This window comes from Natronoarchaeum sp. GCM10025703 (genome assembly GCF_042661985.1).
In the GTDB taxonomy this organism is placed as follows: Archaea; Halobacteriota; Halobacteria; order Halobacteriales; family Natronoarchaeaceae; genus Natranaeroarchaeum.
In genome coordinates, this window is record NZ_JBHSZF010000001.1 from 1,861,874 (window position 1) to 1,919,374 (window position 57,501).

Sequence of the window (57,501 nt, forward strand, 5' to 3'; positions counted from 1 at the left end):
TCTTCCCACCTGTGCATCGGGAGAATCGGCACCGTCAACGCACGGCGTGCGACTTCGACACTCGTATCCTGGAACTCCAGAACGACTTCGGTGTTCGAGTGCGTGTCGACGTCGTCGACGAGCGAGCTACGACCGCGAAAGCGCATAGCGGGCACTGGATCTTCGGAATCGCTGAGAGTCGTATCCTGCAGGAACTCGTACGTGAACGAGATATCCGCGGTCGTCAACGGCGTGTCGTCGTGCCACTGGAGGGTCGGACGTAACTGGATGGTAGCGGTGACACTGGTGCCGGAGTCGGCCCACGTAACGTCCTCGGCCAGCCATGGCGTCAAGTCGCCGTCGATCCGCTCGAAGAGCGGTTCGTAGATCAGGTCGAGGATCGCGTTGCCGGTCTCGTTTTCCGGAACGAGTGGGTTCCAGTTCGTCGTGGCGTTCGATCGGAGCAGGCTCACACGGAGGCTGTCGCGGTCAGGGTTTGCCCGTTCGAGGTTGAGATACGCGTGTCTCGTCGCCAGTCCGTTCGGTATCGACTCGGTCGAGAGGTCCCGTCGCGTGGCCGTCAGTCGGGACGGAAATCCGATGGTGGAAAACGGCTGTAGTTCGATCAACCGGCGCTGCAGGTCCTCGACCGTATCGGCTCGCTCGGCTCCCAGACTCCGGCGTTGCCGTTCGAGCAGGTCGTCGATAATCGGACTCGTGATGCCGTATGGGTTCTGCCAGCCGGGTTCTTCGGTGAATCGCGTATGCAACAGGGCCCGAAGTTCGTCCGGGTCGTCGATCAATGGATGTCGGCCCACGAAGATGTCGAAATCGTGGTCGATCAACAGCGTACGGAGGGCTTGTTCGTCGTCCTGAGGGTCGAGCGTCGCGTCGATACCCGCATAATTTAGATTATCAGCGAGTTGGCGGGCAATCTGGACGCCGACAGCGTCGTCATCGGCAGGGAGGGTCATAACGTCGAGCGACAACTGGTTGGGGTCAGAACCGTCAAACACGTCGAGCATACCCATACAACCGGCTGTCGAAGCCAGTGTAGCCGCTCCCGTTGCGGCCAGCAGCTCTCGACGATAGGTGGTGGAGGGGGACCCATCTAATGAAGGTAGAGTGGTCCCCGACTTACAGTTTTCTCATCAGTCTGACTATGGGCCGCGAAGCTTGGCGCTCGAATAACCGGGGCTTGGGGGCTGAAAAAGAGCGTAGTGCGGTTCAGGCCGCTTCTGCGGCCGGTGGTGCGCGGACGACCTCGTAGTCGTCGTCCTCGACGGTGATGATGGCCCAGTCGTACTCGGGATTCGCACGCCGGATCCGGCGACGAACGTCTCTGACGCTGTGTTGATATGTTACGAAGCAGCGTAGAGATCCGGACGTCGGCGGCGACGTCGGTTCGGGCATCGGTGTGACCTCCACGGCTTTCCACCCTCGTTCGGCCGTGAACTCGCTGCCACTTTCCGAGACTGTGTACCCGAGCTCTGCGAAGATTGACCTCGCTTCACTGGCGAGTGGGTTGTTAACGGTTCCCATTCGAGTTTAGCTAGCACGCCAATCATCATAAACCTACTGGCAAGGGGGATCTCGGGCTACTCGTGGGCGGCGTCCCACTCCGTCGGCTTCCGGAAGTTGCCACACTGGTTACATTGTATGCGTCCCATCGCGTCCATGGCGTTGTCGACCGTCTCACAGTGGGCGCAGAACCAGCCGTACTTCTCTTCACGACCTGATGTGCCGTAGGCGACATAGAACGGTGCCTTCGAACCGCGGTCGCCCTCGTCTTCGGCGACGAACACCGTCACCCCATCGTCCGTCGTATGCGTTCTCATACGACAGTACTGGGGAGAGAGGGTCAAAGGTGATTCGACACGCCCCGCGACAGTCGCCTGTCAGCCGAGCAGTATATACGGGCTCGCCGACTCTTTTTTCGGTATGTCGTTGCGGCTCCTCCACTACTCTGATCTGGAAAACGCCTTCGATGATCCCGGCCGTATCGCTCGGCTGGCGGGGCGAATCGAATCGCTCCGTGACGGCGCGACGCTCGTCGCCGGAACCGGGGATAACACCGCACCCGGCGTCCTCGCACTGAGCGAGGACGGCAAGCAATCGCTCGATTTCTTCGAAGCGGTCACGCCCATCGTCGATACGCCCGGCAACCACGACTTCGACCACGGCTACGATGCGCTCCGGGAGATCATCGCGGAATCCCCGCAGACCTGGGTGAGCGCTAACGTCGAACTCGACGGTCACTGCTTCGGCGAAGAGGTCGGTGTCGAGCCCTGGACCGTCGTCAAGCGCGGCGACTACCACGTCGGGATCATCGGCGTCACAACCCCCACAACGCCATCGATCACACCGCCAGCATCGACTCTCACAGTCACTGATCCGGTCGCCGCTGTCGAGGACGCCATAGAGGTAATGGACGACCGTGGCGTGGACGTAACCGTCGTGCTCGCCCACCTCGCCGACGACGAACAGATCGCTCGCCAGTGTGACGTCGACGTGATCCTCGGCGGCCACGTACACAGCGAGCGGATCGAACGAATCGACGGGACGGTGCTAACCCGGCCACCAGCGGGTGGCGGCGCGCTGTACGAGGTCGTGCTCGACGACGACGGCACGGCGTCGGTGAACCGACACACGGTCGAGGACGCTCCCGTCGACGAGGGGTAGCAGCGGCGCTCCGCGAGCGAAAACAGCGTGCTGGACTCGAATCGACCGTTGCGACCGTCGACCGCCCGATAGAACGCACGGAGGCGACGACACTCCGCGGTGAGAGCCGAATCGGGAACTTCGTCGCCGACGCCTATCGCTGGTCGACTGGGGCGGATATCGGACTCCAGAACGGCGGCGGCATCCGGGACGGCGAACCGTTATCAGGAAACGTAACTGTCGCCGACCTGATCGGTATCGTTCCCTTCGAGGAGGCGACCGTCGTGGCGGAACTGAACGGCGCGGAACTGCTCGACATCTGCCGCGAAGCCAGTGGCCAACGGCTCGATATCGGTGATCCGGACTGGTGGCACGCACACGTCAGCGGCGCCGAGATCGTCTGGCACCGCGCTGATGATAGACTCGTCGAGGCCTCGGTAAACGGAAATCCGGTCGACCCGGAGGGGACGTACACCCTGGCGACATCGTCGTACCTTGCGGTGACCGACGAGGAGTTCCCGACGCTCACCGAGGCCCACGTCGTCAGCGAGGGGCCGGTCCAGTACGACGTGCTCGTAGAGTACGCCGGCGAGGTCGGCATCCAGCCCTCGATGGAAGGGCGAATCCGGTGGCACGACCGCGCCGACACGGGACAAGCGGCACCTCCGAACATGGCAGGTGGCGAAGAGTGAGAAGGTTTAGGCCCGTTGCTGTACTTGACCTATACGATGAGTAATGTGGTCGTCCCAGTCCGGTACCCACTCAGCAAACACTCCAGACAGACGCTCGGACAGGCGATCGAACTGGCCGACGAGCGGGATGCCGACCTGTCGATCCTCCACGTCGATCTCTACCAGAGCAGCCACGACGTCACGCGAGCGGAGTTGAAACGCTCCGTCGAGGACGAGTTCGGCAAACTCCCGAACGCGCGATACATCGTCCGGAAGGGATTTCTCGTGGAGGAGACGATCCTGGAAGAGATCGCGAACGAGGACGCGGACGTCGTCGTGATCGGCCACAAACAGGAAGGGCGATGGCGACAGATGATCCGAAAGCTCGTTTCGGATCCGGACATCGAGAGCTATCTGCGCGAACGGCTGGACTGTGAACTCGTCACCGTCGGGGCACCGACCCAGTAGTTCCCTTTCGGATGCCCGGTCCCTATCGCTCACTTCCCCGACCGATCGGCACCAGCGTCGCGGTCGGTTGCCCGGTCTGCGGACTCCATGTCCGGTCCGCCGTCCGGGCTTGTGGAACCCTCGGCTGGAGACTGTCCTGACCGCTGCGAGTACGACACCTGTGCCTGCCCGCTCGTCTCGTCGAAGACGAGATGTGTGTGCGGGTAGGCTATCTCGACGTCGGCCTCGGTGAGTGCGTTCCAGACGTTCGATTTCACTTCGGATTCGACGACCTGCAGCTTGTACGGCTCTTCCACCCAGTATCTGAGCAACAGCACGATTCCGTTATCCCCGTACTCCTCGAAAAAGCAGGTCGGCGCCGCCGCGAACCGAGTGCTCCCGATCCGGATATCCGGCCCTCCACTGATCACCTCGTCGACGCGACGAGCGGCACGTTCCGTGACCCTGCGAGCCTCTTCGATGTCGCTCTCGTAGGTTACCTGTAGCTCCAGGGACCGACGCGTCCGCTCGTCTTCCGCGGAGTAGTTGATCACGTCCCGGTCGCGAATCGTCGAATTAGGGATGACGATGAAGGTGTTGTTGAAGGTGAACAGCTTTGTGTACCGGAGCGTGATGTCGTCGACAAAACCCTTCTGCCCCTCGTCGACGAGTTCGATCATGTCGCCGATCTCGAACGGTCGATCGGCCAGCACGAACAGGCCGCTGATGACCGAGGCGACGATGGGGGCGAGGATCACACCGAGCACTGCGCCGAACACCGCGCCGGACACCAGGACGTCACCGGTATCCAGACGGAGGATCCGCGCCGCGATAAACACAAAAATCAGGAGGACGGTGGCACGGATCCCGCCCAGTACCGTCTGCGTGATGCTGGGTCGCTGGAACTGACGGGCAATCGCCCGGCCGACCGATCGGACGACGAACTTCGATACGTACCAACCGAGCACCAGGGTGAAGAGGGCACCCAGTACTTCCCAGACACGGATCGGGACGTTCTCGATAGCCAACTCCCTGGCCTGTGAGATGACTGAAAGCGCGAGATCCGAAGCCAGAGGGAGGAAAAGGCGGTGAGAGAGAGGCATACTGTATGCATTCTGGCACGCGCGATAAGCGTTTTTGTCCCGGGCGACAGACCCACGTGACTGGACCGCAGATGTAGGTATATGAACGATCACACGCGGGACCCCACGGTAGGCCCACCGGTTGCAGGGAACCCGACCGGGTGGAATCCCGAAACCGGGGAATGGGAACACGCAACCCTTCGCCGGGCGGTGATTCACGGTGTCCGTCTATACAACGGCGACGCCTTCCACGAATCGCATGATTGTTTTGAATCGGAGTGGTACAACTACGGGAGCGGAACCACCGAAAGCGCCTTCGCTCATGGGATGGTACAAGTCGCGGCAGGCGCGTACAAGCACTTCGACTTCGAGAACGACGACGGAATGCGGAGTCTCTTCGAGACGGCTTTACAGTATCTCCAGGGCGTCCCGAACGACTACTACGGGGTCTACCTTCTCGACGTGAGAACCAAACTCACGAACGCGCTTGACGATCCGACCGTGTTAGACGGGTGGCAAATCGAACTAGACGGGGAGCGACCGGGAGCGGGACCGGAGGATTACGAATACACCGAGCGCCTCGAATGAGAACGTGTGAGGATCCGAGTAGAGTACGACCAGCCAACAGGAGCGGTCGCTGTTTGGGTTCGTGACCACGCGAGGATCGCTATCCGCGACCGTTCCCGTCATCTCTAACGGTTCTCGACGTGGGGTTTCGTTCGTGTAGCCACCAGTATCACTCGCCAATGGCAGTACCGTCGCCGCCGTAGACGCGCTCGGCAAACAGCAGCGCTACCAGCGCGAAGATAATGATCGCGTACGCACCGGCGGCGTAGAGCGCATCCTGGACGCTTGGGTACTCGCCAGTCCGGAAAATGATCACCTTTCGCACCATCGCGATAACGCCAGTGTAGATTACGAGGCGCACGATCAGCCGGGTGTTGGTTTCTTCGACGTACGCGAGGACCGTCTGATACACCTCGACGATAATCAGCAACAGCAGTCCAGTGTCGATGAAGCCAATAACGATCAGTGGATCGGTGATGCTCCCGTTCCGTATTGCCGTGATGATCTGGAGCGTCAGGTCGATGACGCCGATTGCGAAGAGTATCGCGAACACCGTTGCGGCGGCTAGCTCAACGAACTCGACAAACCGGCTGACGAGGGTCGAATATCGTTCGGATAACAGACTCTTGGCTGTTTGTTCCACCTTCGTAGACGGACCTTCCGTCTTGGTTTCTTGTTCAACCTTCGAGGATGGATTCCCCGAGGCAGGGGGCTGGTCATCACTACCCATATATGCGGTTGTCTCGCCCCCATCCTCGGAACTGAGAACTCATTCCCGGTGATAAGTATCACTCCCATATATAATCTGGGAGGGTCCAACGAGTGGTACAACCACGAAAGCGGAAGCGCGGAAACCGCCTTCGCCCACGGAATGGTGCAGGCCGCCGGCGGCGCACGAGGTGGGTTTCTCGCTCGGGGCCCAGCGCTGAGAGGGAGACCAGGCTGTTCGAGACTGAACGACTCTCACAAAAAGTACCGAATCGAGGCGTGACTTACCGCGTCGGCGAATCGAGGACGGCTTCGAGCAGTTTCGTCTGTGCGGCCGAGAGATGCTCCGAGAACGTCGAACGGGCGATATCCAGATCATCTGCGACTTCGCCGGCGTTCGCACCCTTGGGATACTCGAAGTAGCCGAGTTCGTGCGCGCGTTCGAGCACGTCCCGCTGTTTGTCCGTGAGCCGACTCCGATCGACCGGGACGATATCCTCGCCTTCGGCCGGATCGAACTTCGAGAGGGTCTGGAGTCGGACGCCGTCGTAGCTTTCCCTGAGTTGTTCGATCACCGATCGGACGTTACTGACATCCTGTGCGCGGAATGTGATAAACAGCGACCCGTCCTGAGCCCGGACGTCCGCAACCGGTGGCCCAGACATTTCGACAAGGTCGCAAGCACACGGATCGGCCCGATCACGGTCGAAGCGGTAGACGGATCGGGTACCGTCGGACGTGATCTCCGAGGCGTCTATCTCCCCTTCGGCGGTCGCAGAGACGACGAACTCTTCGCCGACAGTCCCATCCACATCCGCGCTCGCACGATCAACACGGTCGATACGCGTGTTCGTTTCCGACGAGGCGCCTGCAACGGGACAGTCCTCCGGCGACGATACTTCGACTTGGGCGCGCACACCTCCGGTCATATACTGGGTGTTAGAAGCCAGCCGTCATATACCGGGTGAGTGATTTTCAGGATCTGAGAATCACTTGTGTGGTGAGACTACACGGCTACACACAACTGAGAACGCGAGGCAAACTCCACTGAAACAGAAATCGACAACAGTCGATTTATATGAATGTATCCTCCATCTACGGTAGAATGGTACGGGATCCGTTCGCGGAGGAAGAGCGACCCGACGTGCAGGATCTACTCGGAGCCCTGGAGGATCCCGACTGTCGGACGATCATCCGAAAACTCGACGAGCCTATGACGGCCGGAGAGCTATCGGATCACTGTGACATTCCACAGTCGACGATCTACCGAAAGCTCGATACCCTCTCCAACGCGACGTTGCTCGAAGAACTGACCGAGGTTCGGAGCGACGGACATCACACGACGCGATATGATGTCGCGTTCGAGGAGGTTACGCTCGCACTGAACGAGGACCGAGAGTTCGAGTACGAGGTCTCCCGCCCTGCACGGACGCCGGACGAACGACTTGCGGACATGTGGTCGGAGGTCAGTAAGGAACTATGAGCCCACACGCCGAAACTGCAGCGGAAGTTACGACAGCACTCGCGATCGTAAAGACACTGATACTGATCCTCGGGACCGTCATCACCTACTACGCATTCAAGGCGTACCGACGGACCCAGAACACGGCATTAGGAGCGCTCGCCCTCGGGTTTGGGACGATTACATTAGGATCTTTCCTCGCGGGCGTCGCCACAGACGTGCTGAACGTCCCGCTGGCTCTCGGCGTCCTCATCGAGAGCCTCCTCGTGTTAGTCGGCTTCGTAATTATCGCGTATTCGCTGTACGCGCGGTAGGACGAACTTACCGCAGTCACACCTCCCCCGGATCGGCCGTATCGGCCCTCGATAGCCCTGTGGCGTCCAGTCGCTCCGTATTTCCAGAGCGAGACGACACGACCGAAAAGCGTTTTCTCCGGCGTACGTAATCAATACCCATGCACGTCGTCGTCAACGCCGCAATGAGCGCGGACGGGAAACTCTCCTCGCGACGACGCGAGCAGATCCGTATCAGCGGCGCGGACGACTTCGACCGTGTCGACCGACTGCGCGCGGAGAGCGACGCCGTCATGGTGGGCGTCGGAACGGTACTCGCGGACGATCCGAGCCTCACCGTCGACGAGACGGATCTGCTAGGCGACGACGCGGCGAACGGGCCCGTACGGGTCGTCGCTGATTCGCGCGCTCGCACGCCAGCGGACGCACGGATCCTCGACGACACTGCGACGACCTACCTCCTCGTGAGCGAGGCCGCACCGGCGGATAGGATCGAGACGCTGGCGGATCGAGGGGCGAAGGTCGTCACTGCGGGCGAAACACAGACCGACCTGACTGCGGCCCTCGACGCACTCGAAGCGGCCGAGATAGAGCGCCTGATGATCGAGGGAGGCGGGGAACTAATCTACTCGCTGTTTGCCGCCGACCTCGTCGACGAACTGTCCGTATTCGTCGGTCCGACAGTTATCGGCGGCCGCGATGCGCCGACGCTCGCCGACGGTGAGGGATTCGTCGAGCAGTTCCCCTCGCTCCGACTCGCTGACGTCGAACGACTCGACGGCGGCGTGTTGCTCCGATGGGATGCGACCGGCAAACAGTGAACCGAACAGTTATTCGGGATCCGCCCGAACCGTTCTCGGAAACGGGGTCTACCACGTGATACCAAACAGAGAGTGCCTTCAATGCGACTGATCCAGACGCTCGTCCCGGAGGGCAAGCGCGAGGTCGTCATCGAGGTCATCGAGGAGGCCGAAGTCGATTACGCGATGACCAGCGAGACGTCGGAGCAGGGGTACAGCGATATCCTCTACATCCCGACGGAAGCGGACGACGTCGAAGGGATCCTCGACGAACTACGCGATATCGGCGTCGAGCGGGAGGGGTATATGCTCGTTACCGACGTCGAGACCATCGTCTCCGAGCAGTTCGAGGAACAGAACGAGGACGACGAATCGGACGACGAGCGGATCTCACGGGAGGAACTCTCGACGAAGGCACACAATCTCTCTCGCTCCACCACCAACTACATTATCTTCACCGTGGTAAGCGCAGTCGTCGCCACAGCAGGGTTGCTCGAAGACAGTGCGGCGATTGTCGTCGGGTCGATGGTGATCGCACCCCTGATCGGGCCCGCGATGGCCTCTTGCGTCGGGACGGTGATCAACGACGACGAACTGTTCTGGGAGGGGATCCGCTCACAGACGCTCGGCATCTTCGTCGCCGTGCTCAGTGCGACGCTGTTTGCGTTCTCGTACCGCCTCCTGCTCGTGTCGGAACTCGATCTGCTGTTGATCCAGCAGGTGGCAGAGCGGGTCCATCCGGGCTTGCTCGCACTTGCGGTCGCACTCGGTGCCGGGGTCGCGGGTGCGCTCTCGCTGACCTCGGGCGCGGACGAGGCGCTCGTGGGCGTCATGATCGCCGTCGCGTTGATGCCGCCTGCCGCGAGCGTCGGTCTCGGTATCGCGTACGCTGATCCGGTCGTCGCTGGCGGGGCCGGCGTTCTCGTGCTTGTCAACGTGCTCTCGATCAACGCCGCGGGAATCGTGACGATCTGGAGCAAACGCTACCGGCCGACCCACTGGTTCGAGGAGCGCCAGGCCAGACGCGACACGATCCGGCGGTTCGCCGCATTCGTCCTGGTCATTCTGATTCTCACGTCCTTTCTGGCGGTTAGCTCGCTCGACGCGCGAGACAACGCCGTCTTCGAGACGACCGTCCAGACAGAGATCGAATCCTCGGTCGATGGTAACGTGCTTGCCGTCGAGTTCGATTACCAGCCGCGACTGCTCTCACAGAGCCAGAGTGGCGTCGTCGTGCACGTAAACAGCCAACAGCGCGGGCAGCCGACGACCTCCAGACGGCTATCGAAGCGGAGACCGGCGAGCGACTGAACGTGACGGTCGTCTACGAGGATACGGAGCATTCGGACGGTTCCAGTGGCTCGTCGGGCGGCGGACAGTAGCGACTACGGACGAGCGTCGCAAAAAGGGGTCCGAACGCGTCTCCGGCGATTAGTGGTCGTGACCGGTCAGTTCGCCGAACGTCGCGCCGAAGCGATCCTCGAAGAGGTCCATCGTCTGTTCTTCGATTGCCTGAACCTCCTCGCTCGGTTCGGCCTCTGCGTGGTGGACGGCGCCGTGGATACGCTGTGCGAGGCTGATCATCGCCATGTCGGAGACGACCGTCGCTGCCGGCTCTTCGCCCTCGGAAAGCAGTTCCAGCAGTGCGGGGGGACCTCGAACTCGTCAGCGGATTCGTCGTCGGCTTCGACCGTGATCGAAACAGTTTCGCTTGCCATACCCCCGCTTGGTCTCGTAAACGTAAAAGAGCGGCTTTGTTGATTCGTGACAGTGTGCCGGGCAAAATCGAACGCCCTCCTCGGAAGTCGGCCGACAGAACACGATGCAGTCCCGCGAAAGCTACCAGTCCGGTCGCAGCGTCAGTCGTCCGCGACGGCCTGCTCTTTCGCGCTCTCGGTCTCGTGTGCTTCGAGATATTCGTCGGCGTCGATAGCCGCCTTACAGCCCATCCCGCCGGCGGTGATCGCCTGCTGGTAGTGGTAGTCAACGACGTCGCCCGCCCCGAAGATGCCGGGAACGTCCGTCGCCGTCTGGCCGCCGTCGAAGCCGCCCTTGGTCTGGAGATAGCCTGCTTCGTCCATCACGGCGTCGGTGCCTTCGAGATACTCGGTGTTCGGCGTGTGACCGATAGCGTAGAACACGGCGCCGATTTCCGTCTCGTACTCCTCGGTCTCGGGGTCGTCAAGTTTGTCGGTCGGGTGGCCCTCGGGGTTCGTAACCATCGTCACCGATTCGACGCCGTCCTCCGGCGTGCCGTGGAGTTCGGTCACCTCGGTGTTGCGGATGATCTCTATCTCGCCCGCCTCGACTTTCTCCTCGACGCGGTCGATCCAGTAATCCTCCGCGCGGAACTCCTCGCGGCGGTGGACGATGAAGACCGTATCGGCAAACTTCGTTAGAAACGTTGCCTCCTCCATCGCGGCGTCGCCACCGCCGACGACGATCATGTCCTCGTCGCGGAAGAATGCGCCATCGCAGGTCGCACAGGTAGAGAGACCGTAGCCCATCAACTCGTCCTCGCCGGGGATACCGAGCGTCCGGGCGCTCGCACCACTGGCGGCGATGACGGCGTCGGCCGTGTAGACGTCGCCGTTGCGCAACTCGACGCGGAAGGGGCGCTCCGAGTCGTCCACGTTCTCGACGATGCCGTGTTCCGTCTCCGCCCCGAACTGCGTGGCCTGCTCTTTCATCCGGTTGATCAGGTCCGGCCCGCCGATGCCGTCGGGGAAGCCAGGATAGTTCGCGACGTCGGTCGTCAGGGTTAGCTGACCCCCGGTTCGTCGCCCTCGATCACCAGCGGTTCGTTGTTCGACCGGCCGGCATAGATGGCCGCGGTCAGGCCCGCGATTCCCGTGCCAGCGATGATCAATTTCCTGTGCTCGACTATCTCGTCGTCCGAACTCGACTGGTCACTCATATACTCTATTAGGTGTCTGAATCGGTATTTAGCTTGCGCTGTCTGGTCGTCACCGTGCATAGACGGCTCGTTAGACCTCCCGAGCAGTACGTAACTGCGGGCGGAAAGGCGTCACGCTACGGGTGACGAAAGCGTCAGGCTACGGGTGACGAAAACGTCGCGTCGAAGGAACTTCCTCCGACAGAGTTACACCCGACTCGGCCGATCAGGCGAGTATGCCTGCCGATCTCGACGAGAAGACCGACCGGTACGAGAGACTGCTCACGGAGGCGCTAGACGCCGCCGAGGTCGCACCGCCAGCGGACACGCCGATGGGTGAGGCTGCCGCGGAGTGTCTGGAGATGGCCGAATCGTATCTGGAGGACGGTCGCCATTTCCGCGACGACGACGACCGGGTGAACGCGCTTGCGGCCTTTTCGTACGGCCATGCCTGGCTTGACGCCGGTGCGCGAGTAGGGCTGTTCGACGTCCCAACGGACGGACACCTGTTCACGGTGTGACCGGAATCTGACCTCTCAGACCGTGAATGGGCGGTAAATACTGCTGTTCCAGTCTTCGGGATAGTTAAGTATCGCCCCCGCAACGCTTTGCTCACATGAGCGCTGGGGTCACGATATCTTCGATGGCGAACTACGCAATTCTCGGGTGTGGGAGCGTCGGGCACGTGGTAGCAGAGGAGTTGGTCGAACAGGACAAAGACGTCCTGATCATCGACAAGGACGAGGGACGTGTCGAGGCGCTGCGAGATCAGGATCTGAACGCACAGACCGCCGACATCAGGGACGAGGAGGTGGCAGACACTATCGCGGATCGCGAGGTTGTGCTGATCCTCTCCTCGGACGTCGAGGCGAACAAGGCCGCAGTCGAGCATATCCGGGCACAGAACGGCGACCAGTTCACAGTTGCCCGGGCGAGCGATCCGGTCTCCGCCGACGAACTGGACGAGATGGGTGCCGACGTGGTGATCAACCCCTCGTCCGTCATCGCCGACTTCGCCCTGCGGTCCCTGGAATCCGGTGAACTGGAGTACAAGGCCCGCCAGCTCGGCGACGTGATCTCGAACACGAAAGATCACATGGCCGTGATCACGCACGACAACCCAGACCCCGATTCGATCGCCAGTGCAACGGCGCTGCAGGCGATTGCGGAGCATCTCGGCGTCGACGCGGATATCTTCTATCTCGGCGATATCGGCCATCAGGAGAACCGCGCGTTCGTCAATCTGCTCGGTATCGAACTCAACGACTGGCACGAGGCCGATCCCGAAATCGACTACGACACCATCGCGCTGGTCGATCACGCCAAGGCCGCCGAGTCCGAGGCCGAGTGGAACCCGGACGTCGTCATCGACCACTACGAGTCGGACGCAGAGTACAACCCCGGTTTCGCGGACATCCGGCCGAACATGTCCTCGACGTCAACGATCCTGACGAAGTACATCCAGGAGTTCGACATGAACGTCGGCGAGGAAGTCGCAACGGCACTGCTGTACGGCATCCGTGCCGAAACCCTGGACTTCAAACGCGATACGAACCCGGCCGATCTCACCGCGGCGGCGTATCTCTACCCCTTCGCCAACCACGAGACGCTCGAACAGGTCGAGTCGCCGTCGATGTCGCCCGAAACGCTGGACGTACTCGCCGAAGCGATCACGAACCGCGAAGTGCAGGGGAGCCATCTGGTCTCGAACGCCGGCTTCATCCGCGACCGCGAAGCGCTCGCACAGGCGGCCCAGCATCTCCTGAATCTGGAAGGGATCACGACGACGGGCGTGTTCGGACTGGCCGACGACAAGATCTACCTGGCGGCCCGCTCGAAGGATATCCGGATGAACATCGGGAAGGTTCTGCAGGACGCCTACGGCGAAATCGGCGAGGCCGCGGGCCACTCGACACAGGCCAGCGCGGAGATTCCGCTGGGGATCTTCACGGGTATCGAGACCAACGATGACAACCGCGATACACTCCTGCAGTTGACCGAAGAGGCGGTGAAGAGCAAACTGTTCGATGCGATGGGCGTCGAAAGCGGCGACAGCAACGGGAGTTAAAAGGAGCGAGACCGATCAGTCGTCGGCGCTGGCCGCCGGCGCGTCGACCTCGATTTCGCCTGCGTCGAGTTCTTCCTCGACTTCGCGGGCCGCTTTCACCATATTCTCCATTTTGCCGTAGGCGACGTCTCGCGGGAGGAGTTTGACGCCGCAGTCGGGGCTGACGACGAGTCGCTCCGGCGGGACGACCTCCAGACCCTTTTTGATGTTCTCTTTGATCTCCTCGACGGACTCGACTTCCGCGACGTGAACGTCGGAGACGCCGAGCGCGAGATCCTTCGTGAATCCGGGGTCTTTGAACACATCGAGTTGCTCGTAGTCGCCGTTCGCGAGTTCGAGGTCGAACTCGTCGACGGGGAACTCGAGGATGTCGGGGTAGATCCGGAAGTAGTCGCCGTAACAGACGTGTAGGCCGATCCGGACGTCCTGGGGGATGTCCTCGACGATGCGTTCGAGACACTCGCCGACGATCTGGTGGTCGTCGGGCGTCGTTGCGAGCGCTGGCTCGTCGATCTGGATGTAGCGCGCACCGGCGTCGACGAGCTTTTCGATCTCCTCGTTGACGAGTTCGGCCAGATCGAAGGCGAGGGCCTCCTCGTCCTCGTAGGCCTCGTTGAACGACCACGAGGCGAGGGTGTAGGGACCGGTGATCGGCACCTTCACCGGCTTGTCGGTGACGCTCGCGGTGAACTCGTACTCGTCGACCAGCCAGGACTCGTCGTACTCGACTTCGCTGGCGACGCTTGGCTTGTCGAAGGTGTTGTGCCCCCAGACCTTGACGGGACCGTTGAACTCGTAGCCCTCGATCCGGTCGGCGAAGAACTCTACCATCTCGTTGCGGCGCATCTCGCCGTCGACGACGACGTCGAGGCCGGCGCGTTCGTGCTCGTCCGTAATCAGGCGGGCGGCGTCGTCCTCGGCCTCCTGCAGGTCTTCCTCGTCGACTTCGCCCTCCTCGTAGAGGTCGCTCATCCGGTTGAGCCACTTGGGCTTCGGGTAGCTACCGACGACGGTCGTCATGATGAAGTGGTCGTTCGGATGGTTCTCGGGTTTGAACTGATCTTTGTTCTCGTTAGTCATGCTTCCACCTCCGTGGCCGCGGCGGCCGCAAGCGCTTCGAGTTTCGCCTCGAACTTGTTGACTGGTAGATAGAACAGCTCGGTGTTGGTCGTCAGATACGCCCGGTCGAAATCGGCACTGGGCGTCTGGTTCTCGACCCACTCTACGCGTTCGCGGATCGTCTCGGGGTCCTCGACGAGCGTGTTCTGCCCGTCGACGAGGCCGAGCGCGATGTCGTCTTTCGTGCCGTACTCGTTGATATTGTAGAGGTTGTCCTCGGTGTTGGAGACGAAGTCGTAGCCGACGGCGTCGATGTCGGCGTCGAGCAGGTGTGCGTGCACCTTCTCGTCGAGTGCGTCCCAGTAGGTGTTGACGACGACCTCGGCGTCGAGAGCGCTCGCGACAGTGTCGATAGCCTCGCTGGCTCGCTCGTCTTCGCCCTCGTCGGGCGCGTTCTCGGTCAGCGACGGTTCGAGCAGGAACAGCGTCTCGACGTCCGGGAAGGCGTCGGCCTCGTCGGCGAGGAACTCGGCGATTGCGTCGAGGAAGGCGGCGTCGTCGCCGTAGTGCTCGTCAGTAGCGAGGTCGGCAAGCGAGTACGGACCCGGCAGGACAGCCTGCAGTGGCGCGTCGGTTAGCTCTGCGGTCGTGTCCAGCTCGGCGGCGATGTCGCCGTCGAAGTCGAGGTCGCCCTGGACGACCGGGTCGCGATAGAAGTTGTTATTGTCGTAGTATCGGACGATTCCCTGCGTGTCGACGTTGTCGTGAACCGCAAGCGGGTGCGCGAGCATGTCGTCCCAGCGGAGTTGCCCCTCGACGACGCGGTCGAGACCGGCCGACTCCTGTACGTCGACGACTTCTTCGCGTGCGCGTTCGTACACGTCGACGATCTCTTCGCCCTCGTCACCGCTGATGAGGTCGTGTTTCTGGTGGCCTTTCAGGTCTCCGAGCTCGTCCTTTGCCCAGTCTGGAAGCGGATACAGACCGGGGGACGTGGCTACGAGTTCTGTCATCGTTCGATAGAACGTAATGACGGGCTTTAATATTTCCTCTTTCGATTAATGCCTTGTAGTAATTTACCGGCGTGGTGCCTGATAACTGATAACAACCGAAGCTGGCAGTCGTCGCTCTCCGTCGACGCCGGATCAAGTAGGGATCTATCGAGACGGTGGATCCTCCGCTGCCTGCCAGCATCCGTCGAGATGACCTGGACATCGCTCGGGTCGAAGCTAACGACGGCCGATCCATGCTCCGGCGTCCGGTCGTCGAGCGCAACCAGATCCCGGCCGTTCCACCGCAGGTGGATCCGCACCGCACCACCGAGGAACTCGCTTTCGCCGACATCCGCGCGAAGTTCGTTCACCCCACCGCCCACAGTGAGCGCCTCCGGCCGGACACACACCAGTGCCCGGTCGGCGTCGACGCGTGGAATCCGGAGCGTCGTGTCCGATACCGACAGCAGGGAGTACTCGCCATCGGAAGCCCGCGCATCGGTGACCGGCCCCTCGAAGACGTTGTTCTCGCCGAGAAACGTCGCGACGAACCGGGTATCCGGCCGGCGGTAGACGTCCCGTGGCGACCCGATCTGTTCGATCCGGCCGCCGTTGATCACTGCCAGCCGATCGCTGATCGCCAGGGCCTCGTCCTGATCGTGGGTGACGTACAGCGTCGTCACGCCGAGTTCGGACTGGATCGTCTGTAGCTGTCGGCGGAGAGTCTTGCGAAGGCGAGCATCGAGTGCGCTCATCGGTTCGTCGAGCAACAGGAGTTCGGGCCCTGGTGCCAGCGCGCGGGCCAGGGCGATCCGTTGTTGCTGACCGCCCGAGAGTTCGTCCGGATCCCGTTCCTCGAACCCGTCGAGGTCGACCAGCGAGAGCAGTTCGGTGACGCGCTCCTCGCGCGAGACGTCGCCCGGCGGGTCACGAAACCGCAGGCCGTAGGCGACGTTCTCCGCGACGGTCATGTGCGGGAAGAGCGCGTAGTTCTGGAAGACGACGCCGATATCTCGCTCTTCGGGTGGCGCTCCAGTGACGGACTCCCCGTCGATCCGAACCGTGCCAGCGTCAGGTGACTCGAAGCCAGCAACCGTCCGCAGGGTGGTCGTCTTGCCACAACCGGATGGGCCGACGAGCGTGAAGAACTCGCCGTCCTCGACCCTGAACGAGACATCGTCGAGCGCGGTCGTGTCGCCGTAGCTCCTGGTGATATCTACCAGTTCGAGTTCGCTCACAGGCGGTCACCTCGCCCGCCGCCGACGCGGTCGATCACAACGAAACTGGCGCTCGTCACGGCCAGGAGTACCGTCCCCATTGCGGTCGCGGGGCCGAGCGTCCGGTCGCCGAGATACCGTTCGACTGCGACGGGCATCGTGTAGTAGTCCCCACCTTCGGCGAGGATCACGGTCGAGTTGAACTCTCCGATACTGATCGCAACCGCAAACGCCGCGCCGGCGACGATACCGGCGACAGCAAGCGGGAGTTCGACGTCGACCATCGCCCGGACTCGTGACGCGCCCAGCGCCCGTGCAGACTCGACCAGCGACAGGTCGACCCGACCGATAGCCGGCGCGACGTTGCGCACCACGAACGGATAGGTGGCGGCGGCGTGAGCGGCGACGATAGCGACGCCACCAGTGACCTGCAGTCGCCAGCCACCGGGGAGCGGAAGCCCAAACACGAGTCCACGGAGCAGTCCGATCCCGAGCACGATGCCGCTGACCGCCAGCGGCGCCGTCGCCAGCACGTCGAGCAGGACGCCGCCACGGTCCCCCGGACCCGGCGCACCGCCACGACGATGCCGGTCGGCAGGGCGATTGCCAGCGTCGCCCCCGCGAACAGCAACGAGTTTCGAACGGCCGGCCAGGGTTTGATCTGGAACGCGGTCCCGCCGGACTGGCGGTCGAACAGGAACGCGTAGTGAGAGAGCGTTAGCCCGTTCGGCCCTGTGAGGCTCTCGGCGATCATGCTGACCATCGGGCCGATGAACAGCACCGCGACGAAGACGCCGTAGACGCTGATCGCCACTCTGCTTGGGCGAAAGAGTGCCCGAAAGGAGGGCAAGAGAGGTTCCCGGTCGATCTGCGTCGGTGCCTGTCCCGCGCCGTACTGGCGAGACTCGAATCGGAGATACAGCGCCAGCACGCCGATCGAAATCACGGTTTCGACGATTGCGAGCGCCGCTGCCGTCGTCAGGTCCAGTTGCTGGATCCGACTGAAAATCCACACCTCGATGGTCGCCATTTCGAGTCCCCCAGTGCCAGCACGATCGGAAAGGTCCGAAAAGTGAAGACGAACGTCAACACCGTCCCGGCGAGAACGGCGGGCGCTAACTGGGGCGCGAGTACGTCGAAAAACGCGCGTCGTCGACTGGCACCCAGACTCCTGGCGGTCTCTACCGTTCGTGCGTCGACACCCTCCCAGGCGGCAGTCGCGAGACGGGCAACCAGCGGCGCATTGTAAAACGCGTGAGCGAGTACGATGATCTCCAGCGTGAACAGCATCTCCACTGGGGCGACACCGAAGACGCCGAGCAGGGCGTTGAGCGGGCCGTTCGTACTGAACATGGCGAAAAAGCCGATTGCGACCATGATCCCCGGAAGGACGAACGGAAGGATCGTCAGTGATCGTAGCAGGCGGCGGCCCCGAAACTCGTACCGGGCCAGGATGTACGCGCCGGGGAGACCGATGGCGACGCTCGCGACCGTCGACAGCACCGCCTGATACGCAGTAAACCCGATCAGTCCGAGCGAGGGGCGAGCGAAGCCAGTAGCCGCCCACCGGAGCAGCGAGTCGAGATGCTCGCCGGTCGCGGTCGGTCGCGCGAACACGTCGGCGAGGACGCCGACGTAGAACGGATCCGTTAGCACCTCCCGGAGCGGCGCGAGCGACGGTAGCCCGTCGACGACGACCCCTTCGAGGAAGACGACTGCGACCGGGAAGTAAAACACCACGAGCAGGACCATACCGGCAACCAGAGCCGCGATGGGGAGCGAGCGTTCGCGGACCCACTGGTAGCCGCGCCGTGTCAGACCGGTTGCCCGCCGAGACGCACCCTCCGAGGCCATCTTAGCCGGCGATCTGTCGGGCCCAGTCCTCGACCCAGCCGCCCAGATTACCCTGTAGCTCCTCGTAATCGAAGAAGACCGTTTCCGGCGGTTCGACCGCGAACTGGTCGTATTCGTCGTCGAGTTCGGCCTCCTCTATTGCCGGGAACTGGACGTTCAGCGTGGCGATCTGGCCCTGTGCCTCCGGCGTCAGCAGGAAGTCGAAGAACTCGTGGGCCACGTCCGTATGCTGGTCGTCCGACCCGCGGAAGACGCCCATCGCTTCGGGGTTAGCGTAGCCCTGGTCTTCGAGGAAACCGATCTGATGACGGGACATGTCGTAGCCATCCCGGTTCGCGAACACCTGATCGGTCGAGTACGAGACGACCATCGGGCGCTCCGCTTCCAGATAGGCGCTGTACGTGTCCCACCAGGAACCGAGGATCCGGACGTCGTTGTCCTGGAGCTTCTGCCAGTAATCGAGATAGCCCTCCTCGCCGAACTCGGCGATAGTCCAGAGCAAGAACGCCTGACCGGGGTCGCTCTGCTGTGCGTTCTGGGCGAGAAGCGTCCCCGAGAACTCGTCCTGAGTGAGCTGATCGAACGTTTCCGGGCCCGAAACCTCGTTTTCGTCGTAGACGAGGCTGATATATCCGGTGTCGTACGGGAGCACCCGTCCCTGCGGGTCGAAATCGAGGTCGGATCGTAGCCGCTCGGCGTTCCCGACGGCGTCCCGGTCGAGGTCCTGAAAGAGCGAGTCGTCCAGTCGGTCGTCCGCCCGGATCAGGTCGTCCACGTTGACGCCGAGATAGATGTCGGCGTCGAACTCGATTCCTTCCTCGAACCGCTGGATGTAGTGATTCAGGCCGTTCTCCGGAGTTTTCCAGTCGATGGTCACGTTGGGATGTTCGGCCTCGAACTCGGTTTTTACCCACTCTCCGGGCGACGTGCTCGGGCCGTCGAGAAAGCTCTCGTAGGTCGCAACAGTGAGTGTCGTCTCGTCGTCCGTATCCTCAGGGGCGTCGGTGCTGTCGTTGCGTGAGAGACAGCCTGCAAGCCCTGTGCCGACAGTACCGCCCATCGCTGCGAGGTACGTTCGTCGCTTCATTACCTGGTGTTTTCACCAGGTGGTAATAAGGGACGTGATCCGGGACGGCGGCGGGATTTCGGAGCGCTCCTGCCGGGAATCACTGAGGAAATTTCGGTAGAAAAGTCTACTGGCGGCCAGGCGGGCTACTGGACCAACTTCAACACCGTCAGCGACTCGAACGGATAGGACTCGTCGTGCAGTGCGACCGCACTGAACCCCGATTCGGCGGCCGTCTCGACGACTTCTTCGACGCCGGTGAGGCTACTAACCAGCAGGAGAACGTAGCCACCGGGGGCCAGTACGCGCCCAACGACATCCAGAAACGGATCGATCACTTCGCGTCCGGTCTCGCCGCCGGAGAGCGCGACCTCCATCCAGTCGTTCCACTCCTTGGCCTCCTCGGTCGGCAGGTATGGGGGTTGAACAGCACGACGTCAACGGCATCGTCAGAGATTGGCGAGACGAGATCCGCGCGAAGCGCCTCGACGCCGCGGTCGCGGGCCGCGCGACAGGCGTGTGGATTCAGATCCGTCGCGACGACGGACGCACCCGTCTCCTCCGCGATATGCTCGGCGACGTAGCCCGATCCCGTGCCGACTTCGAGGACGCGCTCGTCGGTGCTGATCTCCTCTGCGGCGACGGTCGCTAGCAGGTGGGAGTCCTCTGCAGGCTGGTAGATTTCGGTTTCCATGCCGCGCTGCTCGGCGAGGTCGGTCACTCGTCACCACCCGCCGACGGTTCCGGGCGCAGATCCGCGTCGTCGTCGCTCATTGCTTCACGCCGACTCACGGCACGCTGTGGGAACGGGATAGAGATCCCTTCCGTCTCGAAGGTCCGCTTGATCGCGCCGATCACGTCCGTCCGGGCCCGGTGGTACCGCCGTGCGCTCGGCCTCTCGATCCAGAACCGGACGCCGAACAGGATGGCCGAGTCCCCAAAGCCCTTGTAGACGACCTGTGGCGTCGGGGCGTCCAGAATGACAGATACGTCGTCGACAGCCTCCAGCACTGCTCCTCGGCCCGTTCGAGGTCGGTCTCGTAGTCGACGCCCACGTCGATTTCGATGCGGAGGCGTCCCTTTCGGCTCCGATTAACGATCGACTGACTCGAGATGACGTCGTTGGGGACCATCACGTACTCGCCGTCGACCGTCTCGATACGCGTGTTCATCATCGTGATGTCGGTCACGATGCCCTCCTGCTCGTCCTGTCCGACCTCTACCCAGTCACCGATCTCGAACGGTCGCGAGAACATCAGGACGAAGCCCGCGAGCAGAGAGCCGAGTGTCTGGCGTGCGGCCATACCGACGACGATGCCGAGGAACCCCGCACCGACGAGCAGCCCACCGAGATTGACCCGCCAGATTCCAAGGACGATAAACAGCGCGAACGTCCAGACTAACAGCTGTGACAGGCGATACGTCACCTGTCGCTGGTGACGCGTTACCGCGTTGCTCGACCCCATCAAGTCGTCCAGGAGCCGTCGGATGATGCCGATGAACACCTGCGCGCCGACGACGATGAGCGTGGTGACGATTAGCTGTGGGATCAGCGATCCCAGACTGAACGATTGTACCTCGGTGAGGACCTCATTGCTCAGCCCCCACAGTTCGACAATTACCGCGATGGCGCTCGCGAACACGCCGATAACGACCATCGAGGCGACCACGTCGGCCAGGGGTGGCGAACCGAACCCTTTCAGGCGCGTCTGCGCCTGCCGGGCGAACCAGGTCGCCAGGACGGCACCGAGGATTGCCAACACGGTGACGGCGACCTTCCCTCCAGTCGACCCGACCTGCTCGGCGAGCCCCGTCACCCCCATCACCAGCGTCGGCGACGAGATGTCGACAGCCTCACCGAGCACGGTCACTCACCCGTCGGTGTGTCGACGCCGTGATCGAGAGCTACCGTCGCCAGTTCTGCAAACGTACTCGGCGGGAGCTTTCCCGGTCTGCGCCGGAGCAGGTCGTCGTCGACTCGGTCGATCACCGCCGCCGCGTCGTCGATACCGGAGATGTGGACGGTGTTGCGGATCGCGTTCCGAAGCGTCTTGCGACGCTGGGTGAACACCGCTTTCACGAACCCGAGGAAGAAGTCCTCGTCCTCGACCTCGTAATCGGGGGCCCGGGGCGTCGTCCGGACGATTGCGCTCTGCACGTCCGGCGGCGGCGAGAACGCCTGACTGGGCACCGGCTCGACGACTTCGACATCGGCGTAGTGCTGCGCGCTCACCGAAAGGCGGCCGTACTCGTCGGTACCCGCAGAGGCCGCCATCCGTTCGGCGAACTCCTTTTGAAACATTAATACGGTCGGCTTGCCCTCGGGCAGCAGGCGGAAGGCGAGTTCGCTAGATGCGCCGTAGGGGAGGTTCGAGACCGACGCCGTGTACTCGGGCAGGTCGACCTCCAGTGCGTCCCCTTCGATCACGGTCAGTCGACCTGCCTCGATCTCCTGAGCGAACTCGCGGCGGAGGAAGTCGGCGAGATTGCGGTCGCGTTCGATCGCTGTCACGTGATCGCCCGCCTCTAGCAGTCGGTCGGTCAGCGCGCCCGTCCCGGCACCGATCTCCAGGAGATGACTGCGATCGGTCTCTGCGGACAGATGTTCGGGGAGTCGGTCGAGCACGCGATCGTCGATCAGGAAGTGCTGATCACGGTCGGGGTTGCCCCGGACGCCGGCCCGTGCGAGCAACCCATCAGGATCTCTCATTGGTTCGACCGATAGGCCGCCCGTGCGTGTAAACGCATTGGCTCGGGCTGCCGGGCGACGACGTGCCGTCTCAGTCTGCCCCCATTGCGAATATTTGCCCGCCCGATCCGGTCGTGAAGACGGCCGCCGGCGTGGCGACGACATCTCCGCCGCCCTCCGAATCGACGGTCCACCGTCTCTGCCCGTCGTCCCGTCCGACCGCAGTGAGTCCGTCATCGTAGACGAGGACTTCGCCGTCTACGACTGTCGGCGGGCCGCCTCGCTCGCTGGTGAACTCGTACGTCCACGAGTGTCCGCCGTCACGACCGACCGCGACGAGCGCGTCTTGAGTCGCGACGTAGACGTGTTGCTCGTCAAGCGCGAGTTTTGACGCCCTGTCGCCACCGGGAACGGCGAACGTCCAGCGTTCTGTACCATCGGTATCGAACCCGACGAGGAGGTCGCCTGCCTGAACGACGACCAGACCGTCGTCGACGGCCGGGCCCGAAACAACACGGGGTGTCGACCGGGACCAGCGCATCGCTCCCGTCGCCGCATCTACTGCCACAAGCCCCGTCCACCCGGACAGAGAGCCGAGAAACACGGTATCGCCGTCGACTGCGGCGGGTATGGCGAAGGTGTGATTCGTGTCGTCAGCCCCGATCTGTCGGGACCAGCGGACTGCCCCGTCGGTAACCGAAAGCGCGTGGACGGTCCCGTCCCAGTCGGGGAGGTAGACCCATCGGCCGTCGACCGTCGGCGACGCGGTAACCCGCGCGTCGACATCGAACAGCCACTGTTCGTCGCCGTACTCCGCCTCGACGGCGACGAGGCGTCCCTGTTCGATCCCACGCTGTGCGCTGACGACGATGCGGTTCGCTCCGACGGCCGGGGATCCGTTCGGATCGGACCGAAGGGGGACCCGCCAGCGCTCTTCGCCGGTTCTCGCGTCCAGTGCGTGCAATCGGTACCGATGGCGCGCTCGGTCGGAGACCGCATCGGCCAGCGCGTACACTCGACTGTCGGCTATCGACGGTGATCCTGCGCCACGGGCGTCATCGAGTTGGGTCGTCCAGACGGTCTCCGGTTCGGTCGGACCGGACGCGACCCTGCGCGTCCGCCGTGGATTGGCACCCTCTGTCGGCCAGTCTCCGTCGACGGCATCGAACTCGCCAGACGGGCGGCCCGAGGACTGACAGCCAGCAAGACCGACGGTGGCGGCTCCGAGCAGCGTTAGCAGTTGACGGCGCGAATGGGAGGGCATGGCAGGGTTGTATCTGCTCCTGACAAAAGAAGATCCGGGATCCCCAGGAGCCAATCAGTCGCTTCCGCCCTCCAAACCGGCGTCCAGCGTTATTCGTCGCCGACGAACGTCCGGTATTTTAGCTCGTCCTCGCGCAACTCTTCGAGGATCCGATCGACGATGACGCCTTCCGGATCGTGTAGCCCGCTCACGCGGTCTTCGACTTCCTCGAAGCTCTCGAAGGGCTTGCGCTTTCGCTCGTCGAGAAGGGTGTTGCGCAGTTTCTTCCCGATACCCGGTAGCAGGTTTAGCTGATGGAGGCGGAGCGTAATCGGCTGTGCCTCGTTGTAGAAGTCGACGAACCGCTGTTCGTTCTCGTCGACGATGTCCTCGACGACGTAGTCGAGTTCGGACTGCGCACCGCTAGAGAGGTCGTCGTACTCGACGGTGCGTAGTTGGTCGATCGATTCCCGTTCTTCGGCTGGCGAGACGACGATCCGATCACCGATGCTCACGTCCGAGTCGTCATCGAAGAGGAGTTCGTAGAGGTAGAAATCCTTCTCGCCGACAGCGTACGCTGCCGACGGCGTATCGTACTGGGGTCTCTCGTCTCCCGGTAGGCCGTGAGGCAGGTGATCGAGTACGACCGCGTGACGCAGCGTCGACTCTTCGCCTGTGGCGTCGCTCATCGTACATACGTGTAAGTCGACCTGTTACTTAAAGAGTCGGCCCCTCAGGCGTATTTTGCGACGACATCGAGAATGGCATCGAGTTCGTCGCCCGATAGGGTGTACCGCTCCTGCGCGTAGACGGTACGAAGTTCGTCGCGGTCCTGAGGCAGTAGATTCGTGATCTTGTAGGCTGTCGACTCGTCGACCTTGTCGAGCTCCTGAAGCTCTTCGACGAGTTCGCGTGACTCCTCGGGCTCCAGTACGCTAAAGCGGTTGACGTGCTCGATGGCACGCGCTAGCTCGTAGCGCATCTCCCGTTCCGGGTCCTCGGCTCTGTCCTCCTCGACATCGGCGAGCAGTTCCTTCGTCTCGGAGACGGTGAGGTACTCCTCGCTGATCTTCTCTTTGAAGATCGTCATCGCTTACTCCTGAGCCGACAGGTGGGCTGGGTCCACGATGAGGGTCTTCGATTTGCCCTTGTCGCTGATCTCGACCTGGAACGAGCGACCCTGTTTACCGAGAACGGTCCCGGTGTGGCCGTTGAATCGCGGGTGGAACTGGCCGTCGGGAACGCTGGGGTCGATATTGAGGTGGACTTTCTGGTCCTCATCGTAGTCCTGAATCGAGCGCTGTGGCGGCGATGTGCCGCTATCACGCGGATCGTTCGACATCTTGTTCCGAGTTCCGGAACGGGGTCCATTGGAGTTTGGCATAGTCGTATCCCGCCATTGTCCGCTTGGCGTAATAAATGGTGCGTTCCCGTCCCGCGAGCGCGCGTGATAACGGCTCGCACTCGGTTCACAATGCTTTTCGCTCGACACCGGCCTAGATACGGGTATGGACCAGGATGCAGTACGTGACCTCCTTCGCGAGGTCCACGACCCGGATCTGGACGACGACATCGTCACCCTGAATCTCGTCAACGGGATCGAGTTCGACGACGACGACACCGTCCACGTCTCGCTTGCACTGGGCGCACCCTACTCACCGACGGAGACGGCAATCGCCGACAAGGTGCGGCAGGTGCTCGGCGAGGCGGGACTGGATGTGGAACTCTCCGCGCGGATCGACGACGATATCGAGGCCGAAGAACAGGTGTTTCCCAACGTCGAGAACGTGATTGCCGTCGCGAGCGGCAAGGGTGGCGTCGGGAAGAGCACCGTCGCAGTGAATCTGGCGGCCGGGCAGCGGACATGGGCGCAAGCGTCGGCCTGTTCGACGCAGATATCTACGGGCCGAACGTCCCGCGGATGGTCGACGCCGACGAGCCACCGCAGGCGACCGAAGACGAGACGCTCGTCCCGCCCGAGCAGTACGGGATGAAACTGATGAGTATGGCCTTCCTCGTCGGCGAGGACGACCCCGTCATCTGGCGCGGCCCGATGGTCCACAAAGTTCTCACACAGCTCTGGGAGGACGTCGAGTGGGGCCACCTCGATTACATGGTGATCGATCTCCCGCCGGGCACCGGCGACACCCAGCTGACCCTGCTCCAGACCGTCCCCGTCACCGGCGCGGTGATAGTCACGACGCCACAGGACGTCGCTCTCGACGACGCACGCAAGGGCCTAGAGATGTTCGGCAAGCACGACACGCCCGTCCTGGGAATCGCCGAAAACATGGCCGGGTTCAAATGCCCGGACTGCGGCGGTACACACGACATCTTCGGCTCCGGCGGCGGCGAGCGCTTTGCCGACGTACACGACATGCCACTGCTGGGCTCGATCCCCATCGATCCCGCGGTTCGGACCGGTGGCGACTCGGGCGAACCCATCGTTCTCGAAGAGGACAACGAAACCGGAGCGGCGTTCAGACACATCGCTCGTGAGGCGGCGAACAACGCAGGCATCGTCCGCCGTCGTCGCCAGTCGTAGCGACCCATGTCTGAGATACCAGCCAATCGGTTCGAGGCCGACCCCGAGCGTGTCGACGCACTCCGGGAAATCGCCGACGACGTCCGCGGGGAGTCCTCGGAGAGCCGCCAACTCGCGGCGATTCTCTACCGTGTGAGCGACCTCTACGACGAGAGCGAGCAGACGGATCCGGTCGAGATCTACAAGAACGTCGAAGCGATCATGCAGATCAAGGCACAGGGCGGCCGGGAGTCGTAAGGCCGTCCGGCCGATCCCACAGCCACCCACTCTATTGCTTCGCCGGTGCCAAAAGTCAGTATGGACCTGTACGATCCGCTCGAAGATCTTTCCGTCACGATCGAAGACTGTACGCTCCAGCGACGCGAGCGCGAGACGTCGAGCGACTTCACTCGGGTAAGCACGACCGTCGAACTGCAAGGGAACGGCGTCAAGGGGCGCGGCGAGGACGTGACCTACGACACGCCGGATCACGACGTGCTGCTCGACGCCGGACCGCCGGACCTGGCGGGCGAGTACACTTACGCCGAGTTCTCCGCCCTGCTCGACGAGCGGGAACTGTTTCCCGAACCACCCGAGCGAGAGGCCTCACGGCAGTATCGTCGATGGGCCTACGAGAGCGCTGCGCTCGACCTCGCGCTGAAACAGCGCGACGAGTCACTCGGCGACGTGCTCGGCCGGGCGTACGACCCCGTTCGGTTCGTCGTCAGTACGCGACTGGGCGACCCGCCGTCGCTCGACCGAGTAGAGCGCTGGCTGGAACTGTGTCCGGACATTCAGTTCAAACTCGATCCGACCAGCGACTGGACGCCCGAACTCGTCGACGCGCTGGCCGAGCGAGATGTCGTCAGGATCCTCGATCTCAAGGGCCAGTACGAGGGGACCGAGGTCGATCAGCCGGCCGACCCCGAACTCTACGAGTTGGTGACGAGTGCGTTCCCCGACGCGGTGATCGAGGACCCCGCACAGACCGACGAGACGCGGCCCATCCTCAGCGAGGCGTGGGACCGGGTTAGCTGGGATTACCCGATCACCGGCGTCGAGAGCATCCGATCGCTCGACCGGGACCCGGAGTGGCTGAACGTCAAGCCCTCCCGGTTTGGTACCGTCGAGTCGCTTCTGTCGAGCATCGAGTACTGTCTGGATCGGGAGATCACGCTGTACGGCGGCGGCCAGTTCGAACTGGGCGTCGGTCGCCAGCATCTCCACGCGCTGGCGTCGCTGTTCTATCCCGACGCACCGAACGACGTCGCGCCGCGGGCGTACAACGATCCCGAACCGTCGGCGGGCCACCCGGAGAGTCCGCTTGCGCCCCCGACCGATCCCACAGGGCAGAGTGGCAGGGCGAGTGACTGGTCAGCGAGACGTTTTTGTCGACCCCTCCCTTTCTCCGATGCGTGGACGCAAATCAGGACGAACTGTCGAACCCGTTCGGAATGGACGAGGACTGCACGAACTGCCCGGCGCTCTGTGAGACCCGCGAGCAGGTCGTCCATGGCTACGGGGACGTCGGTGCGGACTTCATGTTTATCGGCGAGACGCCAGGGGCCGGCGCGGACGGGACCGGCGTTCCGTTCACCGGCGATGAAACAGGGCGGGCCTTGCTCTCGATTCTGCGACGGCTTGGCCTCTGTGGCTCGGCAGTCAACAGCGAAGAACCGGAACTCGCGAACGCCTTTCTGACCTACACGGCGCGCTGTCGCCATCCCGAGCGCCCCCGACCGACGAGGAACTCGGAAACTGCGAACCGTATCTCAACGCCGAGATCCGGATGATCAACCCCGAAATCCTCGTCCCGGTCGGCGAACGCGCGCTCGAAGAGATCGGTACTGAGTACACGACGACCCCGGTCGAGGAACTCGATATCGTCGATGATCACGCGACGCGGATCCGTGGCCGCGGGTTCGAGTTGATGCCCATGATCGTGCCGGACGAGCAGACCGACGAGCAGACCCAGACGTTCGTCGAGGCGTTCTCGGCGCTAATGGCAAGCGATTATCGGCAGACAAAAGGACGACGCGGACGGTGACTTCGGCGTGATTATAACTCGACGCCGCTCGGAATGAGACTGTGTTTTCGCAGGAGGTTCCCTTCGTCGTCGTAGACGAGGAACGTCTGCTTGTCGTAGGTAAGTAACTCGTCTCCATCGATCCGGATCCGGACGCTGTAGCGGCCCTCAGTGTCCGGGTCGTGCTCGCCGTAGCGCCGTGCGGCACGGATGAACTTCAGCACGCTGTCGGCGTCCTCGTTGAGTTCGAGGACGAAGTCGCCCGTCGTCCGGTTCGTCACGCTGATGACGCCCGTTGCGTCGTCGGCGTCGGGCGGCGATTGAAGCCGAAACGCCACGTCGGTGTCTTCCGCCGTCAGCAATTCCCCCTCCATGTCTGTGAGGCGCTCTCGAAGTGTTGTCGCGGGCCCGTCGAATTCGATCGTTACCTGTGGTTGCGCGGGCTCGCTTTCCTCGTCGATCCAGTCAACGTTCTCGGCCTCCAGTGTAAAGTAGTCGCGCCTCATTCCCTATAACCCGATACGACCTCACGGGCAATGAACGTAACGCCTGCAGGTAATACCACATTTGTCGGCCCTGTGGATTGCGACCGCGAGTTCGGACGGCACTATGACGGTTGCTTTTATATTGGTGCCGGGTCGTCCTCCTGCATGGCCTGGGTTCGTTCCGAATATGCCGGTGAACTGTCGGTCGTTTCTGCGTGGCTCGCGGCTCTACTGCCGTGGAACCTCACGTACTCGACGATAGCCGAAGGCGAAGTCACGATACTCTCCGCCCGGTTCCCGTTCGTCCAGTTGCGATATCTGCTGGGGATCGAGCTTCCTGGTCAGGAGAATCCTGCGATCGACCACCCGTTCGCGGCGCGCGGCGCAGTCGAGGGGATGCCGCTTCTTGTCTACGATCTCTGGATCGCCGGGGCCGCTTTCGTCCTCGTCGCCGTCGCCCTCAGCATCGCTATGTATCTCGACGAGGCGCGGATCGAAGACGCCCTTCCGACAAGCCCTGTCCGGGTGATGGGCGGACTACTCGGGGCTGCGACGCTGCTGCTATCCGCGTCGACGCTCGCCATCGTGACTCGCGGCGAGTTCGGCGGTGGCATCCCGGTTCCCATCGGACTGCTCGTCCTTGGCGTGCTCTCCTGGGTGCTGTTGACCGTCGATCTCACCTGAGGTCGCCCGCCCGATTTAAGTCAGTCGACTACATGTACCTCGACAGAGAGAACAGCTCCGCCACGCCGGATTCGGAGCGTCGATGCACCGCCGGTGACCGTTGCGGACGATAGTCCGGTACGATAACAGAGAGGCTGATACATGACTGAGGACAACGAACCCGGCGAGATCCCGCTCGGAATGGAAGACGTACCGACAGAGGAGTCAACCGAGCGCGATACCGAGTCGCAGGACAGCCTCGGGCAACGGCTCCGGCGTGTTATCGACCTCCTCAAGGGGTCGACCATCGATGTCGACCGGTACCGCCCCAAGGACCACGGTCCACTGGTCTCGTTCGATGGGCTCGACGGGTACGAAGAGATCGACCGGTACTGGGTGAACGCACCGTTTTCGTTCGTCTCGATCAACCACGACCGCGAGGGTAACCAGCGGCTGTATCACGCCGTCGAGCCAGAACTCGACGCCGACGAGTACGAACTGCTCGAAACGCTGTTCGACGATATCCGCGATCCGTTAGTGTACCGCCGCGACATAGACACCGAGAACGTCGAAGCGGTACTCGTCGAAGAGCTTCACGAACATCTGGAGCGGTACGGCGTCGAGATAGACACCGTCGGCTTCTACAAGCTGTTTTACTACCTCTACCGGTCGTTTCGTGGCTACGGGAAGATCGATCCGATCATCAACGACCCGCATATCGAGGACATCTCCTGTGACGGCTACGAGCTACCGATCTTCGTCTACCACGACCAGTACACCGACGTCGAGACGAACGTCTCCTTCAAGAAAGGGGCGCTGGACAACTTCGTCATCCGCCTGGCACAGCAGTCAGGCCGGCACATCAGCGTCGGCGAGCCGATGGTCGAGAGCACGCTTCCCGACGGGAGCCGTGCGGAACTGGCGCTCGGCGAGGAGGTGACGCCACGCGGCTCCGCGTTCACGATCCGAAAGTACTCCGAGGAGCCGTTCACGCCGATCGATCTGCTGGAGTACGGCACGTTCAACGTCGACCAGATGGCGTTTCTCTGGCTGGCAATCGAGCACAACAAGTCACTGATCTTCGCCGGTGGAACCGCCTCCGGGAAGACAACCTCGATGAACGCCATCTCGATGTTCATCCCGCCGCGCTCGAAGGTGCTCTCCATCGAGGATACCCGAGAGTTGACGCTGTATCACGACAACTGGCTTTCCAGCGTCACCAGAGAGCGGATCCACGAGGGCAACGACATCACGATGTACGACCTGCTGCGATCCGCGCTGCGCCACCGACCCGAGTACATCATCGTCGGCGAAGTCCGTGGCGACGAGGCGATCACGCTCTTCCAGGCGATGAACACCGGGCACACGACCTACTCGACGATGCACGCCGACTCGGTGCAGACGGTGATCAACCGACTCGAGAACGATCCGATCAACGTCCCTCGCTCGATGGTCCAGTCTCTGGACGTTCTCTGCGTGCAGACGCTGACCCGGTTCGACGACGAACGCGTGCGCCGAAACAAGACCATCGCGGAGATAGAGGGCGTCGACCAGCGGACCGGCGAACTGGATTATTCGACGAGCTACACCTGGAACGGGAACGACGACAGTTTCACCGACAGCGGGAGCAGTATCGTCCTGAACGAGATCAGGGACGACCGGGCGTGGTCCCAGGCCGAGTTGCTCTCAGAGCTCCGGAACCGACGCACGTTTCTGCAGTACCTCTGGGACAACGAGATATCCAGCTACCGACGGTTCACCGCGCTGGTCAACGACTACTACGCCGACCCCGAAGCGGTGATCGAGAGGATGGAACGCGACGAGCTGACTCACCCGCGGCTACCGCTGACTGACTATGGAGGTGTATCCCCTGCTCGTTCTGCTTGCGGTGCTAACAGTCCCTGCCATGCTCGCCGGCATCACCGATCAGGGGAACCGGATCGTCACGCGGCTCTCGGTCGTCCTGTTCGCCGACCGGCTAGAACTCGACGGTGCCAAACGACTTCGCCACGAGCGACGGCTTCGACAGGCGCAGTTCCCCACGACGTATCGGATCTACGCGGTCAAGACAGCGCTGTACGCCGTCCTTGGCGGGGTTGCCGGAGTCGCCCTCGGCCTCTACGCTGGCGTCGCCATCGGTGGCTTCCTCACGATGTCGCCGGCAGCCGTCGAAAGCGCCGTTCCAGCCGCGCTCCAGTTTCTTGATGCGTTTGCGGGCCTTCCGCCGCTGACCACCGTCCAGTGGTTCGCGCTGTTGGTCGGTAGCTGTCTGGTCGGGGGAGCCACGGCCGCAGGACTCGTCTACTGGCTCCGCTGGTGGTATCCGGCCAGCGTTGCGACGACCCGGCGTGGACGGATCGAGGCGAACCTTCCGCAGGCCGTTGCGTTCATGTACGCGCTCTCGCGAAGCGGGATGGAGCTACCGGAGGTCATGCGGATCCTCTCCGAGACCGAACACGTCTACGGGGCTGCCGCCGAGGAGTTTTCCGTCGGCGTTCGTCACATGGATCTATTCGGGAAAGACGTCGTCACCGCCATCCAGACGATGGGCAAGCAGACGCCGAGCCCGCAGTTCAAGGAGTTCTGTGGGAACCTTGCAAGCGTTCTCCAGAGCGGCCAGAGCCTCTCGGAGTATCTCGAAACGGAACACGAGTCGTTCAAAGAAGAAGCCGAGGCCCAGCAGGAACGATTGCTCAACGAACTCGCCACACTCGCCGAAGTGTACGTGACGGTGCTGGTCGCCGGTCCACTGTTTCTGATCACGATTCTCGTCGTCATCGGCATCGCCGTCACTGACACGCTCGGCTTCCTTCGCCTGTTCGTCTACCTGCTGTTGCCGGCGGCGAATCTCGGGTTCATGCTGTATCTCTCGACAGTCATGAGCGAGCGCTCGCAGCAGGACCCGGTCGAGGGGCTGGTCGAGTCGTTCGACCGCCTCTCCGGCGTGCGACGGAGCGGCGACGATACCGTCCGCTCGGACGGCGGCCGAGCAGCGTCACGGGCCGGACAGCGAGACGAAAACCTCACGAATCTGGCACTGTACAAACGGCTCCAGTGGTTCCGTGACCGACTCAGCCAACCCGTCCGGACGGCAATCGACCGCCCGGAGACCGTGCTCTGGGTGACTGTTCCGCTCGTCGTCGTCCTCACGATACTTCGCCTCTACTGGACGGTATCGCTTGGCGTCCCGATACAGGTCGTCCTCGACGACATCCTCATCCAGTCGACCCTGTTCGTCGTCGGCACCTTCGCCCTCGTCTACGAGGTCCATCGCCGGCGGATCGAGGCAATAGAGGCGGTCGTCCCCGACCTCATGGACCGCCTCGCCAGCGTCAACGAAGCCGGAATGACCGTCATCGAGAGCATCGGGCGGGTCCGAGGGAGCGAACTCGGCGCGCTGGACGACGAACTCGACCGCGTCTGGGCGGACATCCAGTGGGGCGCGAACGTGACGACCGCCCTCCGGCGGTTCGAGAGCCGCGTCCGGACGAAGACCATCTCGCGGACCGTGACCCTGATCACGCACGCGATGAACGCAAGCGGCGACCTCGCACGCGTGCTCCGGATCGCCGCCGGGCAAGCCAAGGCCGACCGACGACTCAAACGCGCCCGGGCCCAGGAGATGCTGACCTACGTCGTCGTCGTCTACGTCGCCTTCGGCGTCTTCCTCGTCATCATCGCGGCGCTCGACCTGGTGCTCCTCCCGAGCCTCCCGGACAGCGCCGTGCTCCCGGAATCGACCGGATCCGCCGGGCAGGTCGGCCTCGGCGGCGTCCTCGGCGAACTCGGCTCGGTCAACGAGACTGCCTACACTCTCGTCTTCTTCCACACGACCGCCATGCAGGCGGTCTTTTCCGGGTTGATCGCCGGGCAGATGAGCGGCGGGAGCATCAAAGACGGCGCGAAACACGCCGCCATCCTGCTCTCCATTGCCTACCTCGTCTTCCTGTTCCTCTAAAACGTCGCCGTTTTGTCGACACGCCGCGATTGGCGAGTATGGACCGATCGACGGCCGACGTTCGGGACACCTACGACGAGATTGCGGACCACTTCGCGAAGACCCGCGAGTATCCCTGGCCCGAGGTCGAGGAGTTCCTCGCCGAACGGCAGGGCGGCATCGGCCTCGATCTCGGCTGTGGTAACGGCCGTCACGCCGAAGCCCTCACAGATCATACAGAGCGCGTCCTCGGCCTCGACGTGAGCCGTGGCCTGCTGAAACCGCCCGCAAGCGCCGCACTGAGCGCTCCTTTAACGTGGATCTGATCCAGGGCGACGCGTCGAGGCTTCCGCTTTCGACTGGCTCGGTCGACCTTGCCGTCTACGTCGCGACGCTCCATCACCTCCCTGACCGGGCGACCCGCGTCGCCAGCCTCGACGAACTCGCCCGGGTTCTCGCAGCCGACGGATCGGCGCTCGTCTCGGCGTGGAGCACGGCACACGACCGGTTCGACGCCGATGAAGGGTTCGACACGACTGTCGACTGGACCCTTCCCGGTGGCGAGTCGGTTTCGCGTTTTTATCATATCTACGACCCCGACGAGTTCCGCGCTGACCTCGACCGAAGCGCCCTCGACCCCGACGACGTCTTCGTCTCCAGTGGCAACTGCTATGCTGTGGTTACGACGAAAGGGAAACGCCCTTAACGTCCGACGGACTACGACGGAGTGCACGCTGGTGTGGGCCTACGGCCCACCGGTACTTCGCATCGAGCGGTCGTCTCGACCGCACCGATGCGTTTCACCGTGTACGCGTCGGTGGTCTAGTGGTAGGACCTGAGCCTTCCAAGCTCATGGCCCGGGTTCAAATCCCGGCCGACGCATTCTCGCTTCTCGCTGCGCTCGTCGCTCGAATGCGTCGCCCGATGCTCGCAAACGCTACGCGTTTGCTCACTCCCGGCCGACCCTCGCGATCACTGCGTGATCGTTCGGTCCCGGCCGACGCTTTTTTGGGGTAGATGCGGACTGGGTGAGGGACGACTCGGCGTAGCTTGCTACTTCGATGAACGAAATTGAGGAGCAGAACCGTCAACCAATTGAATCACCAGACGCAGGTGTAGCAAGCATTTGCTTCGCTACGATCCACAAACTCTCTGTGATCGTACATCGTCCCCACGCAGTCCCTGATAAGTTCGGATTACTCCACACGACTGACGCTGAAAATCGCAGTAAATCCCTCTACCGAGCAGTTCTCCGCGTTTAAACGACCCGATTTGAGGATCCAACAACTCGAAAATACCGCAGAGAAACGCAGACGTAACCGTTCTAAGGAGTTTCCCGTATCGAACTGTTCACGATTGTTCATTCGTACTCAGTTAGTAACTAAGCGGGATACACCGTTATCTTCTGAGTATGCCAACGTGCAACAACTGTGGGGCGTTCGTTACCCGAGACTTCACCCGAGTGTTCGGAGACAATCAAGAGAACGTCAGCGGCTGTGTAGAGTGTACGACTGGCAGAGATCTGAAGTCCGGTGGTGCGACGGAGTCGGCAACCCAGTGATCAGTTAGCCTCGACGGACTGGGCCGAGTCGTCGACGTACTCGGACTCCCACTCCCTGCGGGCCTCGATCTCTCGGCGCCCGCGCGAGGTGAGCGAGTAATAGTTGGTCCGCCGGTCCAGTTGTCCTTTTTCGGCGAGGCCTTTTTCCACCAGCGTGTCGAGGTTGGGATACAGCCGACCGTGGTGAATCTCTTTTTCGTAGTACTTTTCGAGTTCGTCCTTGATGGCGAGGCCGTGCGGGTCGTCGAGGCCGGCGATGACGTACAGCAGGTCGCGCTGGAAGCCAGTGAGATCGTACATGTGACTGCTGTATTATAGTTCCCGTGAAGTGTTAAGTCTGACGCTCTGGAAGTATATTATACTGAGTAAATAAGACTAACTGTGGATTATACTCCCTCTATATAAATAATACAGTAAAATATAGTAAAAATAAACAGCACAGCGACACGCCAGTAGGTGTCCGGGGCATTGGTATACCCCACATATCATGCGTATTCATAAACGATAGATTACTTCGCGCTCAGTGCTGGGATGCGATATATCGGCGTCCGGTGACGACGACCATATCGACCTGAGAACGCGCCTCAAAAGCTACTGTAGCGGTGTGCCGGACTCACCGACCCGCTTCGTCCGTGACCGTTCGCAGTCGCTCGGTCGGGAACTGGTCGAGTCGCTCCGGCGTACAGCGCCAGTCCCAGTTGCCGGTCTCGGTGCCGGGAGTGTTGAACCGCGCTTCAGCACCGAGGCCGTACAGGTCCTGTAGGGGTGTAATCGCCATCACGGATGCCGTGTGCCAGGCGCGTTCGATCAGATCCCAGTGGATCTCGCTCCCGTCGGTCCCGAGATAGTAGTGGAGACACTCGACCTGCCGGTCGTCGAGCGACTCGTACCAGCCTCGGACGGTGTTCGTGTCATGGGTTCCCGGATAGGCGACAGTATCTCTTTCGTAGGTATGAGGGAGGTAGATGTGTTCCTCGCTGCACCAGTCGGCGTACTGCATCACTTTCATGCCCGGCGCGTCGATGTCCCGCCGAAGTTGTTCGATCTCCTCCGTGACGAATCCGATATCCTCGGCGATGATCGGCAGTTCCCCGAGTTCGTCCTCGATGGTGCGGAAGAACTCGAGGCCGGGACCGGACCGCCACTCGCCGTCGCTCCCGTCGCCCTCGGCGGGGATGGCGTAGTACTCCTCGAAGCCGCGGAAGTGATCAAGCCGGACGATATCTGCGAGTTCGAGTTGCCGGTCCATCCGGTCGATCCACCACTGATAGCCCGTGGCTTCGTGCTCGGCCCAGTCGTAGACTGGCGGGCCCCACTTCTGTGCCGGGTTGTTATCGTCTGACGGCACACCGGAGACGTCTTTCGGGGTACCGTCGTCCTTGAGCTCGAACAGTTCGGGGTGGGCCCAGACGTCGGCGCTATCCTGGGCGACGTAGATCGGCATGTCGCCGACGACTTTCACACCCACCTGAGTGGCGCGGGTTCTGAGCTGATCCCACTGCCGAGCCGCGACGAACTGGAGGAACTCGCGGTACCGGATTTCGTCGGCGAGTTTCTCTCGGTACTCGTCGAGCGCAGCCGACTCGCGCAGTGCGACTGGCTCCGGCCAGTCGGTCCATGCCTGTCCATCGAACTCTCGTTTCAGCGCGCGGAACAGCGCGTAGTTCTCCAGCCAGTCCGTCTCCTCCTGAAAATTCTCGAAATCGGACCACAGTGCCGCCGGGCGCTCCTCGTCAAAGCGCTCAAACGCGGTTCGGAGGAGCGGATACTTGAACTCCCGCACGGCCTCGTAGTCGACGCGCTCGTCCGAGAACGGTTCCGCCGGCGTCGTCTCCTCCGCCATCAGCAGTTCTTCCTCGACGAGCGGGTCGAGATCGATCAGTAGCGGTTCGATGGCGAACGCCGAGTAGGCCTGATACGGCGAGTTGCCGTGAATGCTGGACAACGGTCCGAGCGGGCATAGTTGCCAGAGCGACTGTTCGGCGTCGGCAAGCGTGTCGACGAACTCGCGGGACGGCTGTCCAATCGATCCGATTCCATGCGGACTCGGTAGCGAGGTGGGATGTGCGAATACCCCGCTCTGCCGGGAAAATCGACTCATAGAGGTAGTTTCAGAGGCAAGTGTAGTAAACGTGGTGCAACGACCTCTCGGTGAGGCGCACTCACATACGCGTCACAGTTCGACGGTCGTGAGCGTCGTTCCGATCTGAGCGAGATCATCGCCATCCGTTGCGGCGATGACGGTTACGGATTCGGCACCGGGGCCGATATCGACAGTTCCCTCGAAGTCGCCGTCAGTGACCGGATACCGTTCGGTGCCGTCGTGTGTCCAGAGCACGACGGTGGCGCCGCGGGTCGTCCCGGTGACGCTTGCGGTATCTCCCTCGACGGTCACTTCGTCGACGGCGAGCGGCGGGCCGTCCGGATCGTGGACGGTGTAGCGTTCCTGGACGAACGCCGGCGTCTCGACTGGCGTGCCGGCGTCGATGCCGTCAGCGAGACGAATGAACTGAGCCATACTCCACGCCAACGGCGTGGCGGCACCGGTTCCCTCGCCGAACTCCCAGCCGTACTCCGTCGGATACTCGCGGTCCCAGACCTGTTCGGGGATCATCCGCCCGGAGTTTGCGAACCGCTGCATAGTTTCGAGCAGTCGCTGGGGGTCCTCCTCGCCGCTTTCCGTGCCCGCGAGCAGTTCGTACTCCGCTCGCTCGCCAGTGAAGATTGGCCAGAGACGACCTGCGCCCTGCCGATCCAGCGCCCACGGCGCGCCCTCGTCGGGCTCTACTTCGCTCATCTCGCCGTAGCAGTCGTCGTTGTACCGGTACCAGCCGGGGCCGTGCGGTGTCTCGACGCGGATCGTATCGTCGGCGACTTCGATAGAGTTCTCGATCAGGTCGTAGTCCGGCGCGCGGATGCCCAGACGGACCAGTTCGAGGAAGCCGCCGTCGATGATGTCTCGCTCGTCGAGCGTTGGGCCGTTGTTTGCGAGTTCGCGCTTGACGGCACTATCAGGGTCCCCGTTTCGCGAGACGCGGATGTAGTACGGCACTTCCTCGTGTCGCTCCGTGCCGTCGTAGGTCGCACACCAGCGGTCGACTCCTGTCCGCCAGTAGTCAGCAAAGCCGAGGTAAGCAAGCGCGTCTGCCCGCTCGCCTTCGCCCTCCGCCAGCGGCGCGGCACAGGCGATCCCGGCGATCTCGGCGGCGATCGTCGACGGCGAGTAGCCGGCCTCTTCCTCCCAGCGCTCCTGGCCGCTTCGTGGACCGGACCGGAGGAGATACTCGACGGAGCGTCGGACGTGATCGTACTCGTAGACGACCTCCTCGAAGTCGATGTCGTACTTCTCGTAGAGCTGGTAGGCCATCACCGACGGGAAGGCGACGTTGTCAGCTGTTCGCCGCCCCAACGGATCCGCCCGTCCAGATACGTGTTCTGCGAGATGAACCCGTTCGGACGTTGCTGGTAGCCGTAGATGTACTCCGTGGCCTCGATTGCGCTGTCGAGGTCGCCGATGGCTTCCAGCGCCGTGAACACCTGATAGAGGTCCCGTGCCCAGGTGAAGTTGTAGCCGAAGTCCATGGGGTTCTCGGCATCGACGTTGTCGCCCCACGGGACGGAGGGACTGGCGATACCTGCTCCGACGAACGTCTTGTCCTCGACGGCCTTGAGCACCATCGACGCGGCCCGATACTGGTTCGCAAGCGCCGGGTTCGACTGGACCGACTCCGGTAGTTCGATCGCTTCCGTATACTCCTGCCAGCCCTCGACGTACTCGCTTCGGACGCCGACGTAGCCCCGCGAGAGCGCTCGCTGTGCATCCGTCAGCGCCCGGTCGGTATCGGCGTCCTCGGCGAAAGAGAGCGCGATCGTGTCGGCGATCGAGCCAGTTTGCTCGCCGATTCGACCGACGAGCACGCCGTGGCCGGGCGCCGCATACCGCTGTTCGTCCGTCGGATCTCCGTCGGCGAACAGTTTCGCCAGATGTTTTTCGCCCGCTCTACCGACTGTCGCCCAGTCGAACGAGCGGTGCGAGGCGATGGCAGTGGCGACCTGATACGGTTCCCCGTTCGGGTCGACGAAAGCCGGATCCTCCGCGACTTCCGTGTCCCACGCCGTCAGTGCGTAGCCGTCGGCATCCTCGACGAGTTCGCTCGCTGTGCCCTGCATATAGCCGGACAGCGCGGCGTCACCGATGATGTAGATGTCGTACTGATTGCTGTCGTTCGCGGTGAAGCCGACGTCCATCAGCACGGTTTCGGTCTGCGGATCGGTGATATACTCGACCTCGATCTCCCAGTTGTGGCCGTTCGAGCCGGTTTCGGTGACCGTCTGCTTGTAGACCAGGGAGTCGGAGCCGACCATCTCGGTCTCGCGTTCGATCGTCTCCAGCGTATCGTCGGTCCGGTCCTCGTTGTGTGTCCGTGCCGTATACGTCGACTCGTCGTTGGCGTCGACAACGAGGAAGTCGACGGTCCGGAAGTTCATCAGGTCGGCACGCGGGAACCGCGGTTCGGTGAGCGCGCCTTCGGTGAGCGTGAACCAGACCCGGGACGGCGAGTCGCTTCCGTGATCCGCCGCCGTTCCGATACCGTACTTCTCGCCAGTCGTCCAGGTCGAAGCGACCGCGGGACCGACCGGCTGTGTCGTCTCCGAAGACGTCGAGAGACCGCCCGCGTCCTGTAGCGCAGCGATTGCTCCCGAGCGTTTACCGTGCGACCACGCCGACGGCGTCGCGCTGTCGGGCGAGCCATCGTCGAACACCTGCTCGGAGAGGAACCCGGTCGAGTTAGCGAGGAAGCCATCCTGTTCGATGAGTGCCAGAAGCTCCCGGGCCTGCTCGAACGTCTCTTCCTGTCGGTCGCTATCCTCTTCGAGTAGCGCGCCGAGTGCTGCCGTGGCCTCGGCCGCCCAGCCTGTCGCAAGCGCCCAGACCTTCGGTTCGTCCTGTCCGCGCTCGCGGAAGGTGTCGTCCTCGACTCGACAGAGGCCGAGAAGTTCGCCTGCGTCGTTCCTCCGCGAGAGTCGGTCTATCGTCGTATCGACGTGTTCGACCAGTTGTTCGATTCGGTGCTTATCGACGTCACCGGTCAGTTTCGCGTACTCGTGATGGGCTTCGACGAGCGCGAGTGTGCTCGCGTCGGCCGTCGTGTCGCCGGGCTTTCGCTCGAAGACACCCTCGTCGCTGAACCGACCGGCGAGCCCATCGTAGACGGCATCGGCACGGGCTCTGGCCGCCTCGGTCAGTTCCTGCTCGATGGGAGCGCGCGCGATGGCCGAGAAGGCCAGCAGTTCCATCGCGGCCGTGTGCGTGAACCGTCCGATATCGCTCTCCCAGATGTCGAGACACGGTTCGGGCAGTCCGTCTTTTTCGAGCAGAGCGACAAGTCCCTCGAAGCCGTCGCGGATCGTCCCTTCGATCCGGGCGAACAGATCGGTGTCGGGCGATCCCTGTCGCAGATAGGTCGCGAGGAACGTGAGCACGCTTGCGGTGCCGTCGGCGGCGTAGTCAGAACCGCCGAGACCGACACGGGAGTTGCCCCAACCAGGAGCCAGCGCACCGTTGTGCGCCCAGACTCGCTGTGGCCAGGTCCCGTCGGGAAGTTGTGTATCGGCGTAGAATCGCGCACTCTCCGCGTGCTGTGTCGCGAGGTCGACGCCGAACTGTTCGTCGACGTCGAGCAGCTCACGAGCGATCTCTGCGTCGTCGCGGAACCACGTGTAGCCGTAGCCGCCGGAGTAGACGTGATACGGATCGAACTCCGGCCCTTTGATCCGCGCACCGGTCGGTGCGGTGAGCAGGGATAGGGCGCGCAGGTCGTCGACGACCGACTCGCGGGACGGAATGTCGGGAACGTTGAACCCGGTTTGCAGGTTCGCCCGGTTCCGGATCGCGCGGTCTGTCTGGTAGTGATCCGCGAACGCACGCACGTGTGCGAGCGCGTCCTCGCGGGTCGTCTCCTCGTGGTCGGCGACCAGCGTGACGAGCGTTGCCTGTGCGTGCCCACCTTCGTCGTCGAGATGGGTCTCGATCACCATCGTATCCGAGAGGTCGTCCTCAGTGCGTTCGTTGGTGCCGAGCCCTGAGGGATCGTCCGTCAGTAACGCATCGAGTCCCTCTCGGCGCTGACTGTTGACGGACGAAAACCCCGTCGAGGCAGTGATGTAGTCGTGCTCGGCGTCGTGGAAGACCTCGACGACGTCCTGATGGTTGAGGTGACCGACGCTACTGGACTGCCCGTCGGGCGCAAAGGCCATTGCGGCGAACAGTCGTGGTCGGTCCGGCATGTCTCCACGGACTTCGACGTGAGTCAGATGCGCCCCCTCGAGCGTGTAGTCGTACTGGTGGACCGAGAACTCGCCGGCGTCGTGCTCGGTGACGATCATCGTCGTCTCGCCCTCGTAGGACTGACGGGTCGTCTCCATCTCGTCGAACCAGTGCACTCCCTCGTCCGAGCCGATTCCCAGACGTGAGCGTTCGATACCGTGCTTGTTCAGTGTCGCGCCGGAGTAATCCCGGATGGATCCGCTCCGGTCGACGTAGACGAGTCGACCCTCGTCACCACTGAACAATCCATCGACGGACGGTCGCTCTCCCGGATGAGAGTCTTCCGCGTGATGGTCTCGCTTGTACTCGTCTATTGCAATGCGCATCGTCATATTATCGAAGATCAGAGCCCCCGCCTGGATCTTGGCGGAAATCGTTCATCACGACGCTAGTCGGCTTCGATATTTAAAGTTGCCCATGATTTGGCGTCGTTCAGAATTTGCTGACGTGTCTGGAAAACCGGCCATACGGCCAGCCGTTCGGTCAGTTATCGGGAGCCATTGCGTCTACCGTCGCAGCGATATCGTCCCCAGAAGCACCCCGCGGCGGCGCCATCGCGATGGCGTCGAGGCCATCGATATCGGCGAACTCGGCCAGCTGTTCGCGTGCATGCGCTGGGTCCCCGGCAATGGCAAGTTCGTCGAGCAGGCCATCGTCGAGGACGTTCACTGCGGCCTCCCGATCACCGCTTGCCCACGACGCCGCTATCTCGTTCGCTTCGTCTTCGTACCCCTGTCTGGACAGCGATTCTCGGTAGTAGGTGCCCATCCCGCCGACGTAGAAGGCGAGATGCTGGGCCGCCAGTTCGCGAGCGCGCTCGCCGTTCTCTGCACACAGCAGGGCAACGACAGCGTGACACGGATATCGTCGGGCGAGCGGTCGCCCAGTTCGGCCCCGCGGTGAAGATCCTCCAGTCGCTCGCGTAGTCCATCAGGTGTGAACGTGGTCGCGTGCCAGCCGTCAGCAAACCGTCCGGCGAGTTCGACAGATTTCGGTCCCATTCCGGCGACATCTATCGGTGGCGGCGTCTCGGGCGGGTCGAACCGAAGCCGAAAGCCCGACAGCGTGTAGATGTCGCCGTCGTACTCAAGACCGTCTCCCTCGACGACGCGCCGGACGATATCGATATACTCCCGGGTCCGTCGAAGCGGCCGTTCGAACGATTCGCCATGCCAGCCTTCGATCACGGCGGGGCCGCTCGGGCCCATCCCCAGGCGGAAGCGCCCGTCCGACGCCTCCTGGAGGGTCGCGGCGGTCTGGCCGAGCAGTGCTGGCGACCGCGAGAAGACGTTCGCGATGCTGGTGCCGAGTTCGATCTCGTCGGTTCGCTCGGCGAGCATCGTGAGCGTCGTCACGGCGTCACGCCCCCACGTTTCGGGCATCCACGCGCGGACGTAGTCGTTCTCCTCTGCGCGCTGGGTAATCGCGACGATGTCGTCGATACTGGGCTGTGCGGCCACGGGGAGGTGGATCTCTCTGTCTGTCATTGGTCTGGTGTCTTCATGAGGTCCGGGACGCCAGCGGCGCGGATCGTCTCGCCGACGACGTAGGATGCTGCTGGACTGGCAAGGAACTGTGCGATGTCGGCTATCTCGTCGCTCCGGCCGATCGTCCGGTCCACATCGTCGCGGTCGATGTCGTCAGCGGTGACGCCCATCTGTGACTCGACGCCCGGCGTCGCCACGTAGCCAGGTGCGATGCAGTTGACGCGGACACCGTCGGCCGCCCACTCGTTAGCAAGCGTCGTCGTCAGGGTGATTACGCCCGCCTTCGCAGCGGCGTAGTGGCTCATGTACGGTGCACCGTCCTGGCCCGCTTCGCTGGATAGGTTGATGACGCTTCCGCCGCCGTCTTTCAGATACTCGCCGGCGGCCTGCGTGCAGTGGTAGGTGCCCGTGAGATTGATGTCGACGATCTTGTTCCAGCCGTTCGGGCTGATCCCGTCGAAGTTCGCCATGAACGACGCGCCGGCGTTGTTGACGAGCACGTCCAGCCCGCCGAACTCCTCGACGGTCGTCTCTACCAGCGCGTCGACCGCGTCCCGGTCGGTGACGTCGCATTCGACCCCAGTGCCCGTCCCGCTCGCTCGCTCTCGTTGATCGCCTCGGCGACCGGGTCGACGTTTTCCTGTTCGCGCGAGCAGATCACGACATCGAGTCCGTCCGCCGCGAACTGTTCGGCGATCGCTTTCCCGATCCCGCTGACGCGCCCGTGACGATGGCCGTCGAGCCGTCGATGCTGAACTGCCCGCCAGTCATACTACCCTCCGGACGGTTCGGCTACTGTGAAACATCCTCACGGCATTGTACATAGTCAACTATGATAAAGTTTCCTCGGGCCGAGTTCGCGTTCAGGAATCCCGAGCAGTCCCAGAGATACCTGCCGCGAATCCGACCGGGATATCGTCCTGAGTCCGTCTCCCGGCGACGATGATGCGCCCCCTTCGACGCCGGTAGTGGCTCGGACGTCGCCCTCGACGTCGTGAAGCCGCCGCTCGTCGATCAGTTCGCCGTCGGATTCGATGATACCTACCCACGCGACGCCCTCTTGTTCGCCACCGAGGAGGTAGTGCTCCTCGTCCAATCGCTCGACCGTCCTGATCGAGGTTGATTCCAGTCGTCGCTGCCAGCCGAACGATTCCCCCTCGACGCTTGCGATCCAACCCTCCCCGGTGAACACGTTGGACCGGAACGAGCGGGTGTACTCGTAGTTGCCGACGGTGCCGACCGCGAGATAGCCACTGTCTGCCGGCGCGATATCCGCTATCACGCGATCCTGGCGCTCTCCGCTCTCGGCCGGGTCACGCTCCTCTAACGTATCCCACAGTTTCTGTCCATCGGCATCCACGCCGACGATCCACGGTTCCGAGGGGACGGTGTCGGACGCCTCTCTGGGCGTCGTAGTCCCGGCCAGCAGATAGCCGTTCTCCGTGGACTCGATGGTGGTGAAGCGGTCGTGACGCTCGTCTTTGGTCCAATCCGTGATGGTAGTGTCGGCAGTGTTGTAGGTTCGATCCCACACCAGTTCGCCGTCGGGAGCGACCTTCGCTGCCAGCCGTCGCCTCGCCGCGTATCGATGAACTCGGACCCGAGCGTGACGCCAGCGAGCACGGCCCCACCGTCGTCGGTCGCGACACCGTCGAAGAAGACGTCTCGAAACGAGTTGACGCCCGGGCGGCCGTACTGTTTCTCCCACTGTAGTCCGCCGTTTTCGTTGATCCGTCGGAGCCACGCCGACTTGCTGTCGGGAGAGAGGTCGTGAGTCCACCCGACCAGCAGCCAGCCATCGTCGACCCGGAGAATGGTTTCGACGGCGTCGTGGATCGCATACCCCTCGTCTATCTGCCGTCTCGATCGGTTCAACGCAGAGGTGTGTCGCAGATCGGTCGTTTCGGTGTCCGGACCGCCGCTCTGGACGAGCCATCCTACGCCGGCGTCGTCCTCGTCAGCTGGACGCCCGCCAGCGCGAACCCCTTCTCGGCGCGCTGTGCGCTGGCAAACGAGCTGGTTGCTCGTCCCTGTAGATCGAGTTCCACTCGACTGATAGGGAGGGTGCGGGCTCTTCCGTCTCCCCGGTGCCCTCTCCATCGTCATCGTCTGCAGTCTCGGACTCGTCGTCCGGATTATCGTCTGGTTCTATTGAGGTGCCCGTTGCCACCAGCGTCGCCGACAATGCAGTAAGACCGGTTACTCCGAGCAAACCGAGCAGTTGGCGTCGGTTGGGGTCTGACTCGGACCCAGCAGATCCTCGTTCTGACATCGGAGTGTTACAAGGCCCTTTACCGGTTAGTTATACTGGGGCAAATACCGGTAGGACTATCGTATAGAACGCAGGGTTTGCCCGAAGCGACGTAATATTGTCTTACTTCGGCTGCCTGCTGGCGATCCGACGAGGGACACCCTTGATACCCTGTCTCACCGACGCGACTGTAACGGTACCTTAACTATGCTCGCTCTCATACGACAGTAACCGATGGAAGAGCGTACCCGTGCGTACCTCCGCGGCCGGTTCCGAGATTACTATCGCCGGACAGCGCTGTCGCCGCCCCCGGACGCAAATCTGCGGGAGTGGGGCTTCATTCCGTGGACTGCTGGCTCCGGAACCACCATGGTACGCCATCGCTCGCTGCTCGATATCGGGTCGCTCGACGACTTCCTCGCCCGAAAGCGCCCGCGCCACGTCTACTTCTCGGCCGGGCGGTACGACGACCCGGGTGCCGGGACGATGCAACAGAAAGGCTGGCGGAGTTCCGACCTCGTGTTCGACCTCGACGCCGACCACCTTCCCGGAGTCTCGCCGGAGGAAGACAGCTACGAGGAGATGCTCGCGACCTGCAAGGACGCATTGATCAAACTGCTCGATTTCCTGGAGTCCGATTTCGGCTTCGAGGACACTACGATCGTTTTTTCGGGCGGCCGAGGCTATCACGTCCACGTTCGGGACGAGGGGATCCTCGAACTCGACCGGGACGACCGGCGTGAGATCGTCGATTACGTCCGCGGCATCGATGTCGAATTCGACAACCTCATCGAGCACGAGGCTGTCGGCGGGACCGCCGGCCGCTCTGCCCGGCACACAAACGCTCGCTCGTCACGGACGGTGGCTGGAGCGGCCGCGTTCACTCGCGACTCGTCTCGTTCGTCGACGACCTGCTCGACCTCCCCGAGGAGGATGCGCTCGAACGGTTACAGGAGTTCGACCGGATCGGCGAGGGGAAATCGACTGCCGCGCTGACCGCCGCACGGAACAACTACGACGAGATCGCGGCGGGCAACATCGATGTCCACCCCGCTTTTTACCAGGTCGCACGCCTGCTCACCGAGGACGTCCTCGAAACTGAGAGCGCGCCGATCGACGAACCGGTCACGACCGACACGAACCGACTCATCCGTCTACCCGGAAGCCTCCATGGCGGGACCGGCCTGGCCGTGACACGGGTCAGTCGCGACGCGCTCGATTCGTTCAGACCGCTCGCCGACGCCGTGCCCGAGCAGTTCGTCGGACAGGAGATCAGGATCGACGTCCCGGACCTCGACGGCCTCCCGGGAACTGGGGCGGAGCGCGGAGAGATCGAACTGGGCGGCGATAGCTTTACAATCACAGAGGGTGCACAAATCGTACCTGAATACGTGGGCGTCTACCTGATGGCCCGCGGTCACGCCGAAAAGGAAAAAGAATGAATCTCGACGACCTGCGTTCCGTACAGAGCAAGGAGCGCCAGAAAGACAGCCTACAGCATCTGCGCGACTCGTTCTACGAGGACGTCGGTGACTACATCGCGAACCTCAAAAACGAACGTGACCGTGCGGCCGAGCGTGCGGAGGATCCGTTCGCATCCTCGGAGGTGAGTCAACTCTCTGATGAGATCGAGACTGCCGAGGAGGTCGTGGAAGCCGTCTACGAGCGCCGAATGGGCAAAATCGTCAAGCGAGCAAGCCTCGCGGCCGCGGGAATGCCCTCCGACGAGGAAGGGCTAACCGCCGAGGAGTCGGAACTGTTCACCGACCTCGTCGACCGCATCGAACAGAACAAAGGGCACGTCCTCGATATCCTTTCGGGCGAAGCGAGTCCGGTATCGACGCCCGCCGAGACCGGTACTGCGACCCCCGTGTCCGACACCACTGAGACGGGGAGTCCCGACGCCGACCCGACAACGCCACCGGCCCCACATGAGGCGGCCGAAGCAGACGCGGAGTCGGCGAGCAACCCGAGCGTCGACGCCGCGGACCTCATGACCGGCGACGGAGCGGAGGCCGCCCCCGAAACGAGGAGACTGACGATCCGACCGAGTCGACAGTGGATGCCTCCAAAGCCCCGACACCGAGGGCGGATCCGCCGGGAGACGACGCCGGGGCGACGCCCGAGATGCCGCCGGAGGAAGGGGCAAGCCCCCGGACTCTGACGGTACTGAGCGGACGACCGTCCGCATCACAGAGGAGATCGGCGACATCTTCGGCGTCGACGACCGGGAGTATGAACTGAGCGCGGAGGACGTCGTGACGCTACCGACGGCCAACGCGGAGCCACTGGTCGAGCAGGACGCCGCACAGCGGATCGACTGACCCCCGAACCGAAACTCGTTTTACACTTACCCGTCAGGGTTCGATATGCTCAACACAGGCGCAGACGCGCCCGACTTCGAACTGCAGAACCAGCACGGAGAGTCGGTCGCGCTCTCGTCGTTCGACGGCCGCGTCGTCGTCTACTTTTACCCCCGCGCCGATACGCCTGGCTGCACCACCGAGGCGTGTAGCTTCCGGGATCGCTGGGACGAGTTCGACGAGGCTGGCGTCGACGTGATCGGGATCAGCGACGACCCGGTCACCGATCTGGAGGAGTTCGCCGAGGAGTACGACCTGCCGATTACGCTGCTGTCCGACGAGGACGGCGCGGTCGCGAGCGCGTACGACTCCTACGGTGAGAAGTCAATGTTCGGGAACACCTTCGACGGCGTGTTCAGAAACACCTACGTCGTCGAGGACGGCAAGATCGTCGCCACCTACGAGGGCGTCGATCCGGAGGGACACGCAGGCGAGATCCTGTCGGATCTACGGTGAGTGTCGTGAGCCCCATCGCCTGCACGAGTGCGTCGGAACGTAGCGTCTCCCACGTGAGGCGTCGCATGCCTGGAAACGCTCCAGGAGCACCCGGAGACGAGTAGTAGAAACCGATGCAACTCCGCCGAAAATTCCTGTTGAGTCTGGTTCTCGTTGCGGTAGTTATCAGCGGGGTGATGTTCGTGACGTTCAACTCGCAGCGGTCGGCCGCGATCGACGAGGCACAGACGGACATCGACGACCGGGCGGGCCAGACTGCATCGACACTCGACCAGCGACTGCGGTCGAACCAGCAGACACTTCAGGTTGTCGCCGACGATCCACGACTCTCCGACCACGGCACCGACGCCCAGCGGACCGCACTTGAGACCGTCCAGTCCCTCGACGGCGTCGGCGGCGTATCAGTCGTCGACAGGGACGGGGAGATGGTCAATCTCGTGACGGTGACGGGCGGTTCGCCGGACACCGTAATCGGGCAGGACTACAGCGACCGGGAGTACGTAACCAGCGCGCTCGCCGGAGAGGAGTACATTAGCGAACCGCTTCGGGCAGCGACCGGAAACCGGATCGTCGTACTGAGCATGCCGATCTACGAGGGCAACGACATCGTGGGGACCCTGAACGCGGCGCTGTATCTGGACGGGTCGTTTTTTCAGTCGGCAGTCGGCCTCCGGAACATCTCCGATACGAGCGTCTCGGTGATGTCGGGGACGGAGGCACTGTTTCAGAGCGAGGAGCAGTTCGATACGACGATCAGCGGAACTGCAACCGTCCAGTCGACGGGATGGACCGTCACCGTCGATCACCGGGAAGGCGCGGTAACCGAGGAGATCCAGCGGCTGCGCTCGTGCAGATCGGGTCGAGTCTCGTATTGCTCGCCGCAGTCGGCGGGTTCGGACTCTGGATCTATCGCAACCACATTCGGCAGACGGAGCGGCTACAGACCAGGCTGGAGCAACTCGAACAGCGGCGGTACGATCAGCGGATCTCACTCACGGGGAGCAACGAATGGACGGAGATCAACGAGGCAGTTGACCGGCTTGCGTCAGCACTCGCCCGACGGGAGCAGATGTTGCTCGTACTGAACCGGTTGTTGCGCCACAACCTCCGGAACACGCTGAACGTCGTGATCGGACGCATCGGTCGACTCGATACCGCCGACGACAAAACGGTCCGCGAGATAGTCGAGACCTGCAAGCAACTGCTGACGATGAGTGATCGCGCGCGGATGACCGAGAGACTCGTCACGAGGGACGCGGACCGCCACGACAGCGTCGTTGATCTCGTGGAGGTCCTCGAGCACCAGATCGAATCGTTCGAGGACAGATATCCGAACGTAACCACCGCCGTCGAGGCGCCGAAAGCGGCACATGTCTCGGCTGATCCCGCAGTCGCGACTGCAATCGACGAACTGCTTACGAACGTCGGACAACATGCCGGAGCGGACCCGACCGTCGAGATAGAGATCCGACGAATAGACGATCAGGTCGAACTGAGAATCAGCGACGACGGTGCGGGGATTCCCGCGGAGGAGCGGTCCGTCTTCACTGGCGAGAAACAGATCTCGCATCTGCACCACAGCGGCGGTCTGGGACTCTGGCTCGTCGACTGGATCGTTTCGCAGTCGGGCGGAACCGTCGAGATCAGGTCCGACTCGGGGACGACGGTCGTGATACGGCTCCCCGCGGTCGAGCAGGGCCAAGGCTCGACATAGATACTCGATTGAGTAATAGTGTGCTACTCGGAATATAATAAATAATTTATCGTTAGAGGACGGTGGATAGTGTATGAGCTCCGATGACTTGCGAGGACAGATGGAACGTGTCGGCGACCGATTCGATCTCGGGGAGTACGAGATCGACGCCTATCTGGCCGTTCTAGAACAGGGAACGCTCACCGCGAGCGAGATTGCGGAGAACACGGAGATTCCGCAGCCACGGGTCTACGACACTGTCCGGAGCCTCAGCGATCGGGGACTGGTCGAACTCCGCGAATCGCGGCCCATGAAGATCACCGCGGTCGATCCGTCGATGGCCTTCGCGGACGTGACCGATTCGCTGGAGGACATGATCGCCGAACTCGATGCACGGTACACCGCACCGGCGCGTGACACCGAGGCCGTCTCGCTCGTGAAGTCCCGGTCGACGATCCTCCGGTACGTCGAGGATGCGATCGAGTCCGCGGAGTACGAACTGGCGCTCTCGTTGACGCCGGAGTTACTGGAGCGGTTCGAGACGGAACTGATCACACAGCGCGCGAACGGTATCAGTATCGACCTGCTGGTGACGCCTGCGGCCGAAGCGCCGGATCCCGACGAGTACGACTATCTCGACGTTGCGACCACCGCGCGGGCCCGCGAGGGCATCACGACGCCAATCATCGCCGTTGCCGACTGGGAGTACTCGGTCTACGCCACGCAGGACGCCATCCGGAACAACGACCGTGACCGATACGGCGTCATCTTCAATCGGTCGGCGCTTGGCTTTCTGGTCTCTGGCTTCTTTGGCACGGTGCTCTGGACGACAGCGGCCGAGACGCTCGCCGAGAACGGTTCGGGCAGATCGTTCCCGCGGCGCTACGCCTCGATCCGTCGGTGTGTCAAAGATATCAATCGGGGTGGCGGAGAGTTCTACGCGACTATCGATGGACGGGACGTCGAGACGGGGCGCAAACGAAGCGTGAGCGGGCGGGTCGCCAACGTAGATTTCGACCAGAGCGAACAGGTCGCGTCGCTAACGGTCGATACGGGGTCTGAGCGACTCGAAATCGGAGGGCTGGTTGCCGCCTTCGAGGATATCGAAGCCCACGAGATCCACGTCGGTCGCGACGAACCCCCGGTGACTACGCGGTAATCCAGCAGGAGAGCGGAGGCAACTGCCGCAGTCACCACTATTTTATTACTGGTGTTGTACCTATTAGTGGCATGAGCGTAACGGCTAGCAGACCGGAACCCATGGGTCTGGACAGGAGAGAGCCATCCGGGGACAGGGCTCGCCTCCGAACTCGAAACCGGAGAGAGTTCAGTGGAGTGCGCACCCACGGCCCGTGGGCGGAAGAACCGAAAGGCAGTGGACAAAGAGACTCAAACGGTACACAACCATGGAACAAGACGAGTTGACGACCGTTCTCGAGGACGCAGGACTCTCTCCGTACCAGTCGGAAGCGTACGTGACGCTTCTCGAGCTCGGTTCGGCCTCTGCGACTGATCTCGCGGACCTCAGTCAGGTTCCCGATCCGCGGATTTACGACGTCCTTCGTGATCTGGAGTCGAAGGGATTCATCGAAACGTACGAGCAGGATAGCCTCCACGCCAGAGCACACGACCCCGACGAGGTGCTCGATGATCTCCGCTCCCGTGCATCCCAGTTCGAGAGCGCCGCCTCGGAAATCGAAGAGCGGTGGAACCAGCCAGAGATGGGCCAGAGCAAGGTGAGCATCGTTTCGCGGTTCGAGACAGTCCTTGACAGCGCGAAGCGGTACATCCGCGAAGCCGATAATCAGGTCCAGTTGGCAGTGACGCCGGACCAGTTCGAAAGCTTCGACCGTCGCTCGTCGAGGCCATCGAGAACGACGTCCTCGTCAAGCTATCGCTCCATTCCCGGGAGCGGGACACCATCGACGACGAAGCCCTGCCCGGTGCGTGTACAGAAGCCCGCCATCGCCCGCTCCCCTCGCCGTTCGTCGTAATCGTCGACAGAGAAAAGACCTGTTTCGCCCCGCACAGCGACTCGATCAATCAGTACGGCGTCCTGGTCGACGACCGAACCCACACCTACGTGTTCCACTGGTTCTTCCTCACGTCGATGTGGGACGTCTGGGAGACGCTGTACGTGGATCCGGCGCAAGGAGAGCTACGTAACTACGTCAATCTGCGATATTTCGTCCGCGACGTCAAGCCGCTGTACGACGATGAAGCCGAAATCGAAGTCGACGTCGTCGGCGTGGATACGACAACGTCCCATACGCGAACGATCCAGGGTCGTCTCGTCGACATCAGAACGACGAACCAGTTCGACGACGGCATGCGGGAAGCCGATGCGAACCCCTCGGTGGCCGAGTACGCGGGCGTCGCGGCCATCAGCGTCGACACCGGCGACGATGTCGTAACGATCGGTGGCTGGGGCGCTACCCTCGAAGACGTCGAAGCGGAGCGGATCACGGTTACGAACTTCGAGTCTGAGTGAGTATACGCCGATTCCGAGCGGACTGTACCTGTGCTTTTCCGGCCAAAAGGCTATACGGGTAGCTGTCGAACGGTAACATCCAACATGACTGGTATCCAATACGACGACTTCCTCGATCCGACCTACGAACCGGTCGCAACGGATCTCGTCTGCGAGTTCCGACTCGACCCGGCAGAGGGAATGAGCATGGAAGACGCGGCGAGTCGTGTCGCCTCCGAGAGTTCGAACGGAACCTGGGCACCACTGCAGGCCGGCGAGGACGTCACCGACCTCAGTGCCGTCGCGTTCGATATCGGCGACGACCGGGCGCTGGTCGCCTACCCGACGGCGCTGTTCGAGGCCGGTAGCCTCCCGCAGATCCTCTCGTGTATCGCCGGGAACATCATGGGGATGAAGGCCGTCGACTCGATCCGCTTGCTGGACTGCGAGTGGCCGGAATCCCTCGTCGAGAGCTTTCGGGGCCCGCAGTTCGGTTCGGCCGTCCGAACAGCACTACTCGACGCCGAGGACCGACCGATCACCGCGACCGTTCCGAAGCCAAAGGTCGGACTCTCGACCGATCGTCACGTCGAAATCGGCCGAGACGCGTGGCGCGGCGGCGTCGACCTGCTGAAAGACGACGAGAACCTGACCGATCAGTCGTTCAACCCCTTCGAGGAGCGCGTTCGGCGGAGTCTGGCCGCCAGAGACGAACTCGAAGCGGAGACCGGCGAGCGGAAAGGCTACCTGATCAACATCACCGCCGAGACCGACGAGATGGTCCGTCGTGCCGAGTTCGTCGCCGACCACGGCGGCCGGTTCGTGATGGTCGACATCATCACCGCCGGGTGGTCGGGGCTCCAGACTGTCCGCGAGACCTGCGAGGACCTCGGGCTGGCGATACACGCCCACCGGGCGATGCACGCCGCCTTCGACCGACTCGATCATCACGGCGTCTCGATGCGCTGTCTCGCTCAGTTCGCACGACTCGCCGGTGTCGACCACATCCACACGGGTACGGCCGGACTCGGCAAACTCGCCAACGAGGATACGGTCGGCATCAACGAATGGCTCCGGAGCGACCTCTACGGCACGACCGACGTCCTGCCGGTCGCCTCGGGCGGACTGCACCCCGGCATCGTCGATCAGCTACTCGATGCCGTCGGGACGAACGTCTGCGTGCAAGCGGGTGGCGGAATTCACGGCCACCCGGACGGCACCGAGGCGGGTGCGCGGGCGCTCAGGCAGGCCGTCGAGGCCTACGTAGACGGTGAGTCGCTCGAACGCCGTGCCGAATCGGTGCCAGCCCTCGATACGGCGCTGGAAGAATGGGGAACGGAGACGCCGCGGTAGAGAGACTGCTTACGGTTCGTCGCCGAACTCGATTTCTTCGAGAACGCCACCCTCCCGATAGACGACGTAGACCGCGCGTGGCTGTTCAGGCGCAGCAATCGTCGTTGCGTCGCCCTCGGTAACGGTGTCAGCACCCTCCCAGTCGACCAGACCATCGGTGACTGGCTGGACGGCGATGCCGAGGTGGGTGGCGTCAGCGCGTCTCCACCTGCGTGAGTGACAGCGACCGTGCCCGCCTCCGGATCGTAGTCGGCCGCGAAGGCCGCGTCGGGAAGGACGACATGGTTGTCGACCTCGACCGGTTCGTCCGGAACGGTCCACTCGACGACGAGTGTTACCCCGCTGGCAAACTCGCCGAGTTCGAGTTCGTCCTCCATGGAGACTGTATCGTACTCGTCAGCAGGCTGGATCTCAGTTTGCTCGCCGTCCACCAGAACGCGGAACTGTTCGGCGTCGCGGTCGATCTCTCCGTAATAGGTCATGATGACTTCACCGTCACGCTCGTCGAACCGGAACGAGTAGCGCGGCTCCGGCGTGAAGTGAACTATCGCCCTATGGGCGGCCGCGTCGTCCGAGAGCACCACCTGCATTCGCTCGTCCGTCGCGACGTCGTCGAGCACGACGCTGTCACCCTGCGTCAGGGTGTCGTACTCCTCGCTGAAGATTGCCGTCTCGCCACCGGGGGCGGCATCACCGCGACGCTGGACCACAAGTCGATCCGGATCGGCCTGCGGTTCGCCGACGTATACGAGTTCGACCTCGCCGGCATCGGGGTCGTAGCCTACGTCTATGAACTCCTGGCCGGTAACGAACTGGACCAGTTGGGTCTGGCTACCAGCCCTGATGCTCCGTTCGACGCCGCCGCTTGCGGAGTCTTCTCCGGTGTCGTCTTCGGTACTATCCGTCGATTCCTCGGCTCCGACCCATTCGACGCTGACGACGACGAACGGCTCGACCACCGTCGAGAAGGTATCGCCCTCCGCGAAGGTGTCGTGGTCGTCGACGAACTGCTCGTCGGCGACCTCTCCCTCGACGCGTAGCTCCAGGTTGGCTGCGTCGATCGGTTCACCCTGCGCGTGTTTGATACTGACCGTGCCGTCAGCGGCGTAGCTCGATTCGAGGTGGGACTGAGGCGTCACCAACAGGCTCCCGACCTCCATCGGCTCGTCCGGTTCGACCCACTCGGCGACGACCTCGCTGCCGGTCTGAACGCCTTCCAGCGTCACACTGTCCCGGCCCCCGAGGGTCTCGTGATCGTCCTCGAACTGCGTCGCCGCAGGCTCGTCGTCGACGAGCACTCGGATTTCCGACGCCTGAAGCTCCTGGTCCCCGTGGTAGGTCACGGTCACCCCTTCCTCGCGCTGGCGGAAATGAACCCGCGGCGGCGATGCGCGGAAGTGCAGCACCGTCCAGTAGGCACCGCGAGGCTCGTTGGGGATGTCGGGTCTCAACGCGATTGACTCCTCGAGTTCGACGTCTCCGATAGTGATTGTATCGCCGGCAGTGAGCGTCTCCTGGGACGTATCGACCTGCTCTGTCGGTCTCGTCCCGTCGCTTCGCTCGCGCCTCACCGCGAGCTTTGTGGGGTCTGCCTCGCGGTCGCCACGGTAGGTAACCTCGACCGCGGTAGCGTCGTAGTCGTAGCTTGCTGTGAAATCGTCCTCGCCGACGATCAACTGTACGTAGACGTACTGAACAGTCTCTTCCTCGTCGACCCAGCGTAACGCGATGGCAGTCAGGGGCTCGGCCTCGGTCTCGATGGTGTTGCCCGCCGCGAACTCGTCGTGGCGGTCGGCTGGCTGGCGCGCGGCGCGCTCGCCGTCGATCCATAGCTCCAGTTCGTCGGCGTCGATCGTATCGCCGGCCCGATGTTTGATCTCGACGGTGCCCTCGTCGGGGTCGAACGAGGAGCGGATCTCTGCGTCCGGTGCAGCATCCGGATCCCGCCTGAGCGGCTGTTCGACGACAGCCTCGACGTAGACGGCGTCGTCACGTTCGATCTCGGTCTCGAGGACCTCCCCTTGCTCGATCACGGGGAGCAGGTCCGAAACGTCGTCGTCATCGATGGTAGCGCCGTCAGCGGGATACAGCAGATACTCGTTTTCGACCGTCCCGTCCTGCTGTCCCGGATACGTCTCGAATCCGGCGGCCATGGCCCGGAGTTTCTCGTGGCCGATGCCGGAGAAAATCGTTCCGTCGACATCTGGGATAAACACCACAAAGCCGCTGTCTTCGAGGCGTCCAAACGCTTCGGGGACGCCGTCGGCCGAGGCTCCGAGGCTCTCGACGTCGGCGTCGACGGCCGCCTCGGCACTATCGCTCTGGGGGCCGGACTGATCCGCAGCGAACACGGCGATCCCGTCGTCGCTTGCGAACGCGTACTGGTCGTCTTCGGCCAGCCGCCAGTCGCCCTCGGAGCCGACTTCGGTTCCGGGCTCCGGGCGGTCGAAGTCGCCGCTAAGAGCACCAATAACGCTCCCGTACCCGTTCGAGCGGATCAGCGTCAGATAGTTAGCGTCCTCGAATTCGATGTCGTCGAAAGCGTCGATGATGTCGCCCTCTACGCCGAGTTCCTTGCGACTCTCGAACTCGTCGAGGTCGGCGAACATGAACAGCTGATACTCCATCTCGACGGCCGACTCCGCGGGGAGGTGCTCGTACATCGCCGCGATATCGTCGGGGACTTCGGGCTCCTCGGGGTCGGCATCTGTGGATTCTGGCTCGTCGTCCGCAGGGCTATCGTCGCTTGGCTGGGGCTCAGAATCGTCTGTACTAACGCAACCGCTCACGGCAGTGATCGTGACGGCACTCCCAGTAGGAAGCGTCGCCTGGAGGGCTTTCGCATCCATCTGATACGTTTTAGACAAACATAATAAAATTACTCATATATGATAGAAACAGACATCTTGGAGCGGTTCACCCCGCTCAGCGGGGCGTCGCCACGACTGCCAGATGGTCGTCGTGGAACGGCTCCATCCGTTCGGTATCGAGAATCTCGTAGCCGTTTTCGAGCGTCGATCGGACGCGCTCGAAGACGTCCGCCGGATCGGCCGTGACGTCCTCGCTTCTGGCTTTGAACGCGGCAACGAGGCGACCGTCCTCGGCGAGGAATCGCCTGTTCTCGACGGCGACGCGGGCCTGGCCGCTCGTCGCGACGTCCTGTACGATAGCGTCGAGACCGCTTTCGACGACGTGTGCGTACCCGTCTGGCTTTCTGGCGTCTTTCACCAGCGGAAACAGGCGGTCGCGGTCCTCGGCGACGTCGAGCAGGTCTCTCGCGGGGCGCGTGGCGAACTCCACTGCATAGGTCGGCCCGGCGAAGTCCGCGACGTGGCTCACCGTCGTCCCGCTCGCGGCACCGAGATAGAGGACGCGGTCGCCGTCGGCGAGACCAGTCTCCATCCCTAACTCGAACATCGCGCCGAGTTTCGAGCGCCGGGCGTCCCAGAGCCGCCAGTCGCCGTCGGTCGGTTCGCCGTACACTGGCTGGCCGCGGGTAGCGAGTCGCTCCTCGCCGTCGAACTCCCGCCGGGTGACGCTCTCGGGCAGACTCATTCGTCGTCACCTCGGGTGCGGATCCGCTCGATCCGTCTGTCGAGTTCGGCCTCCAGTTCGGGGTTGTACTCGCCGGAGTAATGGTCGATCCGGGCGGCGATAGAGAGCTTTCCGGCGAGCGCCCGTGCCGCGGAGCCACGCTCGTCAGGGGTGGTTCCCCGCACGTACTCGTGGGTGAAGATGACGCCGTGTTTCGGCGACGTGCCGTGCCCGCGGAGGTGGGCAAACAGGGCGTCTTCCGCGCCGAGCACCTGCACGGTGCCGCTGGGTTTTTTGGCGAGCGACTCCAGATCGCCGGCCAGCGAGATCAGTCGCGCGGCGAGTACCGGCCCCGCGAGCGCCGCCAGATTGGGTGCCACGTCCGGCGCGCGTTGCTCGATGAAGGCTCGTAGCTGGTCGGCCTCGTCGTCCAGATCGACGATCCGCTCGGCGAGCGAGAGCAGGCGCGGCTCCGCCACGTCGTCCGATCCGACGATGCTCCGCGCGTACTCGACGCCGGAGCCAGCCTCGTCGTCCAGACTGCCGGCCCACTCGGTAAGTCGTTCGGCGAGTTCGTTGGCGACCCGCTCGCAGTCGTCCATCGAGCGGACGGCGT

46 protein-coding genes, 1 tRNA gene and 13 pseudogenes (2 of these 60 only partly in view) are annotated in these 57,501 nt (G+C 62.8%); 26 read left to right on the forward strand and 34 right to left on the reverse strand.

From position 1 onward, the window contains the following. The 3 genes from ACFQH2_RS10410 to ACFQH2_RS10420 form a co-directional block, all read right to left on the reverse strand. Window positions 1-953 carry the 5' portion of an ABC transporter substrate-binding protein gene (locus tag ACFQH2_RS10410; protein ID WP_377076715.1) on the reverse strand. The gene continues 667 nt to the left of window position 1, outside the view, so only the first 953 of its 1,620 coding nucleotides appear in the window; its start codon is at window positions 951-953; the stop codon falls past the left edge of the window. Window positions 954-1,206: 253 nt separating this feature from the next. Beyond that, window positions 1,207-1,521, reverse strand: a complete 315-nt coding sequence (locus tag ACFQH2_RS10415) for a DUF7116 family protein (protein WP_377053361.1) — start codon at window positions 1,519-1,521, stop codon at window positions 1,207-1,209. Between the two features lie 56 nt (window positions 1,522-1,577). After that, window positions 1,578-1,817, reverse strand: coding sequence for a DUF5816 domain-containing protein (locus ACFQH2_RS10420; protein WP_377053363.1), 240 nt, complete (start codon window positions 1,815-1,817; stop codon window positions 1,578-1,580). Between the two features lie 103 nt (window positions 1,818-1,920). Between ACFQH2_RS10420 and ACFQH2_RS10425 the strand changes: the two genes are divergently transcribed. The 3 genes from ACFQH2_RS10425 (at window position 1,921) to ACFQH2_RS10435 (ending at window position 3,779) form a co-directional block, all read left to right on the forward strand. After that, window positions 1,921-2,661 carry a metallophosphatase gene (locus ACFQH2_RS10425; RefSeq protein WP_377076716.1) on the forward strand — a complete coding sequence of 247 codons (741 nt, stop codon included), beginning with the start codon at window positions 1,921-1,923 and terminating at the stop codon, window positions 2,659-2,661. Between the two features lie 110 nt (window positions 2,662-2,771). After that, window positions 2,772-3,332, forward strand: a complete 561-nt coding sequence (locus tag ACFQH2_RS10430; protein ID WP_377076988.1) for a 5'-nucleotidase C-terminal domain-containing protein — start codon at window positions 2,772-2,774, stop codon at window positions 3,330-3,332. Between the two features lie 36 nt (window positions 3,333-3,368). Then, window positions 3,369-3,779, forward strand: a complete 411-nt coding sequence (locus ACFQH2_RS10435; RefSeq protein WP_377053367.1) for a universal stress protein — start codon at window positions 3,369-3,371, stop codon at window positions 3,777-3,779. 29 nt (window positions 3,780-3,808) lie between these two features. On the opposite strand, the gene ACFQH2_RS10440 is transcribed toward ACFQH2_RS10435, so the two are convergent. Further along, window positions 3,809-4,861, reverse strand: a complete 1,053-nt coding sequence (locus ACFQH2_RS10440; RefSeq protein ID WP_377053369.1) for a mechanosensitive ion channel family protein — start codon at window positions 4,859-4,861, stop codon at window positions 3,809-3,811. 81 nt (window positions 4,862-4,942) lie between these two features. On the opposite strand from ACFQH2_RS10440, the gene ACFQH2_RS10445 reads away from it, so the two are divergent. Next, window positions 4,943-5,428 (forward strand): DUF309 domain-containing protein, encoded by a 486-nt coding sequence (locus tag ACFQH2_RS10445; protein ID WP_377053371.1) that lies wholly within the window; start codon window positions 4,943-4,945, stop codon window positions 5,426-5,428. 148 nt (window positions 5,429-5,576) lie between these two features. On the opposite strand, the gene ACFQH2_RS10450 is transcribed toward ACFQH2_RS10445, so the two are convergent. After that, on the reverse strand, window positions 5,577-6,137 hold the full coding sequence (locus ACFQH2_RS10450) for a phosphate-starvation-inducible PsiE family protein (RefSeq protein ID WP_377053373.1): 561 nt from the start codon (window positions 6,135-6,137) through the stop codon (window positions 5,577-5,579). 262 nt (window positions 6,138-6,399) lie between these two features. Next, window positions 6,400-7,032 (reverse strand): helix-turn-helix domain-containing protein, encoded by a 633-nt coding sequence (locus ACFQH2_RS10455; protein ID WP_377053375.1) that lies wholly within the window; start codon window positions 7,030-7,032, stop codon window positions 6,400-6,402. 188 nt (window positions 7,033-7,220) lie between these two features. On the opposite strand from ACFQH2_RS10455, the gene ACFQH2_RS10460 reads away from it, so the two are divergent. From ACFQH2_RS10460 to ACFQH2_RS10475, 4 genes are all read left to right on the forward strand, one after another. Then, window positions 7,221-7,598 (forward strand): helix-turn-helix domain-containing protein, encoded by a 378-nt coding sequence (locus ACFQH2_RS10460; RefSeq protein ID WP_377053377.1) that lies wholly within the window; start codon window positions 7,221-7,223, stop codon window positions 7,596-7,598. Further along, entirely contained in the window at window positions 7,595-7,891 is a 297-nt protein-coding gene (locus ACFQH2_RS10465; protein ID WP_377053379.1) for a DUF7521 family protein, read from the forward strand. The genes ACFQH2_RS10460 and ACFQH2_RS10465 overlap by 4 nt, the downstream gene beginning before the upstream one ends. A gap of 140 nt (window positions 7,892-8,031) precedes the next feature. After that, complete coding sequence (locus ACFQH2_RS10470; RefSeq protein WP_377053381.1) at window positions 8,032-8,691, forward strand: 2,5-diamino-6-(ribosylamino)-4(3H)-pyrimidinone 5'-phosphate reductase; 660 nt, start codon at window positions 8,032-8,034, stop codon at window positions 8,689-8,691. A gap of 81 nt (window positions 8,692-8,772) precedes the next feature. Further along, on the forward strand, window positions 8,773-9,981 hold the full coding sequence (locus ACFQH2_RS10475; RefSeq protein ID WP_377076717.1) for a TIGR00341 family protein: 1,209 nt from the start codon (window positions 8,773-8,775) through the stop codon (window positions 9,979-9,981). 120 nt (window positions 9,982-10,101) lie between these two features. Here the strand turns inward: ACFQH2_RS10475 and ACFQH2_RS10480 are convergent, their stop codons facing one another. From ACFQH2_RS10480 to ACFQH2_RS10490, 3 genes and pseudogenes are all read right to left on the reverse strand, one after another. Further along, window positions 10,102-10,260 (reverse strand): DUF7545 family protein, encoded by a 159-nt coding sequence (locus tag ACFQH2_RS10480; protein WP_377076718.1) that lies wholly within the window; start codon window positions 10,258-10,260, stop codon window positions 10,102-10,104. Beyond that, window positions 10,251-10,388: a hypothetical protein gene (locus ACFQH2_RS10485; protein WP_377076719.1), complete on the reverse strand. Its 138-nt coding sequence runs from the start codon at window positions 10,386-10,388 to the stop codon at window positions 10,251-10,253. The genes ACFQH2_RS10480 and ACFQH2_RS10485 overlap by 10 nt, the downstream gene beginning before the upstream one ends. 141 nt (window positions 10,389-10,529) lie before the next feature. Then, a pseudogene (locus ACFQH2_RS10490) lies at window positions 10,530-11,587 on the reverse strand (NAD(P)/FAD-dependent oxidoreductase). Window positions 11,588-11,802: 215 nt separating this feature from the next. Here ACFQH2_RS10490 and ACFQH2_RS10495 point away from each other — a divergent pair. Then, the gene (locus tag ACFQH2_RS10495) at window positions 11,803-12,087 is read left to right on the forward strand and encodes a DUF357 domain-containing protein (RefSeq protein ID WP_377053389.1); all 285 of its coding nucleotides are present in this window, start codon (window positions 11,803-11,805) and stop codon (window positions 12,085-12,087) included. Between the two features lie 95 nt (window positions 12,088-12,182). Next, window positions 12,183-13,634, forward strand: a complete 1,452-nt coding sequence (locus ACFQH2_RS10500; RefSeq protein WP_377053391.1) for a DHH family phosphoesterase — start codon at window positions 12,183-12,185, stop codon at window positions 13,632-13,634. A gap of 15 nt (window positions 13,635-13,649) precedes the next feature. Here the strand turns inward: ACFQH2_RS10500 and ACFQH2_RS10505 are convergent, their stop codons facing one another. The 14 genes and pseudogenes from ACFQH2_RS10505 to ACFQH2_RS10570 form a co-directional block, all read right to left on the reverse strand. After that, complete coding sequence (locus ACFQH2_RS10505) at window positions 13,650-14,714, reverse strand: methionine synthase (protein ID WP_377053393.1); 1,065 nt, start codon at window positions 14,712-14,714, stop codon at window positions 13,650-13,652. After that, window positions 14,711-15,706 (reverse strand): 5-methyltetrahydropteroyltriglutamate--homocysteine methyltransferase, encoded by a 996-nt coding sequence (locus ACFQH2_RS10510; RefSeq protein WP_377053395.1) that lies wholly within the window; start codon window positions 15,704-15,706, stop codon window positions 14,711-14,713. Before ACFQH2_RS10510 ends, ACFQH2_RS10505 begins: the two co-directional genes overlap by 4 nt. Before the next feature lie 26 nt (window positions 15,707-15,732). Continuing rightward, window positions 15,733-16,923, reverse strand: coding sequence for an ABC transporter ATP-binding protein (locus ACFQH2_RS10515; RefSeq protein ID WP_377076720.1), 1,191 nt, complete (start codon window positions 16,921-16,923; stop codon window positions 15,733-15,735). Beyond that, window positions 16,920-18,756, reverse strand: a pseudogene (locus tag ACFQH2_RS10520) (ABC transporter permease). The gene ACFQH2_RS10515 and the pseudogene ACFQH2_RS10520 overlap by 4 nt, the downstream one beginning before the upstream one ends. 1 nt (window position 18,757) lies before the next feature. After that, the gene (locus ACFQH2_RS10525; RefSeq protein ID WP_377053401.1) at window positions 18,758-19,843 is read right to left on the reverse strand and encodes a thiamine ABC transporter substrate-binding protein; all 1,086 of its coding nucleotides are present in this window, start codon (window positions 19,841-19,843) and stop codon (window positions 18,758-18,760) included. A gap of 125 nt (window positions 19,844-19,968) precedes the next feature. Then, window positions 19,969-20,516 (reverse strand): annotated as a pseudogene (locus ACFQH2_RS10530) (HemK2/MTQ2 family protein methyltransferase). A 23-nt stretch (window positions 20,517-20,539) separates the two neighbouring features. Further along, window positions 20,540-20,680, reverse strand: a complete 141-nt coding sequence (locus ACFQH2_RS10535) for a hypothetical protein (RefSeq protein WP_377077025.1) — start codon at window positions 20,678-20,680, stop codon at window positions 20,540-20,542. Window positions 20,681-20,692: 12 nt separating this feature from the next. Next, window positions 20,693-20,833, reverse strand: a pseudogene (locus tag ACFQH2_RS10540) (mechanosensitive ion channel family protein); the annotation flags it as partial. 131 nt (window positions 20,834-20,964) lie between these two features. Then, window positions 20,965-21,645, reverse strand: a pseudogene (locus tag ACFQH2_RS10545) (mechanosensitive ion channel family protein); the annotation flags it as partial. A 44-nt stretch (window positions 21,646-21,689) separates the two neighbouring features. Next, the gene (locus ACFQH2_RS10550) at window positions 21,690-22,532 is read right to left on the reverse strand and encodes a 16S ribosomal RNA methyltransferase A (protein ID WP_377053407.1); all 843 of its coding nucleotides are present in this window, start codon (window positions 22,530-22,532) and stop codon (window positions 21,690-21,692) included. Window positions 22,533-22,602: 70 nt separating this feature from the next. Further along, on the reverse strand, window positions 22,603-23,775 hold the full coding sequence (locus ACFQH2_RS10555) for a PQQ-binding-like beta-propeller repeat protein (RefSeq protein WP_377053409.1): 1,173 nt from the start codon (window positions 23,773-23,775) through the stop codon (window positions 22,603-22,605). An 89-nt stretch (window positions 23,776-23,864) separates the two neighbouring features. Further along, window positions 23,865-24,443, reverse strand: a complete 579-nt coding sequence (locus tag ACFQH2_RS10560) for a DUF655 domain-containing protein (protein ID WP_377053411.1) — start codon at window positions 24,441-24,443, stop codon at window positions 23,865-23,867. Between the two features lie 44 nt (window positions 24,444-24,487). Beyond that, the gene (locus tag ACFQH2_RS10565) at window positions 24,488-24,844 is read right to left on the reverse strand and encodes an RNA polymerase Rpb4 family protein (protein ID WP_377053413.1); all 357 of its coding nucleotides are present in this window, start codon (window positions 24,842-24,844) and stop codon (window positions 24,488-24,490) included. Window positions 24,845-24,847: 3 nt separating this feature from the next. Then, entirely contained in the window at window positions 24,848-25,138 is a 291-nt protein-coding gene (locus ACFQH2_RS10570) for a 50S ribosomal protein L21e (RefSeq protein WP_377053415.1), read from the reverse strand. A gap of 124 nt (window positions 25,139-25,262) precedes the next feature. On the opposite strand from ACFQH2_RS10570, the pseudogene ACFQH2_RS10575 reads away from it, so the two are divergent. The 3 genes and pseudogenes from ACFQH2_RS10575 (at window position 25,263) to ACFQH2_RS10585 (ending at window position 28,325) form a co-directional block, all read left to right on the forward strand. Then, window positions 25,263-26,299, forward strand: a pseudogene (locus tag ACFQH2_RS10575) (P-loop NTPase). A gap of 6 nt (window positions 26,300-26,305) precedes the next feature. Continuing rightward, a complete protein-coding gene (locus ACFQH2_RS10580) occupies window positions 26,306-26,536 on the forward strand; it encodes a hypothetical protein (RefSeq protein ID WP_377053419.1) in 231 nt (76 codons plus the stop codon). 1,196 nt (window positions 26,537-27,732) lie between these two features. Then, a pseudogene (locus tag ACFQH2_RS10585) lies at window positions 27,733-28,325 on the forward strand (uracil-DNA glycosylase). A gap of 11 nt (window positions 28,326-28,336) precedes the next feature. Here the strand turns inward: ACFQH2_RS10585 and ACFQH2_RS10590 are convergent. Next, window positions 28,337-28,810, reverse strand: coding sequence for a DUF5793 family protein (locus tag ACFQH2_RS10590; RefSeq protein ID WP_377053425.1), 474 nt, complete (start codon window positions 28,808-28,810; stop codon window positions 28,337-28,339). Between the two features lie 144 nt (window positions 28,811-28,954). Between ACFQH2_RS10590 and ACFQH2_RS10595 the strand changes: the two genes are divergently transcribed. From ACFQH2_RS10595 to ACFQH2_RS10615, 5 genes and pseudogenes are all read left to right on the forward strand, one after another. Further along, window positions 28,955-29,473, forward strand: a complete 519-nt coding sequence (locus tag ACFQH2_RS10595) for a DUF7549 family protein (protein ID WP_377053427.1) — start codon at window positions 28,955-28,957, stop codon at window positions 29,471-29,473. Window positions 29,474-29,653: 180 nt separating this feature from the next. After that, window positions 29,654-31,657: a type II/IV secretion system ATPase subunit gene (locus ACFQH2_RS10600; protein WP_377076989.1), complete on the forward strand. Its 2,004-nt coding sequence runs from the start codon at window positions 29,654-29,656 to the stop codon at window positions 31,655-31,657. 184 nt (window positions 31,658-31,841) lie between these two features. After that, window positions 31,842-33,410 (forward strand): type II secretion system F family protein, encoded by a 1,569-nt coding sequence (locus ACFQH2_RS10605; RefSeq protein WP_377076990.1) that lies wholly within the window; start codon window positions 31,842-31,844, stop codon window positions 33,408-33,410. Between the two features lie 38 nt (window positions 33,411-33,448). Next, a pseudogene (locus ACFQH2_RS10610) lies at window positions 33,449-34,095 on the forward strand (class I SAM-dependent methyltransferase). A 105-nt stretch (window positions 34,096-34,200) separates the two neighbouring features. Further along, window positions 34,201-34,271, forward strand: a tRNA-Gly gene (locus ACFQH2_RS10615). Window positions 34,272-34,950: 679 nt separating this feature from the next. Here the strand turns inward: ACFQH2_RS10615 and ACFQH2_RS10620 are convergent. The 7 genes and pseudogenes from ACFQH2_RS10620 to ACFQH2_RS10650 form a co-directional block, all read right to left on the reverse strand. Continuing rightward, window positions 34,951-35,250 (reverse strand): PadR family transcriptional regulator, encoded by a 300-nt coding sequence (locus ACFQH2_RS10620; RefSeq protein WP_377053433.1) that lies wholly within the window; start codon window positions 35,248-35,250, stop codon window positions 34,951-34,953. 313 nt (window positions 35,251-35,563) lie between these two features. Continuing rightward, complete coding sequence (gene malQ, locus ACFQH2_RS10625) at window positions 35,564-37,051, reverse strand: 4-alpha-glucanotransferase (protein WP_377053435.1); 1,488 nt, start codon at window positions 37,049-37,051, stop codon at window positions 35,564-35,566. A 72-nt stretch (window positions 37,052-37,123) separates the two neighbouring features. Beyond that, window positions 37,124-38,359, reverse strand: coding sequence for a glycoside hydrolase family 15 protein (locus tag ACFQH2_RS10630; RefSeq protein WP_377076721.1), 1,236 nt, complete (start codon window positions 38,357-38,359; stop codon window positions 37,124-37,126). Continuing rightward, entirely contained in the window at window positions 38,317-41,610 is a 3,294-nt protein-coding gene (locus ACFQH2_RS10635; RefSeq protein ID WP_377076722.1) for a glycoside hydrolase family 15 protein, read from the reverse strand. The genes ACFQH2_RS10630 and ACFQH2_RS10635 overlap by 43 nt, the downstream gene beginning before the upstream one ends. A 151-nt stretch (window positions 41,611-41,761) precedes the next feature. Beyond that, window positions 41,762-42,765 (reverse strand): annotated as a pseudogene (locus tag ACFQH2_RS10640) (TIGR04024 family LLM class F420-dependent oxidoreductase). Beyond that, a pseudogene (locus tag ACFQH2_RS10645) lies at window positions 42,762-43,536 on the reverse strand (SDR family NAD(P)-dependent oxidoreductase). Before ACFQH2_RS10645 ends, ACFQH2_RS10640 begins: the two co-directional pseudogenes overlap by 4 nt. Before the next feature lie 55 nt (window positions 43,537-43,591). Further along, on the reverse strand, window positions 43,592-44,299 hold the full coding sequence (locus ACFQH2_RS10650; protein WP_377076723.1) for a hypothetical protein: 708 nt from the start codon (window positions 44,297-44,299) through the stop codon (window positions 43,592-43,594). A 951-nt stretch (window positions 44,300-45,250) separates the two neighbouring features. Here ACFQH2_RS10650 and priS point away from each other — a divergent pair. The 8 genes and pseudogenes from priS (at window position 45,251) to rbcL (ending at window position 53,351) form a co-directional block, all read left to right on the forward strand. Then, window positions 45,251-46,458: pseudogene (gene priS / locus ACFQH2_RS10655) on the forward strand (DNA primase small subunit PriS). Further along, window positions 46,455-47,340: pseudogene (locus ACFQH2_RS10660) on the forward strand (hypothetical protein). The pseudogenes priS and ACFQH2_RS10660 overlap by 4 nt, the downstream one beginning before the upstream one ends. A gap of 45 nt (window positions 47,341-47,385) precedes the next feature. Beyond that, window positions 47,386-47,835, forward strand: coding sequence for a thioredoxin-dependent thiol peroxidase (gene bcp, locus ACFQH2_RS10670; protein WP_377053449.1), 450 nt, complete (start codon window positions 47,386-47,388; stop codon window positions 47,833-47,835). A 113-nt stretch (window positions 47,836-47,948) separates the two neighbouring features. Further along, complete coding sequence (locus ACFQH2_RS10675) at window positions 47,949-48,920, forward strand: cache domain-containing protein (protein ID WP_377076725.1); 972 nt, start codon at window positions 47,949-47,951, stop codon at window positions 48,918-48,920. Next, window positions 48,905-49,549, forward strand: a complete 645-nt coding sequence (locus ACFQH2_RS10680; protein WP_377076726.1) for a sensor histidine kinase — start codon at window positions 48,905-48,907, stop codon at window positions 49,547-49,549. The genes ACFQH2_RS10675 and ACFQH2_RS10680 overlap by 16 nt, the downstream gene beginning before the upstream one ends. Before the next feature lie 73 nt (window positions 49,550-49,622). Continuing rightward, window positions 49,623-50,687, forward strand: coding sequence for an HTH-type sugar sensing transcriptional regulator TrmB (gene trmB / locus ACFQH2_RS10685; RefSeq protein WP_377053453.1), 1,065 nt, complete (start codon window positions 49,623-49,625; stop codon window positions 50,685-50,687). A 247-nt stretch (window positions 50,688-50,934) separates the two neighbouring features. Continuing rightward, window positions 50,935-52,019 (forward strand): annotated as a pseudogene (locus ACFQH2_RS10690) (TrmB family transcriptional regulator). Between the two features lie 84 nt (window positions 52,020-52,103). Beyond that, window positions 52,104-53,351, forward strand: a complete 1,248-nt coding sequence (gene rbcL, locus ACFQH2_RS10695; RefSeq protein WP_377053457.1) for a type III ribulose-bisphosphate carboxylase — start codon at window positions 52,104-52,106, stop codon at window positions 53,349-53,351. On the opposite strand, the gene ACFQH2_RS10700 is transcribed toward rbcL, so the two are convergent. The 3 genes from ACFQH2_RS10700 to ACFQH2_RS10710 all read right to left on the reverse strand — a co-directional run. After that, on the reverse strand, window positions 53,258-56,200 hold the full coding sequence (locus ACFQH2_RS10700) for a hypothetical protein (protein ID WP_377076727.1): 2,943 nt from the start codon (window positions 56,198-56,200) through the stop codon (window positions 53,258-53,260). The two genes, rbcL and ACFQH2_RS10700, sit on opposite strands and share 94 nt — an antisense overlap. A gap of 76 nt (window positions 56,201-56,276) precedes the next feature. Further along, a complete protein-coding gene (locus ACFQH2_RS10705; protein ID WP_377053461.1) occupies window positions 56,277-56,906 on the reverse strand; it encodes a fibrillarin-like rRNA/tRNA 2'-O-methyltransferase in 630 nt (209 codons plus the stop codon). Continuing rightward, window positions 56,903-57,501, reverse strand: partial view of an NOP5/NOP56 family protein gene (locus ACFQH2_RS10710; protein ID WP_377053463.1) — the 3' portion only. It continues 244 nt past the right edge of the window; the window shows 599 of its 843 coding nt (coding positions 245-843); its start codon lies off the right edge, out of view; its stop codon occupies window positions 56,903-56,905. The genes ACFQH2_RS10705 and ACFQH2_RS10710 overlap by 4 nt, the downstream gene beginning before the upstream one ends.

Bases quoted from the DNA above. Each gene is read 5' to 3' on its own strand.
- ACFQH2_RS10415 (WP_377053361.1), bottom strand. From the start codon at position 1,521: ATGGGAACCGTTAACAACCCACTCGCCAGTGAAGCGAGGTCAATCTTC.
- ACFQH2_RS10420 (WP_377053363.1), bottom strand. From the start codon at position 1,817: ATGAGAACGCATACGACGGACGATGGGGTGACGGTGTTCGTCGCCGAA.
- ACFQH2_RS10425 (WP_377076716.1), top strand. From the start codon at position 1,921: ATGTCGTTGCGGCTCCTCCACTACTCTGATCTGGAAAACGCCTTCGAT.
- ACFQH2_RS10435 (WP_377053367.1), top strand. From the start codon at position 3,369: ATGAGTAATGTGGTCGTCCCAGTCCGGTACCCACTCAGCAAACACTCC.
- ACFQH2_RS10440 (WP_377053369.1), bottom strand. From the start codon at position 4,861: ATGCCTCTCTCTCACCGCCTTTTCCTCCCTCTGGCTTCGGATCTCGCG.
- ACFQH2_RS10445 (WP_377053371.1), top strand. From the start codon at position 4,943: ATGAACGATCACACGCGGGACCCCACGGTAGGCCCACCGGTTGCAGGG.
- ACFQH2_RS10450 (WP_377053373.1), bottom strand. From the start codon at position 6,137: ATGGGTAGTGATGACCAGCCCCCTGCCTCGGGGAATCCATCCTCGAAG.
- ACFQH2_RS10460 (WP_377053377.1), top strand. From the start codon at position 7,221: ATGGTACGGGATCCGTTCGCGGAGGAAGAGCGACCCGACGTGCAGGAT.
- ACFQH2_RS10465 (WP_377053379.1), top strand. From the start codon at position 7,595: ATGAGCCCACACGCCGAAACTGCAGCGGAAGTTACGACAGCACTCGCG.
- ACFQH2_RS10470 (WP_377053381.1), top strand. From the start codon at position 8,032: ATGCACGTCGTCGTCAACGCCGCAATGAGCGCGGACGGGAAACTCTCC.
- ACFQH2_RS10475 (WP_377076717.1), top strand. From the start codon at position 8,773: ATGCGACTGATCCAGACGCTCGTCCCGGAGGGCAAGCGCGAGGTCGTC.
- ACFQH2_RS10480 (WP_377076718.1), bottom strand. From the start codon at position 10,260: ATGGCGATGATCAGCCTCGCACAGCGTATCCACGGCGCCGTCCACCAC.
- ACFQH2_RS10485 (WP_377076719.1), bottom strand. From the start codon at position 10,388: ATGGCAAGCGAAACTGTTTCGATCACGGTCGAAGCCGACGACGAATCC.
- ACFQH2_RS10495 (WP_377053389.1), top strand. From the start codon at position 11,803: ATGCCTGCCGATCTCGACGAGAAGACCGACCGGTACGAGAGACTGCTC.
- ACFQH2_RS10500 (WP_377053391.1), top strand. From the start codon at position 12,183: ATGAGCGCTGGGGTCACGATATCTTCGATGGCGAACTACGCAATTCTC.
- ACFQH2_RS10505 (WP_377053393.1), bottom strand. From the start codon at position 14,714: ATGACTAACGAGAACAAAGATCAGTTCAAACCCGAGAACCATCCGAAC.
- ACFQH2_RS10510 (WP_377053395.1), bottom strand. From the start codon at position 15,706: ATGACAGAACTCGTAGCCACGTCCCCCGGTCTGTATCCGCTTCCAGAC.
- ACFQH2_RS10525 (WP_377053401.1), bottom strand. From the start codon at position 19,843: ATGAAGCGACGAACGTACCTCGCAGCGATGGGCGGTACTGTCGGCACA.
- ACFQH2_RS10550 (WP_377053407.1), bottom strand. From the start codon at position 22,532: ATGAGAGATCCTGATGGGTTGCTCGCACGGGCCGGCGTCCGGGGCAAC.
- ACFQH2_RS10555 (WP_377053409.1), bottom strand. From the start codon at position 23,775: ATGCCCTCCCATTCGCGCCGTCAACTGCTAACGCTGCTCGGAGCCGCC.
- ACFQH2_RS10560 (WP_377053411.1), bottom strand. From the start codon at position 24,443: ATGAGCGACGCCACAGGCGAAGAGTCGACGCTGCGTCACGCGGTCGTA.
- ACFQH2_RS10565 (WP_377053413.1), bottom strand. From the start codon at position 24,844: ATGACGATCTTCAAAGAGAAGATCAGCGAGGAGTACCTCACCGTCTCC.
- ACFQH2_RS10570 (WP_377053415.1), bottom strand. From the start codon at position 25,138: ATGCCAAACTCCAATGGACCCCGTTCCGGAACTCGGAACAAGATGTCG.
- ACFQH2_RS10580 (WP_377053419.1), top strand. From the start codon at position 26,306: ATGTCTGAGATACCAGCCAATCGGTTCGAGGCCGACCCCGAGCGTGTC.
- ACFQH2_RS10590 (WP_377053425.1), bottom strand. From the start codon at position 28,810: ATGAGGCGCGACTACTTTACACTGGAGGCCGAGAACGTTGACTGGATC.
- ACFQH2_RS10595 (WP_377053427.1), top strand. From the start codon at position 28,955: ATGGCCTGGGTTCGTTCCGAATATGCCGGTGAACTGTCGGTCGTTTCT.
- ACFQH2_RS10600 (WP_377076989.1), top strand. From the start codon at position 29,654: ATGGAAGACGTACCGACAGAGGAGTCAACCGAGCGCGATACCGAGTCG.
- ACFQH2_RS10605 (WP_377076990.1), top strand. From the start codon at position 31,842: ATGTACGCGCTCTCGCGAAGCGGGATGGAGCTACCGGAGGTCATGCGG.
- ACFQH2_RS10620 (WP_377053433.1), bottom strand. From the start codon at position 35,250: ATGTACGATCTCACTGGCTTCCAGCGCGACCTGCTGTACGTCATCGCC.
- malQ (WP_377053435.1), bottom strand. From the start codon at position 37,051: ATGAGTCGATTTTCCCGGCAGAGCGGGGTATTCGCACATCCCACCTCG.
- ACFQH2_RS10635 (WP_377076722.1), bottom strand. From the start codon at position 41,610: ATGACGATGCGCATTGCAATAGACGAGTACAAGCGAGACCATCACGCG.
- bcp (WP_377053449.1), top strand. From the start codon at position 47,386: ATGCTCAACACAGGCGCAGACGCGCCCGACTTCGAACTGCAGAACCAG.
- ACFQH2_RS10675 (WP_377076725.1), top strand. From the start codon at position 47,949: ATGCAACTCCGCCGAAAATTCCTGTTGAGTCTGGTTCTCGTTGCGGTA.
- ACFQH2_RS10680 (WP_377076726.1), top strand. From the start codon at position 48,905: ATGTTGCTCGTACTGAACCGGTTGTTGCGCCACAACCTCCGGAACACG.
- trmB (WP_377053453.1), top strand. From the start codon at position 49,623: ATGAGCTCCGATGACTTGCGAGGACAGATGGAACGTGTCGGCGACCGA.
- rbcL (WP_377053457.1), top strand. From the start codon at position 52,104: ATGACTGGTATCCAATACGACGACTTCCTCGATCCGACCTACGAACCG.
- ACFQH2_RS10700 (WP_377076727.1), bottom strand. From the start codon at position 56,200: ATGGATGCGAAAGCCCTCCAGGCGACGCTTCCTACTGGGAGTGCCGTC.
- ACFQH2_RS10705 (WP_377053461.1), bottom strand. From the start codon at position 56,906: ATGAGTCTGCCCGAGAGCGTCACCCGGCGGGAGTTCGACGGCGAGGAG.